This is a genomic window from Bradyrhizobium sp. USDA 4538 (assembly GCF_024171045.1).
GTDB lineage: Bacteria > Pseudomonadota > Alphaproteobacteria > Rhizobiales > Xanthobacteraceae > Bradyrhizobium > Bradyrhizobium australafricanum.
The window spans coordinates 2753231-2808963 of record NZ_JALJZE010000001.1 but is presented as its reverse complement, the minus strand read 5'-3'; the positions used below and the strand labels follow the sequence as shown (position 1 = coordinate 2808963).

54 protein-coding genes (2 of these 54 running past the window's edge) are annotated in these 55733 nt (G+C 65.0%); 33 read left to right on the top strand and 21 right to left on the bottom strand.

Annotation, left to right across the window (positions count from 1 at the left end; translation table 11 throughout):
* Nucleotides 1-721: the 5' portion of a sulfate adenylyltransferase subunit CysD gene (gene cysD / locus J2R78_RS12470; protein WP_038386140.1), read on the bottom strand. The gene continues 74 nt to the left of window position 1, outside the view; the window shows 721 of its 795 coding nt (coding positions 1-721); it begins with the start codon at nucleotides 719-721; the stop codon falls past the left edge of the window.
* A gap of 247 nt (nucleotides 722-968) precedes the next feature.
* Here cysD and cysG point away from each other — a divergent pair, with 247 nt between their 5' ends.
* The 14 genes from cysG to J2R78_RS12400 all read left to right on the top strand — a co-directional run bounded on the left by cysG (nucleotide 969) and on the right by J2R78_RS12400 (nucleotide 15293).
* Entirely contained in the window at nucleotides 969-2420 is a 1452-nt protein-coding gene (gene cysG / locus J2R78_RS12465) for a siroheme synthase CysG (RefSeq protein ID WP_253604662.1), read from the top strand.
* Entirely contained in the window at nucleotides 2417-2734 is a 318-nt protein-coding gene (locus tag J2R78_RS12460) for a DUF2849 domain-containing protein (RefSeq protein WP_028334721.1), read from the top strand. Before cysG ends, J2R78_RS12460 begins: the two co-directional genes overlap by 4 nt.
* A 12-nt stretch (nucleotides 2735-2746) precedes the next feature.
* The gene (locus J2R78_RS12455) at nucleotides 2747-4402 is read left to right on the top strand and encodes a nitrite/sulfite reductase (protein ID WP_057016151.1); all 1656 of its coding nucleotides are present in this window, start codon (nucleotides 2747-2749) and stop codon (nucleotides 4400-4402) included.
* Nucleotides 4389-4904 (top strand): DUF934 domain-containing protein, encoded by a 516-nt coding sequence (locus tag J2R78_RS12450; RefSeq protein ID WP_016845212.1) that lies wholly within the window; start codon nucleotides 4389-4391, stop codon nucleotides 4902-4904. Before J2R78_RS12455 ends, J2R78_RS12450 begins: the two co-directional genes overlap by 14 nt.
* Nucleotides 4901-5629 carry a phosphoadenylyl-sulfate reductase gene (locus J2R78_RS12445; protein WP_253604660.1) on the top strand — a complete coding sequence of 243 codons (729 nt, stop codon included), beginning with the start codon at nucleotides 4901-4903 and terminating at the stop codon, nucleotides 5627-5629. The genes J2R78_RS12450 and J2R78_RS12445 overlap by 4 nt, the downstream gene beginning before the upstream one ends.
* A 231-nt stretch (nucleotides 5630-5860) precedes the next feature.
* Nucleotides 5861-6850 (top strand): sulfate ABC transporter substrate-binding protein, encoded by a 990-nt coding sequence (locus J2R78_RS12440; protein ID WP_253604658.1) that lies wholly within the window; start codon nucleotides 5861-5863, stop codon nucleotides 6848-6850.
* Nucleotides 6851-6900: 50 nt separating this feature from the next.
* A complete protein-coding gene (cysT, locus tag J2R78_RS12435) occupies nucleotides 6901-7707 on the top strand; it encodes a sulfate ABC transporter permease subunit CysT (protein ID WP_028334726.1) in 807 nt (268 codons plus the stop codon).
* A gap of 10 nt (nucleotides 7708-7717) precedes the next feature.
* Nucleotides 7718-8680, top strand: a complete 963-nt coding sequence (gene cysW, locus J2R78_RS12430; RefSeq protein ID WP_253604656.1) for a sulfate ABC transporter permease subunit CysW — start codon at nucleotides 7718-7720, stop codon at nucleotides 8678-8680.
* Nucleotides 8670-9719, top strand: coding sequence for a sulfate/molybdate ABC transporter ATP-binding protein (locus J2R78_RS12425; protein WP_028342240.1), 1050 nt, complete (start codon nucleotides 8670-8672; stop codon nucleotides 9717-9719). Before cysW ends, J2R78_RS12425 begins: the two co-directional genes overlap by 11 nt.
* Nucleotides 9720-9918: 199 nt before the next feature.
* The gene (locus tag J2R78_RS12420) at nucleotides 9919-10416 is read left to right on the top strand and encodes a CAP domain-containing protein (RefSeq protein WP_028334729.1); all 498 of its coding nucleotides are present in this window, start codon (nucleotides 9919-9921) and stop codon (nucleotides 10414-10416) included.
* A gap of 106 nt (nucleotides 10417-10522) precedes the next feature.
* Nucleotides 10523-11692 (top strand): DUF3734 domain-containing protein, encoded by a 1170-nt coding sequence (locus tag J2R78_RS12415; protein WP_253604655.1) that lies wholly within the window; start codon nucleotides 10523-10525, stop codon nucleotides 11690-11692.
* Between the two features lie 12 nt (nucleotides 11693-11704).
* The gene (locus tag J2R78_RS12410; RefSeq protein ID WP_137476689.1) at nucleotides 11705-12493 is read left to right on the top strand and encodes a 3-hydroxybutyrate dehydrogenase; all 789 of its coding nucleotides are present in this window, start codon (nucleotides 11705-11707) and stop codon (nucleotides 12491-12493) included.
* Between the two features lie 202 nt (nucleotides 12494-12695).
* On the top strand, nucleotides 12696-14087 hold the full coding sequence (locus J2R78_RS12405) for an FAD-binding oxidoreductase (protein ID WP_253604654.1): 1392 nt from the start codon (nucleotides 12696-12698) through the stop codon (nucleotides 14085-14087).
* Between the two features lie 24 nt (nucleotides 14088-14111).
* A complete protein-coding gene (locus J2R78_RS12400; protein WP_253604653.1) occupies nucleotides 14112-15293 on the top strand; it encodes a CynX/NimT family MFS transporter in 1182 nt (393 codons plus the stop codon).
* Nucleotides 15294-15375: 82 nt separating this feature from the next.
* On the opposite strand, the gene J2R78_RS12395 is transcribed toward J2R78_RS12400, so the two are convergent.
* Nucleotides 15376-16758, bottom strand: coding sequence for an oligosaccharide flippase family protein (locus tag J2R78_RS12395; protein WP_375167116.1), 1383 nt, complete (start codon nucleotides 16756-16758; stop codon nucleotides 15376-15378).
* Between the two features lie 189 nt (nucleotides 16759-16947).
* Nucleotides 16948-17787 (bottom strand): protein-disulfide reductase DsbD domain-containing protein, encoded by an 840-nt coding sequence (locus J2R78_RS12390; protein WP_253604651.1) that lies wholly within the window; start codon nucleotides 17785-17787, stop codon nucleotides 16948-16950.
* Between the two features lie 136 nt (nucleotides 17788-17923).
* On the opposite strand from J2R78_RS12390, the gene J2R78_RS12385 reads away from it, so the two are divergent.
* Complete coding sequence (locus J2R78_RS12385; RefSeq protein ID WP_076824945.1) at nucleotides 17924-18583, top strand: YqgE/AlgH family protein; 660 nt, start codon at nucleotides 17924-17926, stop codon at nucleotides 18581-18583.
* A 406-nt stretch (nucleotides 18584-18989) separates the two neighbouring features.
* Here J2R78_RS12385 and J2R78_RS12380 read toward each other — a convergent pair whose 3' ends face one another.
* A complete protein-coding gene (locus J2R78_RS12380; RefSeq protein ID WP_253604650.1) occupies nucleotides 18990-19877 on the bottom strand; it encodes a TauD/TfdA family dioxygenase in 888 nt (295 codons plus the stop codon).
* Nucleotides 19878-19978: 101 nt separating this feature from the next.
* Nucleotides 19979-20758 (bottom strand): SDR family NAD(P)-dependent oxidoreductase, encoded by a 780-nt coding sequence (locus tag J2R78_RS12375; RefSeq protein WP_253604649.1) that lies wholly within the window; start codon nucleotides 20756-20758, stop codon nucleotides 19979-19981.
* 180 nt (nucleotides 20759-20938) lie between these two features.
* On the opposite strand from J2R78_RS12375, the gene J2R78_RS12370 reads away from it, so the two are divergent.
* Nucleotides 20939-21673 carry an SDR family NAD(P)-dependent oxidoreductase gene (locus tag J2R78_RS12370; protein WP_253604648.1) on the top strand — a complete coding sequence of 245 codons (735 nt, stop codon included), beginning with the start codon at nucleotides 20939-20941 and terminating at the stop codon, nucleotides 21671-21673.
* 59 nt (nucleotides 21674-21732) lie between these two features.
* Complete coding sequence (locus J2R78_RS12365; protein WP_050387227.1) at nucleotides 21733-22110, top strand: CsbD family protein; 378 nt, start codon at nucleotides 21733-21735, stop codon at nucleotides 22108-22110.
* A gap of 202 nt (nucleotides 22111-22312) precedes the next feature.
* Here J2R78_RS12365 and J2R78_RS12360 read toward each other — a convergent pair whose 3' ends face one another.
* Both J2R78_RS12360 and J2R78_RS12355 read right to left on the bottom strand, forming a co-directional pair.
* On the bottom strand, nucleotides 22313-24016 hold the full coding sequence (locus tag J2R78_RS12360; protein ID WP_253604646.1) for an SGNH family hydrolase: 1704 nt from the start codon (nucleotides 24014-24016) through the stop codon (nucleotides 22313-22315).
* A 647-nt stretch (nucleotides 24017-24663) separates the two neighbouring features.
* Nucleotides 24664-26043, bottom strand: a complete 1380-nt coding sequence (locus tag J2R78_RS12355; protein WP_253604645.1) for a lytic murein transglycosylase — start codon at nucleotides 26041-26043, stop codon at nucleotides 24664-24666.
* Nucleotides 26044-26266: 223 nt separating this feature from the next.
* On the opposite strand from J2R78_RS12355, the gene galU reads away from it, so the two are divergent.
* Nucleotides 26267-27142 carry a UTP--glucose-1-phosphate uridylyltransferase GalU gene (galU, locus tag J2R78_RS12350; RefSeq protein WP_028334743.1) on the top strand — a complete coding sequence of 292 codons (876 nt, stop codon included), beginning with the start codon at nucleotides 26267-26269 and terminating at the stop codon, nucleotides 27140-27142.
* 365 nt (nucleotides 27143-27507) lie between these two features.
* Here galU and J2R78_RS12345 read toward each other — a convergent pair whose 3' ends face one another.
* Together J2R78_RS12345 and J2R78_RS12340 are read right to left on the bottom strand one after the other, a co-directional pair.
* Complete coding sequence (locus J2R78_RS12345; RefSeq protein WP_253604643.1) at nucleotides 27508-28593, bottom strand: IS4 family transposase; 1086 nt, start codon at nucleotides 28591-28593, stop codon at nucleotides 27508-27510.
* 157 nt (nucleotides 28594-28750) lie between these two features.
* Complete coding sequence (locus tag J2R78_RS12340; RefSeq protein WP_028342619.1) at nucleotides 28751-29707, bottom strand: hydrogen peroxide-inducible genes activator; 957 nt, start codon at nucleotides 29705-29707, stop codon at nucleotides 28751-28753.
* A gap of 118 nt (nucleotides 29708-29825) precedes the next feature.
* Between J2R78_RS12340 and katG the strand changes: the two genes are divergently transcribed.
* Nucleotides 29826-31991, top strand: coding sequence for a catalase/peroxidase HPI (katG, locus tag J2R78_RS12335; RefSeq protein ID WP_253604641.1), 2166 nt, complete (start codon nucleotides 29826-29828; stop codon nucleotides 31989-31991).
* Nucleotides 31992-32091: 100 nt separating this feature from the next.
* On the opposite strand, the gene J2R78_RS12330 is transcribed toward katG, so the two are convergent.
* From J2R78_RS12330 to J2R78_RS12320, 3 genes are all read right to left on the bottom strand, one after another.
* On the bottom strand, nucleotides 32092-32292 hold the full coding sequence (locus J2R78_RS12330; protein WP_057016417.1) for a hypothetical protein: 201 nt from the start codon (nucleotides 32290-32292) through the stop codon (nucleotides 32092-32094).
* 257 nt (nucleotides 32293-32549) lie between these two features.
* Nucleotides 32550-33569 carry an aldo/keto reductase gene (locus J2R78_RS12325; protein ID WP_076825265.1) on the bottom strand — a complete coding sequence of 340 codons (1020 nt, stop codon included), beginning with the start codon at nucleotides 33567-33569 and terminating at the stop codon, nucleotides 32550-32552.
* Nucleotides 33570-33675: 106 nt separating this feature from the next.
* A complete protein-coding gene (locus J2R78_RS12320; protein WP_253604640.1) occupies nucleotides 33676-34101 on the bottom strand; it encodes a PaaI family thioesterase in 426 nt (141 codons plus the stop codon).
* 92 nt (nucleotides 34102-34193) lie between these two features.
* Between J2R78_RS12320 and J2R78_RS12315 the strand changes: the two genes are divergently transcribed.
* Nucleotides 34194-34823 carry a CoA pyrophosphatase gene (locus tag J2R78_RS12315; RefSeq protein WP_253604639.1) on the top strand — a complete coding sequence of 210 codons (630 nt, stop codon included), beginning with the start codon at nucleotides 34194-34196 and terminating at the stop codon, nucleotides 34821-34823.
* 15 nt (nucleotides 34824-34838) lie between these two features.
* On the opposite strand, the gene J2R78_RS12310 is transcribed toward J2R78_RS12315, so the two are convergent.
* Nucleotides 34839-35162 carry a hypothetical protein gene (locus tag J2R78_RS12310; RefSeq protein WP_253604638.1) on the bottom strand — a complete coding sequence of 108 codons (324 nt, stop codon included), beginning with the start codon at nucleotides 35160-35162 and terminating at the stop codon, nucleotides 34839-34841.
* Between the two features lie 41 nt (nucleotides 35163-35203).
* On the opposite strand from J2R78_RS12310, the gene J2R78_RS12305 reads away from it, so the two are divergent.
* Nucleotides 35204-36400, top strand: coding sequence for a hypothetical protein (locus J2R78_RS12305; protein WP_253604637.1), 1197 nt, complete (start codon nucleotides 35204-35206; stop codon nucleotides 36398-36400).
* Between the two features lie 117 nt (nucleotides 36401-36517).
* On the opposite strand, the gene J2R78_RS12300 is transcribed toward J2R78_RS12305, so the two are convergent.
* Nucleotides 36518-36817, bottom strand: coding sequence for a hypothetical protein (locus J2R78_RS12300; protein ID WP_253604636.1), 300 nt, complete (start codon nucleotides 36815-36817; stop codon nucleotides 36518-36520).
* A gap of 203 nt (nucleotides 36818-37020) precedes the next feature.
* Here J2R78_RS12300 and J2R78_RS12295 point away from each other — a divergent pair, with 203 nt between their 5' ends.
* Nucleotides 37021-37500, top strand: a complete 480-nt coding sequence (locus tag J2R78_RS12295) for a hypothetical protein (protein WP_028334752.1) — start codon at nucleotides 37021-37023, stop codon at nucleotides 37498-37500.
* A 19-nt stretch (nucleotides 37501-37519) separates the two neighbouring features.
* The gene (locus tag J2R78_RS12290; protein ID WP_253604635.1) at nucleotides 37520-38422 is read left to right on the top strand and encodes a CoA ester lyase; all 903 of its coding nucleotides are present in this window, start codon (nucleotides 37520-37522) and stop codon (nucleotides 38420-38422) included.
* A gap of 12 nt (nucleotides 38423-38434) precedes the next feature.
* Here the strand turns inward: J2R78_RS12290 and J2R78_RS12285 are convergent, their stop codons facing one another.
* Nucleotides 38435-39649: an EAL domain-containing protein gene (locus J2R78_RS12285; RefSeq protein ID WP_253604633.1), complete on the bottom strand. Its 1215-nt coding sequence runs from the start codon at nucleotides 39647-39649 to the stop codon at nucleotides 38435-38437.
* A 534-nt stretch (nucleotides 39650-40183) separates the two neighbouring features.
* Nucleotides 40184-40501, bottom strand: a complete 318-nt coding sequence (locus J2R78_RS45340) for a hypothetical protein (RefSeq protein ID WP_375167016.1) — start codon at nucleotides 40499-40501, stop codon at nucleotides 40184-40186.
* Between J2R78_RS45340 and J2R78_RS12275 the strand changes: the two genes are divergently transcribed.
* From J2R78_RS12275 to J2R78_RS12260, 4 genes are all read left to right on the top strand, one after another.
* The gene (locus J2R78_RS12275; RefSeq protein ID WP_018269641.1) at nucleotides 40500-41447 is read left to right on the top strand and encodes a TAXI family TRAP transporter solute-binding subunit; all 948 of its coding nucleotides are present in this window, start codon (nucleotides 40500-40502) and stop codon (nucleotides 41445-41447) included. The two genes, J2R78_RS45340 and J2R78_RS12275, sit on opposite strands and share 2 nt — an antisense overlap.
* A 172-nt stretch (nucleotides 41448-41619) precedes the next feature.
* Nucleotides 41620-43728 carry a TRAP transporter permease gene (locus J2R78_RS12270; protein ID WP_253604631.1) on the top strand — a complete coding sequence of 703 codons (2109 nt, stop codon included), beginning with the start codon at nucleotides 41620-41622 and terminating at the stop codon, nucleotides 43726-43728.
* Nucleotides 43689-44102, top strand: a complete 414-nt coding sequence (locus J2R78_RS12265; RefSeq protein ID WP_253604630.1) for a DUF1850 domain-containing protein — start codon at nucleotides 43689-43691, stop codon at nucleotides 44100-44102. The genes J2R78_RS12270 and J2R78_RS12265 overlap by 40 nt, the downstream gene beginning before the upstream one ends.
* A gap of 98 nt (nucleotides 44103-44200) precedes the next feature.
* The gene (locus J2R78_RS12260) at nucleotides 44201-45007 is read left to right on the top strand and encodes an SDR family NAD(P)-dependent oxidoreductase (RefSeq protein ID WP_253604628.1); all 807 of its coding nucleotides are present in this window, start codon (nucleotides 44201-44203) and stop codon (nucleotides 45005-45007) included.
* A 221-nt stretch (nucleotides 45008-45228) separates the two neighbouring features.
* Here the strand turns inward: J2R78_RS12260 and J2R78_RS12255 are convergent, their stop codons facing one another.
* On the bottom strand, nucleotides 45229-46773 hold the full coding sequence (locus tag J2R78_RS12255) for a sodium:proton antiporter (RefSeq protein WP_253604626.1): 1545 nt from the start codon (nucleotides 46771-46773) through the stop codon (nucleotides 45229-45231).
* 135 nt (nucleotides 46774-46908) lie between these two features.
* Here J2R78_RS12255 and J2R78_RS12250 point away from each other — a divergent pair, with 135 nt between their 5' ends.
* The 3 genes from J2R78_RS12250 (at nucleotide 46909) to J2R78_RS12240 (ending at nucleotide 50333) form a co-directional block, all read left to right on the top strand.
* Nucleotides 46909-47679: a tetratricopeptide repeat protein gene (locus tag J2R78_RS12250; protein ID WP_253604624.1), complete on the top strand. Its 771-nt coding sequence runs from the start codon at nucleotides 46909-46911 to the stop codon at nucleotides 47677-47679.
* 198 nt (nucleotides 47680-47877) lie between these two features.
* Nucleotides 47878-49785: a propionyl-CoA synthetase gene (locus tag J2R78_RS12245; protein ID WP_253604622.1), complete on the top strand. Its 1908-nt coding sequence runs from the start codon at nucleotides 47878-47880 to the stop codon at nucleotides 49783-49785.
* A gap of 275 nt (nucleotides 49786-50060) precedes the next feature.
* Nucleotides 50061-50333, top strand: coding sequence for a hypothetical protein (locus J2R78_RS12240; RefSeq protein WP_075969207.1), 273 nt, complete (start codon nucleotides 50061-50063; stop codon nucleotides 50331-50333).
* 109 nt (nucleotides 50334-50442) lie between these two features.
* Here J2R78_RS12240 and J2R78_RS12235 read toward each other — a convergent pair whose 3' ends face one another.
* Nucleotides 50443-51141, bottom strand: a complete 699-nt coding sequence (locus tag J2R78_RS12235; RefSeq protein ID WP_253604620.1) for a DUF1013 domain-containing protein — start codon at nucleotides 51139-51141, stop codon at nucleotides 50443-50445.
* A 229-nt stretch (nucleotides 51142-51370) separates the two neighbouring features.
* Between J2R78_RS12235 and ispH the strand changes: the two genes are divergently transcribed.
* The 3 genes from ispH to rnhA are packed head-to-tail and all read left to right on the top strand — an operon-like array spanning nucleotide 51371 to nucleotide 53780.
* Entirely contained in the window at nucleotides 51371-52345 is a 975-nt protein-coding gene (ispH, locus tag J2R78_RS12230) for a 4-hydroxy-3-methylbut-2-enyl diphosphate reductase (protein ID WP_057016404.1), read from the top strand.
* A gap of 5 nt (nucleotides 52346-52350) precedes the next feature.
* Nucleotides 52351-53331 carry a homoserine kinase gene (locus J2R78_RS12225; protein ID WP_253604617.1) on the top strand — a complete coding sequence of 327 codons (981 nt, stop codon included), beginning with the start codon at nucleotides 52351-52353 and terminating at the stop codon, nucleotides 53329-53331.
* Nucleotides 53328-53780: a ribonuclease HI gene (gene rnhA, locus J2R78_RS12220; RefSeq protein WP_225162956.1), complete on the top strand. Its 453-nt coding sequence runs from the start codon at nucleotides 53328-53330 to the stop codon at nucleotides 53778-53780. Before J2R78_RS12225 ends, rnhA begins: the two co-directional genes overlap by 4 nt.
* 264 nt (nucleotides 53781-54044) lie before the next feature.
* Here the strand turns inward: rnhA and J2R78_RS12215 are convergent, their stop codons facing one another.
* The 3 genes from J2R78_RS12215 to J2R78_RS12205 form a co-directional block, all read right to left on the bottom strand.
* Entirely contained in the window at nucleotides 54045-54530 is a 486-nt protein-coding gene (locus tag J2R78_RS12215; protein WP_018269652.1) for a peroxiredoxin, read from the bottom strand.
* 211 nt (nucleotides 54531-54741) lie between these two features.
* Nucleotides 54742-55299: a DUF924 family protein gene (locus J2R78_RS12210; RefSeq protein ID WP_253604612.1), complete on the bottom strand. Its 558-nt coding sequence runs from the start codon at nucleotides 55297-55299 to the stop codon at nucleotides 54742-54744.
* A gap of 22 nt (nucleotides 55300-55321) precedes the next feature.
* Nucleotides 55322-55733 carry the final stretch of a long-chain fatty acid--CoA ligase gene (locus tag J2R78_RS12205; protein ID WP_253604610.1) on the bottom strand. Its footprint extends 1271 nt past the window's final position, so the window shows 412 of its 1683 coding nt (coding positions 1272-1683); its start codon lies off the right edge, out of view; the stop codon is at nucleotides 55322-55324.

The following is a 55733-nucleotide window of genomic DNA, read 5'->3' as shown; positions in this document are numbered from 1 at the left end:
CCGGGACCTTGGTGCCGTCGAGCTCGGTGAGAATCTCGTCTATGTTGGAGGCGGTGGAGGCGACCGGGAAGGTGATGTCGGCATCACCCAGCGAGCGGTAGCGCTTGCCGTCCTTGGCGAGATAGAGCGGGATGATCGGAATGCCTTCGCGCTTGGTGTAGGCCCAGATGTCGGCCTCGGTCCAATGCAGGATCGGATGGATGCGCAAATGCGCGCCCTGCGGCGGCGAGGCGTTGAACTGGTCCCAGAACTCCGGCGGCTGGTCGCGGACGTCCCATTCGCCTTCGAGGCCGCGCGGCGAGAACACGCGCTCCTTGGCGCGGGTGGCCTCTTCGTCGCGGCGGATGCCGGCAATCAATCCGTCAAAGCCGAACTTGTTGAGCGCGAGCTTCAGGCCCTCGGTCTTGCGCGCGGCGGAACGTGCGGCCGGCGGCAGGGTCGGGTCGACGCTGTCGATCGGCGGGCAGGGCTCGACGCGCAGGTCGAGATCCCACTCCTTTCCGAAGCGGTCGCGGAACGCGTACATCTCCGGAAATTTCTTGCCAGTGTCGACGTGCAATGCCGGGAACGGGACGCGGCCGAAGAACGCCTTGCGCGCCAGCCAGATCATCACGTTGGAATCCTTGCCGAGCGACCACAGCAACGCGAGCTTTTTCAGCCGGGCGAACGCTTCGCGCAGAATGTAGATGCTCTGCGCCTCCAGCTCGTCGAGATGATCCATCGACGGAGGCGCCTGATTGGCGGGAATCCCCGGCACGGAAGATGCATTGCTAAGCGCTGCGGACCGCGTCCTGGCGGCGACGGATTCGTTGTCGAGAAGATGCATCTCTTGGCCTTGGCCTGTGGAGTTGAAAATTCTAAAGTTGCGCTGCAATAGAGAAGAAATAATTTTCTCTTTGCTGGCCTTGATCGAGAGATAAATAGAAAATAATTTCAGTCAACCCCCAAGTTGGGGAAGCGAGTGTCTGATGCGATATCTGCCGGTGTTTCTGGATCTGCAAAGCGGCAAGGTGCTGCTCGTTGGAGCGGGCGACCTCGCGCGCGCCAAGCTGCGGCTGCTCGCAGCCGCCGGCGCCGCAGTGCGCTGGTACGCGACCGACGGCGATCATGACATTGCCGGTCTTGCGGCGGAGGACGCCGCGCGGATCGAGCGCGCCGAAGGCGATCCGCTCGCCTCCGATCTCTCCGATGTCATCGCCGTCCTCTGTGCCGGCGCAGGCGAGATCGGTGTTGCGATGTCGGTGCGCGCCAAGGCGATCGGCCTGCCGGTCAACGTGATGGACGACCTCGTACATTCCACCTTCATCATGCCGGCGATCGTCGATCGCGGCGATGTCGTGGTCGCGGTCGGCACCGGCGGCACGTCGCCGGTGGTCGCGCGCCGCATCCGCGAGAAGATCGAGGCGGTGCTGCCGGCGCGGATCGGCGATCTCGCCGGCTTCATCGGCGGCGTCCGCAAATCGATCCACGCCCGCATCGAGGAGTTTCCGCTGCGCCGCCGCTTCTGGGAGCGCATCGTCGACGGCTCGATCGGCGCGCTGGTGCTGGCCGGCCGCAAGGACGAGGCCGAGCAGGCGCTGAACGCGATCACCGATCCCGCCGCATTCGCCGGCGCGAGCGCGGAAGGCAAAGCCATCGGCCACGTGACGCTGGTCGGCGCCGGTCCCGGCGATCCGGATCTGCTCACGGTGAAGGCGTTGCGCGCGCTGCAGGATGCCGACGTCGTGTTCTATGACGAATTGGTGTCGTCCGAAATTCTCGACCGCATCCGGCGCGATGCGACGCGGATCCCGGTCGGCCGCCGTGTCGGCAAGCCCGGCATCGGCCAGGACGCCATCAATGCATTGATGATCGAGGCGGCCCAGTCCGGCCAGCGCGCGGTGCGGCTGAAGGGCGGCGATCCCTTTATCTTCGGTCGCGGCGGCGAGGAAATCGAGGCGCTGCGTGACGCCGGCGTCGCTTACTCCATCATTCCGGGCGTCTCTGCCGGTCTGGGCGCGGCCGCGCAATTCGAAGTGCCGCTGACCTTCAGGCACGAGGCGCTGCGTATCACCTTCCTCACCGCTCACAAGGCGCGCGATGCCGAGGTCGTCGACTGGTCGGTGCTGACCGACAAGAAGATGACCGTCGTCGTCTATATGGGCATGACCGCGGCGCCCTCGATCCGCGAAGGCATGCTTGCCGCGGGCCGCTCGCCGGAGACGCCGGTCGGCGTGTTCGCGCGCGTGACGCGGCCGGATGCCAAGGCCGCGGTCGGCACGCTGGCGCGGCTGCCCGAACTGGTCAAACAGGTCGGTGGCGGTCCCGCCATTCTCATCATCGGCGACGTGGTCGCGCATTCCGCGCCGTGGAGCCGGTCCAACGTCACCCAACTCTTCTCCAACCAGATGTTCTCCGAACTGCTGAAAGCTGCCGAATGACCTCTCCGCTTGAACAGAAGAAAATCAGGATCACGGGCCCCTCGGTGGTGACCGCCAACCGCACTTGGGATGGTGCCGTGGTGTACCGGACCGCCAAGCAAGGCTGGTCCACCGAACTGTCCGATTCCGCTGTCGTCAGTACCTCCGACGACGCGCGCGCTCTCTTGGCCGAAGCCACCGCCGACGATGTCGGCGCGGTCGGCCCCTACATCGCGCCGGTCGAGCTCAAGGACGGCGGCAAGCTCAAGCCGGGCAATCTTCGCGAACATATCCGCGCCAAGGGCGTCACGATCGATCTCCAGGTGCCGGCGTAAGGCTCATCCATCATGTATGCATATGACGAACTCGACCGCACGCTGATCAACGAGCGTGTTTCGGAATTCCGCGACCAGGTGAAGCGCCGCCTTTCCGGCGAGCTCACCGAGGACGAATTCAAGATCCTGCGCTTGCAGAACGGCGTGTATTTGCAGCTGCACGCCTACATGTTCCGCGTCGCGATCCCCTATGGCACGCTGTCGTCGAAGCAGCTGCGCCGGCTCGCCCATGTGGCGCGCCGCTACGACCGCGGCTACGGCCACTTCACCACGCGGCAGAACATCCAGTTCAACTGGATCAAGCTCGCCGAGCTGCCCGACGCGCTGGCCGACCTCGCCGAAGTCGGCATCCATGCGATGCAGACCTCCGGCAACAACATGCGCAATGTCACCTCGGACCAGTGGGCAGGGGTGGCGCCCGGCGAGATCGAGGATCCGCGGATCTGGTCGGAGATCCTGCGCCAGCACACCACGCTGCATCCGGAATTCTCGTTCCTGCCGCGCAAGTTCAAGATCGCGATCACCGCTTCCGAGCACGATCGCGCCGCGATCAAGATCCACGACATCGGGTTGCGGCTGCACAAGAACGCCGACGGCGAGACCGGTTTCGAGGTGCTGGTCGGCGGCGGCCTCGGCCGCACGCCGTTCATCGCCAAGACCATCAAGCCGTTCGTCCACGGCCGCGACATCCTGAGCTATGTCGAGGCGATCCTGCGCGTCTACAACCAGTACGGCCGCCGCGACAACATCTACAAGGCGCGCATCAAGATCCTGGTGCACGAGCTCGGCATCGAGAAGTTCGCCAAGGAAGTCGAGGAGGAGTGGAAGGCGATGGGCGATGTCGGGCTGACGCTCGATCACGCCGCCATCGAGGAGGTCCGCTCGCGCTTCTCCTATCCGCCTTACGAGAAGCTGCCGCACATGCCGGACGAGCTGAAGCAGGCCGCGCATGATCCGCTGTTCGAGCGCTGGCGCAAGAACTCGGTCGCGCCGCACAAGGTGCAGGGCTATTCGATCGTGACGCTGTCGCTGAAGCCGGTCGGTGGCCCTCCGGGCGATGCCACTGCCGAGCAGATGGACGCGGTCGCCGACCTCGCGGACAAATATTCGTTCGGCGAGATCCGCGTCGGCCACGAGCAGAACCTCGCGCTGCCGCACGTCGCCAAGCGCGACCTGCCGCAGCTGTTCAAGGCGCTCGATCGCCTCGGCCTCGCGACGCCGAACGTCAACCTCGTCACCGACATCATCGCGTGCCCGGGGCTGGACTACTGCTCGCTGGCCAACGCGCGTTCGATCCCGATCGCGCAGGAGCTGACGCGGCGTTTCGCCAACCACGACACCGCCGACCTGATCGGGCGGCTTCACATCAACATCTCCGGCTGCATCAATGCCTGCGGCCATCACCATGTCGGCCACATCGGCATTCTCGGCGTCGAGAAGAACGGCGAGGAATTCTACCAGATCACGATCGGCGGCCGCGCCGACGAGAACGCGCAGTTGGGCACGCTGATCGGCCCGGCCGTTCCCTATGCGGAAGTCGCCGACGTGATCGAAGACATTGTCGAAGCCTATCTCGCGCTGCGCGACCGTCCCGAGGAATTGTTCGTCGATACGGTGAAGCGTCTGGGCGTCGAGCCTATCAGGGAGCGGGTCTATGCCACTCGTTAAGCAGGGAAGAATCACCACCGATCTGTTCGTCCATGTCGCCGACGGCGCCGAGCTGCCGGGCGACGGCGCGGTGCTGGTGAGCGCCGAGCGCTTTCTCGCCGATCCGGAGGCGCTGCTGCGCCGTCCCGGCAAGCTAGGGGTGATCTGGCCGAACAACCGCAACCTCGACGATCTCGTGCCGCATCTCGATCGGCTGGCCTCGGTCGCGCTGGTGTTTCCGACCTTCCGCGACGGCCGCGCCTACAGCCAGGCGCGCCTGCTGCGCGAGCGCTACGGCTATGACGGCGAGCTGCGCGCCACCGGGCAGATCCTGCGCGACCAGTTCGTGTTCATGACGCGCGCCGGCTTCGACGCCTTCGAGGTGAAGAAGGATGCCGACGCCGACGCGTTTGCCGCGACCATGAAGCGCTATTCGGTGTTCTACCAGCCGACCGGCGACGGCCGCGTCACCGCACTCAACCGCCGCATGCAGCTGCGTCACTCGGAGAGCGCCGGCCAGTGAGCACGCTTGCACCAGGGCTCGTGGTGGCGCCGGCCGCATTGCCCGCGGCCGATGCGCTCGATCGCGCGCTGCGCACGGCTTCACCCGCCGAGGTGATCGCGGCCGCGGTCAAGACGCTCGGCCGCGAGAAGGTGGCGCTGGTGTCGTCGTTCGGCACCGAGTCCGCCGCGCTGCTCAAGGTGATGGCGGATGTCGATCCGGCGATCCCGGTGGTGTTTCTCGATACCGGCTGGCTGTTCGAGGAGACGCTGGCTTATCGTGACACGCTGATCAAGTCGCTCGGCCTCACCGACGTGCGCTCGATCAAACCCGATGAGGAAGCGCTGTCGCGCCAGGATCCGGACCGCGAGCTGTGGTTCAGCGATCCCGACGCCTGCTGCCGCATCCGCAAGGTCGAGCCGCTGGCGCGTGCGCTGAAGCCGTTCGCCGGCTGGATCAACGGCCGCAAACGCTTCCAGGGCGGCGCCCGCGCCGACATCCGGGTTGTCGAGGATGACGGCGTCAGGCTGAAATTCAATCCGTTCGCCAACGTCTCGCGCGAGGAGATCGAGGCGATCTACGCGCTCGGCAAGCTGCCGCCGCATCCACTTGTCGCATCGGGATATCAGTCGGTCGGGTGTATGCCTTGCAGCAGCCGGTCCGCTGCCGGCGAGGATGCGCGCGACGGCCGCTGGCGCGGCCGGGCCAAGACGGAATGCGGCATCCATACGATGAAGATGTCGTAAGCATGATCCCTGGCGACAAACGCGAAGCGTTTGCGTGGGGGCGCCCAATCGCGATGAGCCTTCATCGCGATTTGGCGACGCGACAAAGCCTTCGCAGTGCCGCGACTTCGTAGCACAAGCGCGCTGCGCCGCCGAAAACAAAGAAAACCGGTTTCGTTGACTTAAGACCACTTCGCCGTGAGTTATGTCTTGCGTGTTCCCTGACATTTCTCAGGTTGAATGGAGAGCGAAATGATCCGTCGTATCCTGCCGCTGGTCGCGGGATTGTTGTGGGCGAGCTCGGCCTTTGCGGCCGACTATTCGCTGCTGAATGTGTCGTACGATCCGACCCGCGAGCTCTATGTCGATTTCAACAAGGCGTTCGCCGCGGCCTATCAGAAGGAAACCGGCAAGAGCGTCGAGATCAAGCAGTCGCATGGCGGCTCCGGCTCGCAGGCGCGTTCGGTGATCGACGGATTGCAGGCCGATGTCGTCACGCTGGCGCTCGCCTTTGACATCGATGCGATCGCGGGCAAGGGCCTGATCGCGGCCGACTGGCAGAAGCGGCTGCCGCTCAACGCCTCGCCCTACACCTCGACCATCGTGTTCCTGGTGCGCAAGGGCAATCCCAAGGGCATCAAGGATTGGGACGATTTGATTAAACCCGGCGTCAGCGTCATCACACCGAACCCGAAGACCTCGGGCGGCGCGCGCTGGAATTATCTCGCCGCCTGGGGCTACGCGCAGAAGAAGTTCGGCTCCGCGGACAAGGCGAAGAAGTTCGTCGCCGATCTCTATCAGAACGTGCCGGTGCTCGACACCGGCGCGCGCGGCTCGACCGTGACCTTCGTCGAGCGCGGCGTCGGCGACGTGCTGCTTGCGTGGGAGAACGAAGCCTTTCTGGCGCTTCGCGAATTCGGCGCGGACAAGTTCGAGATCGTGGCCCCGCCGCAGTCGATCCTGGCCGAGCCGCCGGTCGCCGTGGTCGACAAGGTCGCCGACAAGAAGGGCACCCGCGCCGTGGCCGAGGCCTATCTGAAGTACTGGTACACCAAGGAAGGCCAGGAGATCGCCGCGCGCAATTCCTACCGGCCGCGCGATCCCGAGATCGCCAAGGAGTACGAAAAATCCTTCGCCAAGGTTGAACTTTTCACCATCGACGACGTTTTCGGTGGTTGGACCAAGGCCCAGAAGGAGCACTTCGCCGAGGGCGGCATCTTCGATCAGATCTACAAGAACTGATCGGATTATCAGGGGGATATGTGAGCACAGCGGTTGCACGGCGCAGTACCCTGCCGGGGTTCGGTCTCACCATGGGACTGACCCTGACATGGCTCTCCGTTATCATCCTGATTCCGCTGGCCGCGCTGTTCCTCAAGACGTTCGAGCTCAGCCTCGACCAGTTCTGGGGCATCATCACCAGCCGGCGCACCCTGAATGCCCTGAAGATTTCGTTTGGGCTTTCGTTTGCGGCCGCCTGCGTCAATCTGGTGATGGGCACCGTCATCGTCTGGGCGCTGGTGCGCTACCGCTTTCCGGGCCGGCGGCTGTTCGACGCCATCGTCGATATTCCGTTTGCCTTGCCGACGGCGGTCGCGGGCGTCGCGCTGACGCAGCTGTTCGCGCAGAAGGGCTGGCTCGGCGCGCCGCTCGCCGAGCTCGGCATCAAGGTCGCGTTCACGCCGATCGGCATCTTCATCGCGATGATCTTCATCGGCATTCCGTTCGTGGTGCGCACGGTGCAACCGGTGCTGATCGATCTCGATCCCGAGATCGAGGAAGCGGCGGCGAGCCTGGGGGCCAATCGCTGGCACACGGTGTTTCGCGTCATCCTGCCGAGCTTGATTCCGGCGCTGCTCACCGGCTTTGCGCTGGCCTTTGCCCGCGCCATCGGTGAATACGGCTCGGTGATCTTCATCGCGGGCAATCTGCCCAATGTCTCCGAGATCGCGCCGCTGTTGATCGTGATCCGGCTGTCCGAATTCCGCTACGCCGATGCCACCGCGATCGCGGTCGTGATGCTGGTGGCCTCGTTCCTGATCATCTTCCTGATCAACCGGCTGCAGCGCTGGGCGCAAGCCCGCATCCCCGTGCATTGAGGTCCTAAAGATGTCGATGCAGACGGGATTGGTGACCTCGACCACGCAACTGCGGACCTACGCGCCCGCGACCGATGTCAGCGTCGCGGCGCCGGCGCCGCGGCTCGAGATCCCGCGCGCGGAGCCGGGGACGGCGCAGCACAATTTGCGCACCGAGCCCGGCCCGATCCGCTTCATCATCATCGCGCTCGCGATCACCTTCCTCAGCGTCTTCGTCGTGCTGCCGCTGGTCGTGGTGTTTGCGTCGGCGTTCTCGAAAGGTGTCGGCGCGTATCTCGCGGCGCTGGCGGAGCCTGAGGCACTCGCCGCCATCAAGCTGACGCTCTTGATCGCCGCGATCTCGGTCACGCTCAACCTCGTGTTCGGGGTGATCGCGGCCTGGGCGATCTCGAAGTTCGAGTTCACCGGCAAGACCTTCCTTATCACGCTGATCGACCTGCCGTTCTCGGTCTCGCCGGTGATTTCGGGCCTGGTCTTCGTGCTGCTGTTCGGCGCGCAGGGCTATTTCGGGCCGTGGCTGCAGGCGCACAATGTCCACATCCTGTTCGCGGTACCCGGCATCGCGCTGGCGACGATCTTCGTCACCTTTCCCTTCGTGGCGCGCGCGCTGATCCCGCTGATGCAGGAGCAGGGCACCCAGGAAGAGGAGGCGGCGATCTCGCTCGGCGCCTCCGGCCTGCAGACCTTCTTCCGCGTCACGCTGCCCAACATCAAATGGGGCCTGCTGTACGGCGTCCTGCTCTGCAACGCGCGCGCGATGGGCGAGTTCGGCGCGGTGTCGGTCGTCTCCGGCCACATCCGTGGCGAGACCAACACGATGCCGCTGCTGGTCGAAATTCTCTACAACGAATACCAGTTCGTCGCCTCGTTCGCGATCGCATCGCTGCTCGCGATGCTGGCGCTGATCACCCTGGTGGCGAAAACCGTTCTCGAGCGGCGGCTCGACGAGGCAGAGGTGCCCGATGGCGATTGAAGTCAAGAATATCGTAAAGACGTTCGGCAGCTTTGCCGCGCTCGACAATGTCGACCTCAAGGTCGCCGACGGCGAGTTGCTGGCCCTGCTCGGTCCGTCCGGTTCCGGCAAGACGACGCTGCTGCGCATCATCGCAGGCCTGGACTGGCCCGACTCGGGCGAGGTCGCGATCGACGGCGAGAACGCGCTCTCGCGCGGCGCCAGCGAGCGCCAGGTCGGTTTCGTGTTCCAGCACTACGCGCTGTTCCGCCACATGACGGTGTTCGAGAACGTCGCCTTCGGCCTGCGCGTGCAGCCGCGCGCGATCCGCAAGGACGAGGCGACGATCCGTGCCCGCGTCAAGGAGTTGCTCGACCTGGTGCAGCTCGATTGGCTGGCCAATCGCTATCCCAGCCAATTGTCCGGCGGCCAGCGCCAGCGCATCGCGCTGGCGCGCGCGCTCGCGATCGAGCCGCGGATCCTGTTGCTCGACGAGCCGTTCGGCGCGCTCGATGCCAAGGTGCGCAAGGAGCTCAGGCAATGGCTGCGCTCGCTGCACAACGAAATCCATGTCACCTCGATCTTCGTCACCCATGACCAGGAAGAAGCGCTCGAGGTCGCCAACCGCGTCGTGGTGATGGACAAGGGCAAGATCGAGCAGATCGGCTCGCCCGGCGAGGTCTATGACAATCCGGCGACCGCCTTCGTGCACGGCTTCATCGGCGAATCCATCGTGCTGCCGGTCGACGTTGCCGGCGATGCGGTGCGGCTGGACGGCCGTCCCCTGAACATTCCGGCGCTCGGCGCGGCATCGGGCGCGGCCAAGCTGTTCGTCCGCCGCCACGACATGGCGGTCGGCCCGGCTGGAACCGGCGCCCTGGAAGGCGCCATCCGGCATGTCCGTTCGTTCGGTCCGATCCAGCGCGCCGAGGTGGCCCTGTCCGGGAGCGAGGGCAAGACCGTGATCGAGATCGACGCCCCCCGCGACCGCGAGCTCCAGGCCGGCGAAATCGTCTCGCTGCAGCCCCGCCGCTACCGGATCTTTGCCGCCCAGGAGTAGGCATCCGGGCGACGGTTCCTGACCACATCCACCGTCATTCCGGGGCGGTCCGTAGGACCGAGCCCGGAATCTCGAGATTCCGGGCTCGCTTCGCGCCCCGGAATGACGGCATTTCGCAGCCAAAAGTTAGCCCCTGTTCACCATTCAGCCACGGTTGGTATGCAACAACGGCGGGCCAATCTTTGGGGGTTTTCTTACAGTGAAACGGACGACGGTCGCCCTGTTCGGGCTTCTGCTGCTTGCCGGCTGCGGCACGGACACCAAAATCCCGGAAGAACCGACCATGTATCTCAACATGGCCCAACCCGGCGCTGTCCTGGATAGCCAGGCGGCCGCGATCATGTTTTCGCAGTACCGCCAGAACAATGGTCTTGGCACCGTGGTGGTCGATCCGGACCTGACCAAGCTCGCCGAGCAGCAGTCGCAGGCGATGGCCGCGCGCAACAAGATGGACCATGACGTGAAGGCCCCGCTCGGCAAGCGGCTGCAGGCCGGAGGCTATCCCGCCACCGTCGCGGTCGAGAACATCTCGGCCGGCTATCACACGCTCGCGGAAGCCTTTTCGGGCTGGCGCGATTCACCGCCGCACAAGGCCAATATGCTGAAGAGCGGTGTCACAAAAATGGGCATCGCCGCCGTCTATGCTCCCAACACCAAGTACAAGGTGTTCTGGACGCTCATTTTGGCGGCAACCTGATCTCGATAAATTCCGCGTGATCTAACCCCATAATCTCGCTGATTGACGCCGCGGCGAACTGTCGCCACGGTTGCGGCTCAAGTCGTTTTTGAGCGAACGGTTACGAATGGATACTTCCGACACCGCGCCTGCCTCGACGCCGGCGCAAGCGCAGCGCGTGCTGGTTCTTCAAGGCGGCGGCGCGCTCGGGTCCTATCAGGCCGGCGCCTTTCAGGCCCTCTGTCACGCAGGCTTCGAGCCGGAATGGATCGCCGGCATCTCGATCGGCGCCATCAACGCCGCGATCATCGCCGGCAACGAGCCGGCCGAGCGCGTGCCGCGGCTGAAGGAATTCTGGGAGATGGTGTCGGCGCCGGTGCCGTGGAATCCGGTCTCCAACCATGAGCGCGCCCGCTCGCTGTTCAACGAGACCAGTGCCGCCATCATCGCGACCTTCGGCGTGCCCGGCTTCTTCACGCCGCGGATTCCGCCGGCGCCGCTGTGGCCGCCCGGCAGCTCGCAATCGCTGAGCTATTACGACACCGGGCCCCTGAAGAAGACGCTGGAGCGCCTGGTTGATTTCGATCGCATCAACGATCTGAAGACGCGCCTGTCGGTCGGCGCGGTCAGCGTCACCTCGGGCAATTTCCGCTATTTCGACAACTACGAGTTCAGGAAGCTCGGCAAGAAGATAGGCCCCGAGCACATCATGGCCTCGGGCGCGCTGCCGCCGGGCTTTCCGTCCGTCGTCATCGAGGGCGAGCACTACTGGGACGGCGGCATCGCCTCCAACACCCCGCTCGACTTCGTGCTCGACGAGGAGATCAACCGCGATCTGCTGATTTTCCAGGTCGACCTGTTCAGCGCGCGCGGGCCGTTGCCGGAGACGTTGCTGGAGGCCGCCGAGCGCGAGAAGGACATCCGCTATTCCAGCCGGACGCGGATGAACACCGACAAGAACCGGCAGATCCACAACGCCCGCATGGCGGTACGCGACCTGATCGGCAAGCTGCCCGATTACCTGAAGAACGATCCGTCGGTCGAGCTGCTGCGCAAGGCGTCCAAGGAGAACACCGTCACGGTGGTTCACCTGATCTACAAGAGCAAGAACTACGAGAGCTCCTCGAAGGACTACGACTTCTCCCATGTTGCGATGGTCGAGCACTGGGGCGCGGGCGTCCGCGACGTGCATTTGTCGATGCGTCACAAAGAATGGCTAGAACGGCCGCAGTCCGGGGAGACCATGGTGACTTACGACCTCACGGGGGATGAACCCACACCCCCCGCAAGCAAATAGGAGCGACCGACAATGGGTACGTTGACAGGCAAGACCGCCGTTGTGACCGGCTCGACCAGCGGCATCGGATTGGCGATCGCGCGCGCCTTCGCCGGCGCCGGCGCCAATATCGTTCTCAACGGCATGGGCGTTCCGGCCGATATCGAGAAGGAGCGTTCCGGCATCGAGACCGACTTCAAGGTCAAGGCCGTGCATTCGCCGGCCGACATGACCAAGCCGGCCGAGATCGCCGACATGATTGCGCTCGGCGAGAAGACCTTCGGTTCGGTCGATATCCTGGTCAACAACGCCGGCATCCAGTTCGTTGCGCCGATCGAGGAATTCCCGCCGGAGAAGTGGGAAGCGATCATCGCGATCAATCTGTCGTCCGCGTTCTACGGCATCCGCGCCGCGGTGCCCGGCATGAAGAAGCGCGGCTGGGGCCGCATCATCAACACCGCCTCGGCGCACTCGCTGGTCGCTTCGCCGTTCAAGTCGGCCTATGTCTCGGCCAAGCACGGCATTGCCGGCCTCACCAAGACGGTGGCGCTGGAGCTCGCGCAGCACAAGATCACCTGCAACTGCATCAGCCCGGGCTATGTCTGGACCCCGCTGGTCGAGCACCAGATCCCGGAGACCATGAAGGCGCGCAACATGACCAAGGAGCAGGTCATCAAGGACGTGCTGCTCGCCGCCCAGCCGACCAAGGAATTCGTGACCTCCGATCAGGTCGCGGCGCTTGCGCTGTTCCTGTGCAGCGACGATGCCGCGCAGATCACCGGCTCCAACTACTCGATCGACGGCGGCTGGACCGCGGAGTAATTTTCCGGCGGGATTTGGCGGCCTAAGAAACAAGCCGGCCCTGATTGGATCAGGGCCGGCTTTTGTTTTGAGGCTGCAAGCGTCGCCATCGCCTGCAGCCATCGCTTTTGGCGAAATTTTGCAACTTTTTCCGATCGGATTCAGGACGATTTGGCGCGCCGTGGGATGATGGCATGGGCATTCCTGGCGAGGAGCAAATCGGATGGAGCAGCGGCAGGCATATGACGAGGTGATGGGTAAATCGCATTCCGAACTTCGGTCGACCTTCCAGCTACGGTTCAAGGGCCAAGTGGTCCTCGCCGGGAGCGCCGGTTACGACGAGGCGCGCAAGGTCTGGAACGGCGCCGTCGACAGGCGGCCGGCCATGATCGCCTACTGCGCGGATACCCGGGACGTGGTCGAGGCTGTGACGTTCGCGAGGTCCCGCACGTTCCCGGTGGCCGTTCGCAGCGGAGGCCACAATGTCGCCGGCCTCTCGGTCTGTGACGGTGGCATGGTCATCGACCTGTCGCGGATGAAACGCATCGATGTCGATCCGGTCAGGCGCACCGCGCGCGCGGAGGCCGGCCTCGATCTCGGCGAATTCGATCGTGCCACGCAGGCGCACGGCCTGGCGACCACCATGGGGATCAACAGCGACACCGGCATCGCCGGGCTCACGCTTGGCGGCGGCTTCGGCAAGCTCGGGCGAAAATACGGGTTGACCTGCGACAACCTGATTGCCGCCGAAGTGGTGACAGCCGAGGGACGGGTTTTAAGGGCCAGCGCGACCGAACACCCCGACCTGCTCTGGGGCTTGAGAGGCGGCGGCGGCAATTTCGGCATCGTGACTGCGTTCGAATACCAGTTGCATGCGATCGGCACGTCGTTGCCCGTCGCGTCAACGCTTTATCCTTACGATCAGGCGCGCGAGGCCATGCAGTTCTACGACGAATTCGCCCGCAACGCTGCCGATGAGATCAACGTCGATGCGGCCCTTGTGACGCTGCCGTCGGGCGACCGGTTCTTCAATATCTCCGGTTGTTATGTCGGCTCGCATCATGACGGTGAGCGCGCCCTTTCGCCGATCGTCAAGTTCGGCTCGCCCGTCGAGACGCGCCTGGCAACCGTTCCCTATCTCGAGATTCAGTCAGGCGGCGATGCCCTGTTTCCGCGGGGACGTCGCTATTACTGGAAGGCGCAATTCCTGCGCGAGATCGGTGGCGGCGCGATCGACGCGCTGCTCGACGCCTATGCGAGAGCCCCCAACACCGCGTCCTTGCTGGTTCTCCAGCATGTCGGCGGCGCAATTGCACGGGTTCCGGTATCGAGCTCGCCTTACGCAAACCGTGATGCGGCGTTCGACTGTTTTCCCGTGGCGATCTGGGACGATCCAGCCGGTGACGAGGCGAACATGCGTTGGGCGCGCGAGCTGTGGAGTGCCGTCAGGCCCTATTCGACCGGCGGTGTCTATGCCAACAACTTGGGGGACGAGGGCGAAGACCGGGTGCGCGACGCCTATGGCGAAAATTACGCACGTCTTGTCGCGCTCAAGAACAAATACGATCCGACGAATTTCTTCCGCCTGAACCAGAACATCAAGCCGACGACATAGTTCTGGGCATCGGAGAAAATCCAAATGCGAAGCCGCTGGACCATTCTTGCTGCTCTGTTCGTCGCTCGTGCCACCATCGCCTTTCAGTTTCAGAGCGTCGCGGCCATCGCGCCACAGCTCAGCCAGGGTCTGGGCGCGAGCCTGGCCGATATCGGCGTTCTGATCGGGCTCTACTTTGCGCCGGGCGCCTTGCTTGCCTTGCCTGGCGGCGCGATCGGCCGCCGCTATGGCGACAAGGTGGTGGTCCTTGCCGGTCTCCTGATGATGCTGGCAGGCGAACTGCTGATGACCACGTCGACGTCGTGGAGCGTGCAGATCGCAGGCCGGCTGACTGCCGGCATCGGCGGCGTCCTCCTGAACGTTCTGATGACCAAGATGGTCGCGGACTGGTTTGCCGGCCGGGAAATCGCCACCGCGATGGCAATTTTCATCAACTCTTGGCCGGCCGGCATCGCAGTCGCTCTCATGCTGTTGCCGGCAATCGGAGCCACGCTCGGGCTCCATGCCGTCAATCTTGCCGTCGCCGGGGTGATCCTGATCGGTCTTGGCCTCATCGCTCTGGTTTATCGCGCGCCGGATGCGGCCGTCGCGGTTGAAGGCGAGCGCAGCAGCCTGACCGCCGACACGATCTGCGCCGTGATTGCCGCCGGGCTGATCTGGTGTCTCTACAATATCGGCTTTGCGATGATCTTCAGTTTCGGTCCATCGATGCTTGTCGAGCAAGGCTGGTCCGGCGCCGCGGCCGGATCAGCCATCAGTATCGTGCTCTGGCTCGCCGCCCTTTCGGTGCCGTTAGGCGGCTTCCTCGCCGATCGGACCAAGCGCGGCGAGGTCATCCTGGTCACGGGCTGCATCGCCTTCGCGCTCCTGACACTGCTGCTGTCGCGCAGCGGCACGGTGCTTCCCGTCGTCATTGCTCTTGGAATCCTCTGCGGCCTGCCTGCCGGTCCGATCATGAGCCTGCCTGCGCGCGTGCTCGAGCAGAAGACGCGGCCGATCGGAATGGGAATATTCTACACCGTCTTTTACGCCGGCATGCTGGCTGGACCTGCGATCGGAGGAAAGCTCTCCACCGCGGTCGGCTCCGCGAGCGCGGCGCTCGACTTCGGCGCCGCCATGCTCCTGGCTTGCCCGGCCGTTCTGTGGTTCTTCCGCCGTATGGTTGCCGGCCACTCTTGGAAGCAGGTGGACATCAGGCGGGCCTGACCGGCGCAAGGCTGAATGCGGTCAGGCAGGTTTTCCAGTCCGGCGGCGCTCATGCATCGCATGATGCCGCGCCGGCGGAATGCTACGGCGCCGTCCGCCGCTTGCCGAACGCCAGCACGTGCAGCCCGAGGCGCGAGCGCACGACATAGAACAAGAGGATCGTCTCGAAGGTCAGCGACAGCGAGGTCGAGGCGGCGGCGCCCATCCCGCCGTAGCGGGGGACGAGGGCGATGCAGAGCCCGACATTCATCAGGAACGACACCGCATAGGCGGTCGCGCAGATGCTCTGGTGGCCGAGCATGTTCAACAGCCGCTCCACCGGCCCGATCGCCGAGCGCACCACGAGGCCGATCGCGGCGACGAACATGATGCTGTAGCCGTCGACGAATTTCGGGCCGAACAGCCACAGCAGCGGCTTGCCAAACGCCAGCAGGGCGACGGTCGCGAGCAGCGAGGGCCAGAACGTCCAGCTGATGGCGTGTGCGACATAGGCCGACAGCCGGTCCTTGTCGCCGAGCGCGTTGTATTCGGCGAAGCGGTGCGCCGTGGTCGCCGCCATCGCGTAGTGCACGAACGACACCAGCGCCAGCGTCTTCACCACGGCGAAATAGATGCCGACCTCCTCGGACGAGCGGAATTGCTGCAGCATCAGCACGTCGGTGTAGCCGAGCAGCAGATAGAAGCTCTCGACCAGCATGATCGGCAGCGAGATCGCGAACCAGCCCTTGATGTCGTAGGTCTTCTCGCCCACCCCGAGATGGGCAGTGAGGCGGCGGTTGAGCACGACCATCTGGCCGATCGCCGCGATGTACACCGCGGCCGCGCTCGCGATCATCGCCGCGGTGGCGCCGAGATTGAGGCCGAGCGCCAACGCGCCGGCGGTCAGCGCAATGATCAGCCCCTGCCGCATGATGAACTGCGGCATCAGGCCGAGCTGCATCCAGTCATGCGCGCGGGAGATGCCGTCCTGGGTGTTGGCGACGACGAAGGGCGGCAACGTCAGGCAGCCGATATAGAGCGGCACCACGGCGTTGGGATCGATCCAGGGCGAGGCGAGGTGGATCACGCCGGCGAGCAGCAGCGCGACCATGCTGGACGTCGCCAGCACCACCCAGCGGCCGCCGGAGAGGAAGCCGCGCAGCGCCGCAAGGTCGCCGCGCGCGCGGTATTCCGGAATGATCTTCTGCGCGGAGGGCGCGATGCCGAAATCCATGGTGCTGCCGAGCAGCAGCACCCAAGTCCAGACATAGACGTAGATGCCGTAATCCGAGCCGCTCATCCAGCGCGCCAGCAGGATCTGCGCGAGATAGGCGATGCCGGCGCTGATGACGCGGATGGCGAAGATCATGCCGGCGAGGCGCTTGGTGACCGACGCCTCGTTGGTGCCGCCGAGCGCGCGCGCTGCGAGGCCGCGCAGGCGTGCGGCCCGGCCCAATGGCGCAGAGGTTGCCGATTGTGTCTCCATCACAGCCAAGGCGGAAAATTCCTAAAGCGCCGCGTGGCGGCAATGGCCTCCGATCTATCAACGAAACGTTAAGATTGGGTTCGGTGACGCACCTCTTCGGGGGCGTCCCGGGGCAGTGCAAAGCACTGAACCCGGGAGCTCGAGATTCCGGGTTCGATGCGCTGCTTCACCCCGGAATGACCCTACGGCTCAATTCAAATTGATATTGAATTCGTAGCTTTTGTCGCCGCCGACCAGCGTCAGCTTCAGCGCGGCGCCGTCGGCCTTGGCGCCAGGCGGCAGGCCGTCGAGCTCGAAGGTGAAGCGCTTCACGCCCGGCGGCGCGTGTTCGACGAGCTTGGGCACCGGCAGCGCCCAGTCGGGCGTCGGCCCCTCGACGAACAGGCTGAGGTCGCGGCTCTCGGGCGCGCTGACATCGACCAGCACGCTGTTCTTGCCGTCGCGCTTGACGTCGCGGATCGAAAACGGGATCGGGTCGCCGATATTGGCAGGCTTCGGCACCGCGTTGAGCGCTTCGGACAGCGCGGCGTCCTCGGTCGATGCGACGCTTGCGAACGCCAGCTCGGCCTTCGCCTCCACCGGCACGCACAGCTTCTCGCACACCGCGTAGTTGATGTCGGCGCGCAGCACCAGCGGCTTGTCGGGATTCTTCGCCACGATGCGCAGCGGCAGCACCACCTGGTGCTTGTAGCCGAGCGAGGTGCCGCCGGCGCCGTCGTCGAATTGCCGCGGCGCCGGCCACATCACGGTGACCGCCTCGACGTTATCCGACCTGGAGAAATCGAACCGCGGCGGCACGCCGGAATCGCCGGGCGTCCGCCAATAGGTCTTCCAGCCGTCCTGCAACTGGAACGCAATGCCGCCAAGCAGCACCGCGCCGCTGCGCGATCCGGCGAGCAGCCGCACCGCCGAATGCGTGTCCTGTTGCCACGGCGAGGCGTCGTCGGCGCGGACCTCCGTTGCCATACATGCGACGGAAAACAGGGCGGCAACGCCAAATGCGGCACGCAAGGGAACTATGACGATCATGAGACGTCTTTACCTGCAACTTTCGGTGCAAACCATTGAATTGCTTGTGATGCATCGCCGCACGGCGGTCGATGGTTGATTGACAGAACCGCCACCCGATATCAGGATGCCAAATCAGCAGGAAAGGCCTTTGCGGATGCGCCCTGAAGGCAAAACAGGCAAGACTCGCAAAACCGCCGCCGGCAGAAGCCCGGCCGTCGGTGCCCATGCCGCCGAAGGCGGCTATCTCGACGGCCAGATGCTGATCGCGATGCCTGTCATGAACGACCCGCGCTTCGAACGCTCCGTGATCTACATGTGTGCGCATTCCTCCGAGGGCGCGATGGGCATCATCGTCAACCGTCCCGCCGGCAGCATCGATTTCCCCGGGCTGCTGGTGCAGCTCGACATCATCGAGAAGTCGGACCAGATCCAGCTGCCCGAGAATGCCGAGATGATGAAGGTGATGAAGGGCGGGCCGGTCGACACCGGCCGCGGCTTCGTGCTGCATTCCAGCGACTTCTACATTCAGGATGCGACGCTGAACATCGACGACGGCATCTCGCTCACCGCGACCGTCGATATCCTGAAAGCGATCGCAAAGGGCGCCGGGCCGAAGCACGCGATCCTCGCGCTCGGCTATGCCGGCTGGGCGCCGGGCCAACTCGAGAACGAGATCCAGCACAATGGCTGGCTGCATTGCGACGCCGATCCGGAATTGATCTTCGGTACCGACGTCGACGAGAAATACGCGCGCGCCTTGCGCAAGATCGGCATCGAGGCCGGCATGCTGTCGAACGACGCGGGCCACGCGTAGGCCGCGCTGACGTCGTCGACGATTTGTCCACATTCACGGTGTCGTCCCTGCGAAAGCAGAGACCCATAACCACCGTATGCAATTGCGGCACCGCGCTCGGGCCACAGCGTCGCGCAACAACGGCGCTCCGTGGTTATGGGTGGTCGCGCTTACGCTTGCCCGGGACGACAGCGCTGCTTTGGGTTACTCCGCCGCCTGCTGCGCCTGCTCCAGGAGGTGTCGTCCCGGCGAAAGCCGGGACCCATAACCACCGTATGCAATTGCGGCACCGCGCTGGGGCCACAGCGTCGCGCAACAACGGCGCCCTGTGGTTATGGGTCCCGGGTCGCGCTTACGCTTGCCCGGGACGACAGCTGCGGGTTTGACTACGACAGCGGTGGTTTGGCTACGACAGCGTTCGCGACCGCTACTCCGCCGCTTCCTGCGCGACCGTCGGCTGGGTGCCCGCGACCGTGGCGCGGCGCATGTCGCGGGGCTGCGACTGGTCGTAGCGGCGGACGCGGTGCACGGTCTGGCGGTTGTCCCACATCACGAGGTCATGCACCGTCCATTTGTGCACATAGACGAATTCGGGCTGCGTCGCGTGCTCGGTCAGATCGCGCAGCAGCAGCCGCGCCTCCGGCATGCTCATGCCCCTGATGGCGCCGGCGTGCGAGGACAGATACAGCGACTTGCGGCCGTGCACCGGATGCGTGCGCACCAGGCGCTGCAGCACCGGCTTGAACATCTGCTTCTCCTCGTCGGTGTAGTCGAGGAAGCCGAGCGAGCCGCGCGAATACATCAGCGAGTGCTCGCAGACCATGTCCTCGATCTCGGCCTTGGTCTCGTCGTCGAGCGCGTCATAGGCGGCGCGCATGTCGGCGAATTCGGTGTTGCCGCCCTTCGGGTTCACCACGCGCGCCGACAGCAGCGAGAATTTCGCCGGGATCGGCCGGAACGAGCTGTCGGAATGCCACAGGCAGTTGCCGAGGTTGAACAGATGGGTGCGGTGGTCCTTCGGCAGCGGCTTGCCGTCCTTGCCGAGATTGCTGACGTCGTTCAGCCCGGAGGCGAGGCGGTAGTCCTGCTTCTTCGTCACCGTGCCGCCGCGCGCATCTTCGCGCTCGCCGAAATTCAGCGCGAACGCCATCTGCTGCTCGTCGGAGATGTCCTGGCCGTGGAACACGAGCACGGCGTATTTGTCCATGCCGGCCTCGATGTCGATCGCTTCCTGCTTCGTCAGCGGCTTGCGCAGATCGACGCCGGAAACCTCGCCGACGAAATGCTTGTGAAGCTGCCGGATCAGGACCGTCATTAGTGTATCTCCCCGTCTGTCGCGGGCGGTTTTCCCGCTTCATTTGACGGGAAGGCTACTCGCCGCGCGCGCGCTGTCAACGCTCGCGGGCCGTGCGCGGGTCAGGCATTCCGCGCCATCAACCCGCCGTCGACCGGAATCACGGCGCCGGTCAGAAACGATGCGGCGGGCAGGCACAGGCTCAGCGTCATGTGCGCAACCTCTTCCGGATCGCCGTACCGGGCGAGCGCGGTGCGGCGCTTGGCGTAGAGCGTCTTGTGCTCCTCGGAGATGCGGTCGGTGATGGCGGTGCGGATCGGGCCCGGGCAGATGCAGTTCACGGTGATGCCTTCGCGTCCCAGCTCCACCGCGAGCGAGCGGGTCAGGCTGGTGACGCCGCCCTTGGCCGCGGAGTAGGGGCTGTGCAGCGCGGTCGCGCCGAGCGCCTCGGTCGAGGCGATGTTGACGATGCGCGGCGAGCGCGACTTGCGCAGGTATGGCAGTGCCGCGCGGATAATGCGCGGATGCGCCGTCAGCATCACCGCGATGCCCTTGGCCCAGGCGTCCTCGTAAGCGGGATCATCGATCGGCACCCGCACCGAGATGCCGGCATTGTTGACGATGATGTCGAGCCCGCCGAAATGCGCGGCGACGTCGTTGACGACTTTGGTGATGGCGTCGCGATCGCCGACGTCGAGCGTCCAGGCCTTCGCCGAGCCGCCACTTGCCGAAATCTCCTTCGCCACCGCCTGCGTGCCTTCTTCGGTGAGGTCGGTGACCGCGACATTGGCGCCTTCATCGGCAAATACCCGCGCGGTGGCGCGGCCCATGCCGCTGGCGGCGCCGGTGACGAGAACGGTGAGGCCCTTCACCGAACGGCTGAGCTGCTTGTATTCGGACATGACGGACCCCCGTTGATTTTCTGCGTTGTGAGAGACGGCAACGCTGGCACCGATCGCAAGATACGTCAAACCACTGATCTCATATCGGCATGCGCGCAGCGCGTTAACGCAAGTTTCCCGGTTGGCTTTCCGAAAAGGATCATGCTCAATCAAGACAACAGCACGAGAGAGGAACGCGCGATGAACGAGCTCGATTTCGGCGGCAAGCAGATATTGGTGGTCGGCGGCTCCAGCGGCATCGGCAACGGCATCGCGCAGGCGTTCCGCGCCAGGGGCGCGCGCGTCGCGATCTGCGGCACCCGTGCGCAGGCGAGCGACTATTCCACCGAAGAGGGCTCGCATCTCGAGGGCCTCGCCTACGCGCAGCTCGATGTCAGCAACCCGCAGGCGATCGAGGCCTTCAAGCCGTCGTTCGACCAGCTCGACGTGCTGGTGCTGGCGCAGGGCGCGGTGATTTACCGCCGCGGGGAATTCGAGATGGAGGGCTTTCGCAAGGTGCTCGAGGTCAACCTGATGAGCCTGATGGCCTGCGCGACCAAATTCCAGCCGATGCTGAGCGCAGCTAAGGGCTCGCTGATCATCGTGAGCTCGACCGCGGCCTATCATTCCACCATGGGGAATCCGGCCTACAACGCCTCGAAGACCGGCGCCGTCGGGCTGACGCGCACGCTCGGCGAGGCCTGGGCGGAGAACGGCATCCGGGTCAACGGCATTGCGCCCGGCCTCGTCGACACCAAGATGACCAAGGCGACGACGGCAAATCCGAAGCGTCTCGAAGGCGCGCTCGAGCGCATTCCGCTGAAGCGTCTCGGCACGCCCGCCGACATGGCCGGCGCCGCGCTGTTCCTGGCCTCTCCGCTCGCCTCCTACATCGTCGGCCAGACCATCGTCGTCGACGGTGGGCTGATCCTGTAACCGCAGGAACCTGCGCGCCGTTTCCCGGTTAGCTCCCGGACAGATCAGGGAGCGTGACGATGGACAAGGATCGGATTTTCGGAACGGCGAAAGAGTTCGCGGGCAAGGCCGAAGGTGCTGTCGGCGACGCGACCGGCGATGCGCAGACCCAGGCCTCGGGCCGCGCGCGCGAAGCCGCGGGCTCGGTGCAGGATCTCTACGGCCAGGCCAAGGACGCCGCGCGCGACGCCGCCGACACCGCGGTCAACTACGCCAAGGATGCCTATGAGCATCGCGGCGAGACCGTTCGCAGCGGACAGAAGGCGATGGCGCATGCGGTGCAGGAGAACCCGCTGGGATCGCTGCTGATCGCCGGCGGCATCGGCTTTGCACTCGCGCTCCTGATGACGCGCCAGCCGCGCCGCCCGCCGCCGTCGCGCTGGCGCTATTACGGTTGATACCATCTCGCCCACCGTCATTGCGAGGAGCTCGCGACAAAATTGCAAAGCAATTTTGCGCTGAAGCGACGAAGCAATCCAGCCGTCCGCGCGTGCGGATCGATGGATTGCTTCGCGGAGCCTGTCATCGGGCGCGCGTTCGCGCGACCCGTTGGCTCGCAATGACGTGGATGTAGCGTCAATTCTTTCGGAGACGCGCGGCCTACTGCCACGGACTCCCCGGCACCGCGGCCCGCTGTCCGACACCGCGCGGCGGGCGCGGCGGCGGAGCGACCAACGGGCGCTGCTGCGGCGCGCCGAACCCGAACAGATCGCGCAGCCAAGGCTGTGTCTGCGGCTGCTGTTGCGGCTGGGCCTGGGTCTGGGCCGGACGGAACACGCGCCTTGGCGGCTTCGGTGCGGTGATGATCGAGCCGTCGGGCGCGATCGCCGTGGTCGAGGGCGGCGGATTGGCCGGTCCGCCCGCCGGCGCGGCGGGCGTGGTCGCGGCAACCGGCACATCGCCCTTGGCTTGCTCGCGGCCCATCTCGCGGCGCGGCCAGACGAAATCATCGGCGCGGCCGGCGGGTGGCGCCAGTGCCTCACCCTTCACCAGCGTGCGCGCGGCGAGCGCATCGACCGCGGCGGGCCGTGAGCCCGGTCCGCCGAGCAACTGATCGGTGCCGACCGTGGAGGCGACCAGCGGCAGCACCGGGCCCGCCAGCGGCCGCGGCGCGGGCTTGCCGGGCTCGGCGCTGGTATCCGGCGTCGCCGGTTCGCTGGGCAGCGCGATCGGCCCGGAGCGCACCGCGAGCAGGCGCGTCACCTCGCGCTCGACATAATGCGCGAGCTTGCGCGCGCCGGCCTTGGTGAAGAACACGCCGTCATCGGTACGCAGCTTGCGGGGCTGGCCTTCGAAATCCGGACCCTTCTGCATGAAGCGGCCGGCCTCGTCGACAAAGCCGTCCCAGACGTCGACATAGGTGATGCCGGCCTTGCCGGCGCCGTCGCGATAGAGCGCGTCGAGGAACAACATGTCCGACGTGCCCTTCTGGCCGCGGATCGCGGGCAGGCCGACCCACAGCACCGGCACGCCCTTGCTCTTCAGCACGTTGATCAACTCCTCGATCTTCTTGCCGTAGAGCTCGACCCAGCGGTCGTCGCGGAATTCATAGAGGCCGTTGGGCGAGCGCGCGGTCTTTTCCGGCGCGGCCTGCGAGTCATTGTCGGCGTCGTCGGCCGGCGGCTCGGCCTCGACCGGCTTGCCATCAGTTTTGGCGGCGGCATCGGGCTTGTCGCCCGGCTTGGCTTCGGGCTTGCCGCGCGCGTCCTTTTTCTCGTCCTTCTTGTCGACCTTCTTCTCCACGACAGATTCGCGGATCGCGGTGCGGTCGTTGAGGCCGAGCATCACGACAATAGCGTCGGGGTTCTCGGTGGCGAGAATGCCCTTCGCGGCCGCGGCCCAATCCGCCGGATCGCCCTTGGGCTGATAGCGGATCAGGCCGGAGACCGTCTTGTGCTTGCGGATCACGCCCATGTCGGGCTGGTCGGAATAGGCATCTTCCAGGCCATAGCCGAGCCAGTCGGCCATGGCGTCGCCGATGACGAGCACGTTGCGCTCGGCGGCCGCCTCGCGCTTGGCCGGTGCCGGAGCGCGCGAGAAATCCTCGCGCGGCCGCTGCGGCTGCGATGATTGCGGTTGCTGCTGCTGGAACGGCGCGAAGAAATCGCCGCCGAACCAGCCGCCGCCGTGCTGCGGCGGAGCGCGGCGCTGTGGTTGCGGCGGTCCGCCGCCGAAGCCGGGGAAGCCGAAGAACTGCGCCGAGGCGGGCTGGGCGATCCCGATCAACAGCGCAAGCGCCACCGTCAGCGCGACCAGCGGACCGGCTTCGGTGAATATGCGCAAAAAGGACTTTGGCTCTCGCATCGCGTTCGGTCGCAAATGATCTGGAAGTACGTGAGCATACTAGCGGAATCGGGCCGCAAGCGGGCAGCTTTTCCACCATAAATCGGGTGCCGCCGGCCGCCGTCAAGGCAGGCGGCAAATATCGGATTTCACGGTTACTTTCGGGGTGGAGGGCCTGAGTATGGCCGCATCGGAACTGCGCCCCCTCTCCCGCTTGCGGGGGGAGGGCTGGGGTGGGGGTGTTTCCGCAAGTCGAACGTCGAGAGAGGTCTTCAAGTGGAAAGAGCCCCCACCCGGATTGCATCTCCGATGCAATCCGACCTCCCCCGCAAGCGGGAGAGGTGCGGGGAGCTTGCGGCCGCGCATGGCCCAGCCCGGATGGAGCGAAGCGCAATCCGGGACCAGAAGCCTTCTCCTTCCCCCTGAAAGGGGGAAGGTCGGGATGGGGGTCAGCCACACGCGCCGTCGCTGGTGGAGAGACCCGATCCCCACCCGCTTTGCTCTCTCGAGCAAAGCGACCCCCCCTTTTCAAGGGGAGGTGAAGAAGCTTCGCACAGCCGTAGCCCGGATGGAGCAAAGCGTAATCCGGGACCAGACCAGCCGCACGGCGAGAACCCCGGCTTTCGCTGCGCTGCATCCGGGCTACGGGGTACCCTCCGGCTTCAGCCCTACCGCCCGCGCAGCCGCTCCAGCACCTCGGCGGTGGCAAAACCGTCGGCTGGTGCCCCGATCGACACCTGGAAGCCGCGCAGCGCCTCGCGGGTCTGGCCGCCGAACTGGCCGTCGGGCGTGCCCTTGTAGAAGCCGCGCTGGGCGAGCAGCTGCTGCAGTTCCAGCCGCTCGGCGCGCGACAGCACCCGCTCCTGCCGCGGCCAGGGCTGCGCGAAGGGCTGGCCGCCGCGCAGGCGGTCGGCGAAATGGCCGATGGCGAGCGCGTAGGCCTCGGCCGGGTTGTACTTCATGATCACCCGGAAATTCGGCAGCATCAGGAAGCCCGGCCCCTCGGCGCCGGCCGGCGCCAGCAGATAGGCCTTGTCGGACGGCCGCGGGAACGGCTGGCCGTTCGGCCGCTTGAGGCCGAGATGCTCCCATTGCGACAGCGGCATCGCCTTGGCGCGGTCGGCCAGCATGTAATTGAGGCCTTGCGGCAGCACGACCTCGTAGCCCCAGTTCGCGCCGGTCTGCCAGCCGTCCTTCTTCAGATTGTTGGCGGTCGAGGCGATCAGGTCGCTCGGATTGTCGACGACGTCGCGGCGGCCGTCGCCATCGCCATCGACGGCATAGCGCTTGAACGCGGTCGGCATGAACTGGGTCGGTCCGAACGCGCCGGCCCAGGAACCGCGCATCTGCTCGGGCCTGAGGTCGCCGCGGTTGAGGATTTCCAGCGCCGACAGGAACTCGTCCTTGAAATAGGCCTGACGGCGGCCGATGCAGGCGAGCGTCGCGGTCGACTGCACCACGTTGCGATCGCCCATCTGGGTCGAGTAGTTCGACTCGATGCCCCAGATCGCCGCGATGATGTAGCGGTCGACGCCATAAGCTTTCTCGGTGGCATCGAACTGCGGCTTGTATTTCGCAAGGATCTCGCGGCCCTTGGCGAGCCTGGTGTCGCTGACCAGGATGTCGAGATAATCCCAGATCGCCTTGGTGAACTCCGGCTGCGAATCCATCAGATCCATGATGCGCAGATCGGGCGTCAGGCCGGCGGTGAAGCGCTCGAAATTCTCTTGGGTGATGTTGCGCCGTGCGGCATCTGGCCACATCGCTGCGACGCAGTTCGGGAAGTCCGACGCGGCCTGGCGGATCGCCGCTGCGGTCATCAGCGGATGGCCGGAGGCGCCGTCTTCACCGCTCCACGGCGGTGCCGCGCCGTCCTGTCCGGTTGCGGCCTGCGGCGGCGTCGCGTTCGGTCCGGAAAAGATGCTGTCGATCAGGTTGGTCAGGCCGTTGCCCGCCGACTGGGCTTGCGTGCTGCCGGGCAGCAGCAGGGCCAGCGCGATCAGGCTCGCGCCGAAAAGCTTGGTCCTTGATGTTCCCAACGCGCGCATTTGTCGTGTGCCTGTCAAAATCGTGCTGTTCCAGAAGGCCCCGGCACGGTTTCCAATAACTTAACAAGGGCGAGATTTTGTTGCGGCCCGCATTGGCTGACGGGAACGGCGGAATTAAGCCGCACCACACATCCGCCTTTGTTGGCGGCTGCAAAACGGGGTACCAAAGGCATGATTCATTTCGTGCCGCCGTCCCACCCATTTCAAGGCTTCCGATAATCCCATGAAGATCCGCAAAGCCGTATTCCCCGTCGCCGGTCTCGGTACCCGCGTGCTGCCCGCCACCAAGGCGATGCCGAAGGAGATGCTGACGATCGTCGACAAGCCCCTGATCCAGTACGTGGTCGACGAGGCCCGGGAAGCCGGCATCGAGCATTTCGTGTTCGTCACCGGCCGCAACAAGGGTGTCATCGAGGATCACTTCGACCGCATGTTCGAGCTCGACACCACGCTGGCGCAGCGCGGCAAGAAGACCGAGCAGGATATCCTGGCGCAGAACCAGCCGGAGGCCGGCGCGATGAGCTTCACCCGGCAGCAGGCGCCGCTCGGGCTCGGCCACGCGGTGTGGTGCGCGCGCGATATCATCGGCAACGAGCCGTTCGCGGTGGTGCTGCCGGACGAGCTGGTGCTGAACACGCCGGGCTGCCTCAAGCAGATGATCGACGCCGCGAGCAGGCTTGGTGACAAGTCGAACCTGATCGCGGTCGAGGCGGTGCCCGACGAACTCACCCATCAATACGGCATCTGCAGCGTCGGCAAACGCACCGGCAACATCTTCGAGGTCGACCGCATGGTCGAGAAGCCGCCGCAGGGCACCGCGCCGTCCAACCTGTCGATCACCGGCCGCTACATCCTGCAGCCGGAGATCTTCAACATCCTGGCCACCCAGGAGCGCGGCGCCGGCGGCGAAATCCAGCTCACCGATGCGATGATCGGTCTTGCGAAGACGCAGAAGTTCTACGGCGTCGAGTTCGAGGGCGAGCGCCACGATTGCGGCTCCAAGCCCGGCTTCCTCCGCGCCAACATCGCCTTCGGCCTCAAGCGCCCCGAACTGCGCGACGGCCTGATCGCCGAGATGAAGAAGTACCTGGAGAAGTAGGGGCCGCCTCATCTTGTCATTCGCCGCGAGAATGCGGACGTATGATTCGCAGACCGCGCAACATATTCGATGTCGTCATGGCGAAAACCAGGACCCATTACCCTGACCATCAGTTGTTGAGCGAAGCTGGAGCCACGATCCCGTTCACAATCAAACGCGGTGGTTATGGGTCCTGGCTTTCGCCCATAGGCGCTAAGATAGTTTGATCATAGTCTGATAGTGGCGCTTATGTCTGGGTGGCTCGCGTAGATGTCGCCGGAGAGCGTGACTGGCTCTGCAGAGTAGAGCGATTGCGGGCTGTGGAATGATCGCTTGCCGTAGCGAAGCTACGAGCTGGCGCAGCAGACGCCACGTCACTGGGTGGGTCAGGCGGCGTCGGCCAAGCGGGGAGAGTCTTCGAGTTCGTCGACGAGCGGCTCGAGCAATAGAATGATCAGCAGATGAGCGAGGATATGGGGTCTGGCGGACCGCTCGTCGGTTCCGGGAGGTCCCTTCAGGCCAATCAGGCTTTTCAGCCGCTTGAAGCCGAGCTCAATGCGCCATCGCAGCCGATAGAGGGCGAGGATATCTGCAGTCGTGAAGTCCTCTGGCCTGAGTGAGGTCACCAGGATCACCCAATCTGCGGCGTCAAGTGTTTGCCTGGAGAGCTGATGACCTCCCTTTTGTGCAGTCCGGCGCGCCTTGCGTCGCGCAGCCGCAGCAGCTTGCGCCGGCTTCTTCGCGGCAACCAGACGCACTGCGAGCGGCGGCGCACCTGACTTGCGCTTTATCCAAATCGGCCGATCGATCAGGCCACGCGCCGAGGCGTTGCGCAGTTCGGCAGTGAGGTCAACAAGATTACCTTCGGCATCGAGCCAGCGCGCGCTCTTCCAGCCGGCCCGGATCACGAAGTCCGCATCGGCATCGACGAGATGCGCCATGCGCTCCGGTTGCAGATAGGCGCGATCGGCAAGACGGATCTCACCGGCAACCGCCGGTATCCGATCCAGCGTCTCGCCCGCTCGCTGATCGGTCAGTTCGAAGTGACCAAAGCGCTCCTGCGGAAGATCGAACGCGCTATGGATACGCCACACTGCGTTCTTGTTCCTGCCGCTCGTCCCAGCCTTGGGGACCGTCGTGGCGTCAACAATACGGATCAGACGACCGCGGCTCGCCTTCGGCGCCGCGGCGGCAAGCGCCTGCTCGACCAAGATTGCCAGCCAATCTCCGCACTGACGTAAGCGATACAACAGAGCCACGTTGGAGATATCGACAAGCCCAACCGACGTGGCCCATGCCGCCGTCAACCGCAGCCCTTTCTCACCAAGGCAATAAGCCAAGATCAGGCGCAGCAAGTCGACCGCATTGCTGATCTCCCGCGGACGGACAAACGCCTTCGTCTTGCGCGCGCTAATGTTCAGAGCCTCGGCTCCGCCAAGTCGGGCGACAACGCGCGCCCAATCTTTGTTCACAAGCGATTCGTGTGCCATTCCATCTTGGAATCACAAGCGAATCCAAGGCGCAAATCCTATTTTAGCGCCTATGGGCTTTCGCCAGGACGACGGTTGTGGGGGTGGCGAGACGTGTGCGTCAAACGAGAACTACATCTTCGCCGCAGCGTCTCGGCAGTCACGCCACCTTCCTTCGCCCCGCGCGCTTCGCCGGCTCCTTGGCGCCGTCCTGTTTCGGCGCACGCAGGGCGCGGGCGGCGAGGCTGACGACCTCGGAGATCTGCTGGAGCTGCGCGGCGAGCGGAGAGGTCTTGCGCCAGACCATGCCGATGGTGCGCGAGGGCTGCGGATGCTTGAAGCGCGAGACCGTGACCGGCGCCGAGCGGGTCTCCACCGTCACCGCCATCTCGGGGATCAGGGTGACGCCGATACCGGCGCCGACCATCTGCACCAGCGTCGACAGCGAACTCGCGTCCAGCACCTCGCGCGGCGGCGAGGATTGCATGTTGCAGAACGACAGCGCCTGGTCGCGGAAGCAGTGGCCCTCCTCGAGCAGCAACAGCCGCATCTCGCGCAGCATCTCGGCGCTCGGCACCGGCGTCTTGGCATCCTCGCCCGGCCGCACCAGCAGGAAGTTTTCCGAGAACAGCGCGACCTCGGTCAGCGACGGTTCCGATACCGGCAGCGCCACGATCGCGGTGTCGAGCCGGCCTTCGGCGACCTCCTTGATCAACTTCGGCGTCAGCGTCTCGCGGACATGGATGTCGAGCTCGGGATGCAGCCGCGCCAGGTTCTCGATCACCTTCGGCAGCAGATATGGTGCAATCGTCGGGATCATGCCGACCCGCAGCCGCCCGGCGAGCTTGTCGCGCGAGGCGCGCGCGAAGTCGCCGAGTTCGTCGACCGAACGCAGGATGTCGCGCACGCGGCGCAGCAGGTCCTCGCCGAAGGTCGTCAGCGTCACCTGCCGCGCATTGCGTTCGATCAGCACGCCGCCGACAGCCTGTTCCATTTCGCGGATCTGCATCGACAGCGCCGGCTGCGACACCGCGCAGGCATCCGCGGCGCGCCCGAAATGGCGGTGGTGGGCCAGAGCATCAAAATACCTGAGTTGCCGGAGTGTGACATTTATCATCAGATAATCTTATCGACGCGATCACTAAAGTCAATTTCCTCTGATGGATTGGGTTGCGTAGAATCGTTCTTGGAAGAGCTCCAGCGCATTCCAGAATCCATCACCTCGGAGAAGAAACATGGACGCAAAAACCGACGAAGGCGCGGGCAAATGCCCATTCACAGGCGGGCCTCGCGGGCACTCGAATCGTGACTGGTGGCCGGAGACGCTCGACGTTCAGGTGCTGCATCGCAACTCCAGCCTGTCCGATCCGATGGGCAAGGGTTTTGACTACGCCAAGGAATTCAAGAGCCTCGATCTCAACGCCGTGATCAAGGACCTCACGGCCCTGATGACGACGTCGCAAGAATGGTGGCCGGCCGACTTCGGCCATTACGGCGGCCTGATGATCCGCATGGCCTGGCACTCGGCGGGCACCTATCGCATCACCGACGGCCGCGGCGGCGCCGGCGCCGGTCAGCAGCGTTTCGCCCCGCTGAACAGCTGGCCCGACAACGCCAACCTCGACAAGGCGCGCCGGCTGCTGTGGCCGATCAAGCAGAAATACGGCCGCAAGATCTCGTGGGCCGATCTCATGGTCCTCGCCGGCAACGTCGCGCTGGAATCGATGGGTTTCAAGACGTTCGGTTTTGCGGGTGGCCGCGCCGACGTGTGGGAGCCGGAAGAGCTGTACTGGGGTCCGGAAGGCACCTGGCTTGGTGACGAGCGCTACAGCGGCGAGCGCCAGCTCTCCGAGCCGCTCGGCGCGGTGCAGATGGGCCTGATCTACGTCAACCCGGAAGGCCCGAATGGCAATCCGGATCCGGTCGCCGCCGCGAAGGACATCCGCGAGACGTTCTTCCGCATGGCGATGAACGACGAGGAGACCGTCGCGCTGATCGCCGGTGGCCACACCTTCGGCAAGACCCACGGTGCGGGCGATCCGTCGTTGATCGGTCCGGAGCCGGAAGGTGGCGCGATCGAGGAACAGGGTCTCGGCTGGAAGAGCAAGTTCGGCACCGGCGTCGGCGCTGACGCGATCACCGGCGGTCCCGAGGTCACCTGGACCCAGACCCCGACCAAGTGGAGCAACCACTTCTTCGAGAACCTGTTCAAGTACGAATGGGAGCTGACGAAGAGCCCGGCGGGTGCGAAGCAGTGGAAGGCAAAGGGCGCGGACGCCGTCATTCCGGACGCGTTCGATCCGTCGAAGAAGCATGTCCCGACCATGCTGACCACCGACCTGTCGCTCCGCTTCGATCCGGCCTATGAGAAGATCTCGCGCCGGTTCTATGAGCATCCGGATCAGTTCGCGGACGCCTTCGCCCGCGCCTGGTTCAAGCTCACGCACCGCGACATGGGTCCGATCCAGCGCTACCTCGGCCCGCTGGTGCCGAAGGAGACGCTGATCTGGCAGGACCCGGTGCCGGCGCTCGATCACGCCGTGATCGACGACAAGGATATCGAGGCGCTCAAGGCGAAGATCCTCGCCTCGGGTCTGTCGGTGTCCGAACTGGTGTCGACCGCCTGGGCTTCGGCTTCGACGTTCCGCGGCTCCGACAAGCGCGGCGGTGCCAACGGCGCGCGCATCCGTCTCGCGCCGCAGAAGGACTGGGACGTCAACGAGCCCGCGCAGCTCAAGGGCGTGCTGGGCAAGCTCGAAGCCATCCAGAAGGAGTTCGGCAAGAAGGTTTCGCTGGCCGATCTGATCGTGCTCGGCGGCGCGGCTGCGATCGAGAAGGCGGCGAAGGACGGCGGCACCAATGTGAAGGTCCCCTTCACGCCGGGCCGCACCGATGCGACGCAGGACCAGACCGACGTCGAGTCGTTCGCTCCGCTCGAGCCGCGGGCTGACGGCTTCCGCAACTATATCGGCGGCAAGCATCAGTTCCTGCAGCCGGAAGAGGCCTTGGTCGACCGTGCACAGCTCCTGCGGCTGACCGGACCGGAACTGACGGTCCTCGTCGGCGGCCTGCGCGTGCTCGGCGCCAATGCCAAGAAGTCGAAGCACGGCGTCTTCACCGGCAAGCCGGGGACGCTCACCAACGACTTCTTCCTCAACCTGCTCGACATGGGCACGGTGTGGAGCGATGCCGGCGAGGGCGTCTATGAGGGCCGCGACCGCAAGACCAAGGCGGTGAAGTGGACCGGCACCCGCGTCGACCTGATCTTCGGCTCGCACTCGCAGCTGCGGGCGTTCGCCGAGGTCTACGGCCAGTCCGACTCCAAGGAGCAGTTCGTGAAGGACTTCGTCGCGGCCTGGGCCAAGGTGATGAACGCCGACCGCTTCGACCTCGCGAAGTAAGCGGCGAGCAAACGGCAATCAGGGCAGGGCGGCGCTTCGGCGCCGCCCTGTTTCATTTGGGAGATGATGCGGAAGGATTTTCGCGGTTTGCCGATCCCGTTCAATCATGCAGCTTCATGTCGCGGATCATCTCCTCGAACTCCGCCTGCGTCGGGGTCGCCAGTGAGGCCTGCGGCGCGCTGCTCGTCGCGGTGGATACGTCGCACTGCGAGGCACCGCGCGAAGGTTCAAAGATTGCGGTCAGGCTCGCCCAGCAGACGAGGAGGGCCACGATCCAGTCCAGTACATTGGATGCCGTCATTGCAGCACCAGCATCAGCATTTCCATGCCCTGATGCTGCAGCCGACTCGGGCTTCGCGCAATTCGGAAGCTACGAAACGTAACTTCGGCGTTGCCGAGCGGGTTATCCGTACCGAGCGAGTGCAACACACCGTCATTGCGAGGAGCGTCAGCGACGACGCAATCCATTTCTCCGCTTGCGGCACGATGGATTGCTTCGCTCCGCTCGCAATGACGGCGGGCGGAAGTGAGCGCAAAACTAAAACTGTGACGCTGCCACTACAGCGACGATCCGCTCCGCGCGCGGCGCCCCTCGATCGGATAGGCGGGGTCGTTGAAGCCCGGCGTCGAGGGATGGCCGGTGACGACGAGGCGGTCGATCAGGGCTTCGTCCTCGGCGGTGAAGCGATAGTCGAGCGCGCGGATGTAGTCGTCCCATTGCGCTTCGGTGCGCGGCCCCGCGATCACGGCGCTGACGAACGACGAGTTCAGTACCCAGGACACCGCGAACTGCCCGGCGGTGATGCCTTTGCTCTCGGCGTGGCGCTTGATCTCCTGCGCGAGCTCGAGCGATTCCGGCCGCCACTCGGTCTGCATCATGCGCTTGTCGTTGCGCCCCGCACGCGTGTCCGCGGGTGGCGCCGCGTCGGGCGCGTATTTGCCGGTAAGCACGCCGCGCGCCAGCGGGCTATAGGGCACGATGCCGAGCCCGTAATAGGCGCAGGCCGGGAAATGCTCGACCTCCGGCATCCGGTTCATCGCATTGTAATAGGGCTGGCTCGCGACCGGACGGTCGATGCCGAGCCGGTCGCAGATGTTGCAGATCTCGGCGACGCGCCAGGCGCGGTAGTTGGAGACGCCGAAATAGCGCACCTTACCGGCGCGGATCAGGTCGCCCATCGCGCGCACCGTCTCGTCGAGCGGCGTCGCGTGGTCTTCCTTGTGCAGATAGTAGACGTCGATGTAGTCGGTGCCGAGCCGCTTCAGGCTCTCGTCGGCGGCCTGGAACACCCAGCGACGCGACAGCCCGCCGTGGTTAGGATCGTCGCCGATTGGATTGGCGAGTTTTGTCGCGAGCACCCAGTTCGACCGGCTGTTCGAGATCGCGCGTCCGACGACCTCCTCGGACTTGCCGCCATTATAGGCGTCGGCGCTGTCGATGAAGTTGATGCCGGCCTCGCGCGCCTTCGCCACGATCCGCGCCGAGGTCGCCTCGTCGGTCGGTCCGCCGAACATCATGGTGCCGAGGCAAATCGGCGAGACCTTCAGGCCGCTGCGGCCGAGCTGGCGATATTGCATCGGACTTTCCTTTCCTGCGGTCATTCCGGGGCGATGCGCAAGCATCGAGCCCGGAATCTCGAGATTCCGGGTCTGGTCCTTCGGACCATCCCGGAATGACAAAGGATCAACTCTCGTTCTTCAAAATCTTGAACACGCCGTTGGCCATCGCGATACAGCGCTTGTCGACGGTTACCTCGGCCGTGATGAAGATCAGGCTGCGGGTCGAGCGTACCACGCGCGGCCGCGTCGTCAGGATCTCGCCGATCTTGCCGGCCTCGACGAAATGGGTGTCGAGCTGCACGGTTGCAAGCGTCGGCTTGCCCGAGACGTAGCGTGCGGCCATGCCGCAGGCGCGGTCGGCGAAGGTCATGATCACGCCGCCCTGCACGAGGCCGCGGCGATTGTGGTGCTCGTCTTCGGTGATCAGCGCGAGTTCAAGCGCGCCGTCCTTCAACCGTTCCCACAACGGGCCGATCAGGGTCAGGAATCCCGTGGTTTCGGCGATCTTCCAGCCGTCGGATTTGAGTTTGTCCGCGGCCTTGGCCGTCATGAGGTGGGGTCCGTTGCTTGCTGATGATTGATCGCAGGAGGCATGTGGTAGCAGTCATTTCATCAAACGCTGTTGTGTTGTAGTCAAGGTCAATGGCCCGCACATTTGACGATGCCACCCGGCGGAATATCGCAGAGCTCTGTGCCGCATTCGCACGCCTGGCGCCGGCGGACGCCGCGCCGACGTTGAAGCGCGCGGCGGTCGCGATCGCGCTGACCGAAGGCGACGACGGCAGCGGTACGGCGTTCCTGTTGACCCGCCGCAGCGCGCGCCTGCGCGCCCACAGCGCGCAATGGGCGCTGCCGGGCGGGCGCTGCGATGCCGGCGAGACGCAGGCCGAGGCCGCGCTGCGCGAATTGCATGAGGAGCTCGGGCTCGCGCTTGGCCCGAGCGACGTGCTCGGCATGCTCGACGATTATCCGACGCGATCCGGCTATCTGATCACGCCGGTCGTGGTCTGGGCCGGTGCGCATGCGGCGATCACGCCGAACCCGGACGAGGTCGCCTCCGTCCATCGCATCGGCCTCGATGCGATCGAGCTGGATGGCGCGTTCAGCTTCGTCACGATCCCGGAAAGCTCGCGCCGCGTGATCCGCTTCCGCCTCGGTGGCCAGCAGATCCATGCGCCGACCGCCGCGCTGATCTATCAATTTCGCGAGGTGCTGGCCGGCCGCAGCACCCGCGTCGCCGAACTGGAGCAGCCGGTATTCGCATGGAAGTAGGCCGCAACGATGCCGCTATTTGTGATGCCGCTTGCGGGCGTTCATCTTTATTGATTTCCCCGGCGCACCAGGCGAATGCGCCGCGGCCTCGGGTTCCTGAGGCGCCCGCGACACATTCTCGTAACAGGTGAAGCGTGAACGCGTATCCGGAAACGTTCCGCAGTCCGGACGCTCGGCGCGCGCCGATGCGGCGAGCGTCAACGCGCAGGCGGCGACGAGCCAGAGTGCCATTCTCATCGCAATCTCCAGGGCTTTCTCCAAGGCTTTCGTTCGGAGAATACCGCATTGTGGCGAATATTCTGCATTGATCGCGGCATCCGGCCGCTGCGATCCGGACAATTCCGGGCTGACTTCGCGGCCGTGCTTGCTACAACGAGGCCATGCGCCCGCAATTGATTCGCCTGTGCCCTGGATTTTTCGCGCTCGCGCTCGTCGCCGGCGCGCCGTTCGTATTTGCCGGCGAGGCCGGCGCGCTGCCGCCTTCCGTCGCCAATGCGATGGCGCAGGCATCGCCGCAGGCGATCATGGAATATCGCCGCAAGCTGCAGGAATATCAGGAGGCGCGCGCCGCCTTCGAGCAGGACGCGAGCGCCTATTGGAACGCGATCGCCGAGAAGAGGCGCGGCCGCAATGCCAAGCGGCGCGACCGCGTTCAGATCTCGCTGGACGATTACGTCCTGCAGCAGCCGCCGGTCTATGAGGGTCCGAAGCGGCCGGTCAATCCGGCTCCGGAAGAGGAGGAAGGCAAGCCGCCGCGTCCGCCCAAGACGCTTCCGGTGGCCTCCGATCTGGTCAGGGCGGCGGCCGAGCAATTCCAGTTCACGCCGCAGCGGCCGGCCAGCGAGGTCGAGTTCAAGCGCGCCTATGCGCGCTACGCGCGCGCCGCGGGGCTGACGCCGGAACAGGCGGTGCGGGTCTATTCGTTCGAGACCGGCGGCACCGGCACTTACGACGTACAGGCGGGCATCGAGCACGGCGGCAAGCGCGCCATCTCCACCGCGATGGGCTACAACCAGCTGCTCACCACCAACACCGTCGAGCTATTGGCCGAGCAGGGCCATGAATTCGTGCGGGATCTGACCGAGCGGGTTGCGAGGACGCAGGGGCCCGCGCGCAAGGCGATGGAGCACAAGCTCGCGGTGCTGAAGAAGATGGTCGCGTTCACCCGCACCGTGCCCGACGACTGGTCGGCGCATGCGCGCCTCGCCGATACGCCGCAGGGCTGGGCGTGCCATGCCATGGTGCTCGACATCGATGTCGGCCCGATGCTGCAGACCCACAAGCTGCTGACCTCGGTGATCTTCGCCCGCAACAAGGGCTACAGCCGGCCGCTGACGGCGGCCGAGCTCGAGATGATGAACCTGACCGGCGACGGCACCGGGCTCGACATGGTGACCATGCCGCAGGCGATGCGCGAGCAGGTGCCGACCGCGAATTTCTTCCAGCGCTCCGGCTACGAGCGCAACCCGGTCGCCATCCGCCACAACACGGTGGCCAGGCTGCTTGCCGTCACCAATGAGCGGATGGATTTCAACAGCAACAAGCCGGGCGCGAAGGAATTGGCCGCGACGTTCTGACGCCTGCCGAAAACCGCTAGGGCATTTTCGGTTCTGATTGAATCAGAACCGAAGCCCTAGACTCTTCTTGACGCGTTTTCTTTACGCGAACCGGCGTCCACTTCGCTCGAAAACGCTCTAATTCGAGCCGAACTTGAACTTGCCGTCGCCCTCGAGATAGGGCCCGGGGCGCATGTAGAGCTGGCCGTTCTGGCCGATGAAGAACAGCGTCCCCTTCGGCACCTTCTTGGCGCCCTTCAGCAGCGTGCCGGCGTTGTTGGTGCCCATCTTGTAGGACCAGGTCTTGCCGTCCTTGTCATAGGCGTAGCCCATATCGGGCTTCAGCTCCCAGGGCGCAGCCCCCTGCGCGAACGCGCAGGTCGTCAGCGCGGCAAACGCCGCAGTCGCAATAAAAGTCTTGGTCAAAAAATGCGTCATGATCCACCTCCGGCCGAGAAAACGGCGTCGTCCCCACGTTTTTGAACAAATCACGAACGATGTTCGCGCGTCAATACGACAATCGGCGCGACCGCTCGCGGATCGCCGACTTTGTGATTTCCCGCATCAAGCTTGGCGACTATTTTCGCGTTACCGTTTACAAACGCTTTGATTGCCGGAAACACTACCTTGGGATGATCAGGATGAACCACGTCATGAAGATCGGAATCGGTGTCGCTCTGTCGTTCATGACGCTGGCGTCAGTCGCGCAGGCGGACGAGTTCAGGCTCTCCAACAATCAGCGGATCTCCTGCAGCCGCGGCCTGTCCGCCGGCAAGCTCAACACCGCGACCTGCAAGTCCTACGCCTACCTGTTCAACGCCAAGACCTCGGAATACTTCCGCTGCCAGGTCTCGCTGGCGCTGACGCGGGACAACAAGGAGGTCATCAACGTGCAGGCCGACGGCGGCTGCACCAAGAAGCCGCGCATCTTCGAGACCGACGGCAATTACACCTTCGACGCCACCGAGACCGAGCCGCCGAACACCAACTCGTTCTTCGGTCCCGGCGGCTATGCGATCTGGGCGAACGACGTCAACACCCAGAAGATCCGCGGCTGCATCACCATTTCGTCCGGCCTCGGCTCCGACATCTCGAAATGCCTCGACATGACGTTCCAGTGACGGCGGCGCGGGCCGCGTAATGCGCAAGCTGCGCCCGGCCCCGCTGTGCCGCTCCTGGCTGTTTCTCGAAGGCGCCAACGAGGACGTGCTGCAGCACGCGGCCGCCAGCGGCGCCGACGTGCTGATCCACGAGCTCGAGGATTTTACCCCGCCGCCGCTGCGCCCGAAGGCGCGGGCCCTGGCGGCCGAGCTCTACGCGGCCTGGCGCGACCAGGGCGTGATGGTCGCAGTCCGCGTCAATCCGCTGGACCAGGACGGCATGGACGATCTTGCCGCCGTGATGCGCGGACGTCCGGATATCGTTGCGCTGCCGAAGGTCGCCGAGCCGCACCATGTCGTCAGGCTTGACGAGGCGGTGACGCGGTTCGAGCGCGACTACGGTATCGCCGAGGGATCGACGTCGCTGCTGCCGAATATCGAGTTCGCGCGCGGTCTGGTGCAGACCGGTGCGATCGCCACGGCGAGCCGGCGCGTCATCGGTTGCCTGATGGCCTCGGAAGACCTCGCCGCCGATCTTGGTGCCGAGCGCGGCAGCGACGGCCTGGAGCTGGCTTACGCGCGGCAGCGCTTCATCGTCGAATGTCGTGCCGCTGATGTCGTCGCGGTCGATTGTCCCTACACCTGGAGCGACGCTGAAGGCGTCGAACGCGACACGATCTGGGCGCGGCGGCTGGGTTACGCCGCAAAGAGCCTGGTCGATCCCGCGCATGCCTCGATCGTCAACGGCGTCCTGACGCCGGGCGAGGAGGAGTTGCGCCAGGCGCGCAGGATCGTCGCGGCGTTCGAAGCGGCGCGGACAAAGGGCTTTGGGCGCGTCGAACTTGACGGCTCGCTGCTCGAGGTGCCGACCTATTCCAATGCAAAACGCCTGATCGCGCGCGGCGAAGCGCTGCGCGCAGTCGATCGTGACGTTCGAGCTTGACGACGCCGCGCCTCAGGAGGCCGGCTCTTTCTCCGAGAAGTGCATGCGTGAGCGGGCGAACTTCTTGACGCCCATCGGCTTGCCGAACAGGTAGCCCTGGACCTGATCGAAATCCATTTCGTGCGCGGCGAGAAAGTCCGCACGCGTCTCGACCCCCTGGGCCACGACCTGCGCGTCGTTTTCGTGGGCCAGCTCCACGACACGCCGGCACACCGTCTGCTTCAGGCGCTGATCCGCGCAGCCGGTGACGAATTGATGGTCGACCTTGAGCTGGACGAACGGAAAGTTCGGCAGTCCCAGCAAAGACGGCCAGTTCGCGCCGACATTGTCGATCGAGATGCCGATATTGTGCAGTCGAACGCGCCGGGCGACATCGATCGCCAGATCCAGATGATCGACCACGTCGGTGCTGTCGATCTCGATCAGCAGGCCCGCGAAGGCCGCATGATCCGGCATCCGGTAACAGAGCTCGCGCACGGCACGATCGTCGGCGAGGAATGAGATCGGCAGGTTGATCGAGAGATTGACCGGCCCGGTCTGCTCGAGGAGATAGCGCCAGTCCTCGATTGCGCGCTCGATCACGAACTCGGACAGCGCATGAAAATGCGGATCGCTTTCGTCCGGGATGAAGTAGGCCGGCGGCACGACGCCCCAAGCCGGATGGCGCATCCGGATCAGCGCCTCGGCGCCGCTCGGCACCAGCGTCCGGAGATGAATTTTCTGCTGGTACCACAGCTCGAGCCAGCCGGCCTTCAGAGCTTCGGGCACGTCCACCGCCGGGCTCGGCGCGGGTTCAAGCGGCATCAACGACGCAAGACTGTCGCGAAGGGTCCCGGCGCTGAACGGCGTCGACAGCGCCGGCAGCATGGCGATGCCGTACTCGTCGCCGATTTGCCGGACCGCCTTGACGATGATCGAGTCCGGCTGCCCGATGACGAGGACCTTGCCGCCATAGTCCTTTCTCACCAAAGTCTCGAGAATTTTACTGACTTCGATGCCGTCCACGGACACGCCGAGCACCAGGAGATCGGGCCGTTCCGCGTCCAGAACGGTGTCGAGTTCCAACGCCTGGCTGCATTCACTGGTGATGAAGCCGAGGTCTTCCAGCGCCTCGGCGAGGAAGGTCCGAAGGTGTTTTTTGCTGTCCGCAATGCATGCGCGTGGGGTCAGCTTGCGATGTCCGAACCAGCCGGCTCGCGTGCGTTCGATGTGACTGATGTGATTCATGCCCCGCCTTGTCCGTAGTTACCCCGGCTTGACTCGTACATCCTAGAGCGGCGGCAATCATGGAAATTTCTGGATCATACATTGATTGCCCCGCTAACCTTAAAGGATTCAATTCGATTCAAATGGCGCTGGAATCGCGGTGTCTCACCGCTGTTACACCTGCAACAAATGCGTCATCTGACATTCATGAGCGCGATCGCGTCCGACTTTGCACATCGGCAGAAACACTGTGCGCGTGTGTCATCGAGAGACGGCGTTAATGACTGTGTTGTCGCGTCGACGCCGACGCGGAACTGCGTCATTGTCGGACATCAGATCGCATCATGCAGAGTGCTGCGCGGAGCGCCGACGGCGAATCAGATCACCCGTTTTGTGATGCCAATGCAGATGTGCGTGACGTCGTCGCTGCTGTTCGCAACGTCTCCCGCATCAACGCGCAGTGGCCGATCAGCGCGGCACAAGCGATAGCTGCAAGGAACAGGAATGCAGCGCTGCAACCTGCATGGACGACAATGAATCCGGCGACAGCGGTGCTCAAGCCGACATCTGGGGCCGCAAGCCGATCTTCGCTGCTTCGTTGCGGCCGGTCCGCGCCGCGAACGCTTTGGGTCCGACAATGCCGAGTGTCACCGCGGCGATCGCCGGCGCGAATACCGAGCCGTTAGCGGCCGCCAGCGCCCGGGTCGCGGCAACCAGCTCGAAGCGGTCGCCCGGTCGCGCGGCGAGTTCCCGCGGCAGGTAAAGTGGTGTTGCTATCGGGGATTTCCGCCGCGCATGCGTCATTTGGATGGGTTGACCCGGCGGGGGTGTCCGGCCAATTTCCGGCCGGCTTAAGGGGAGAATAATACTCATGAATTCCAAGTTGATGGCTGCTGCGATCGTGGCAGCCAGCGTTTTGTCCGCGCCTGTCGCACAGGCCGAGCAGTTCATTAACGTGCTCACCGGCGGCACCTCCGGCGTCTACTATCCGCTCGGCGTCGCGATGGGGAAGATCTACGGCGACAAGATCCCCGGCGTGAAAACCCAGGTGCAGGCGACCAAGGCCTCGGTCGAGAACCTGGTGCTGCTGCAGCAGGGCCGCGGCGAGATCGCCTTCACGCTCGGCGATTCGCTCAAAGCCGCCTGGGAAGGCGACGCCGAAGCCGGCTTCAAGAACAAGCTCGACAAGCTGCGCACCATCGGCGCGATCTATCCGAACTACATCCAGATCGTCGCGACCGCCGAGAGCGGCATCAAGACACTCGCCGATCTCAAGGGCAAGAGCCTGTCGGTCGGTGCGCCGAAGTCCGGCACCGAGCTCAACTCGCGCGCGATCCTCGCGGCCGCCGGCATGAGCTACAAGGATCTCGGCAAGGTCGAGTACCTGCCGTTCGCCGAATCGGTGGATCTGATGAAGAACCGCCAGCTCAACGCCACGCTGCAGTCCGCCGGCCTCGGCGTCGCCTCGCTGAAGGACCTCTCGACCTCGAGCGAGATCACCGTGGTCGCCGTGCCGAAGGAGACCGTCGACAAGATCGGCCCGCCCTTCGTCTCCGTGATCATCCCGGCCAACACCTATACCGGCCAGGACAAGGACGTGCCGACCGCCGCGGTCGTGAACTACCTCGTGACCTCGAGCGCGGTGTCGGACGATCTCGCCTATCAGATGACCAAGCTGGTCTACGAATCGCTGCCGGAACTCGCCAACGCCCACGCCGCGGGCAAGGAGATCAAGCTCGAGGCCGCCGCGACCGGCAGCCCGGTGCCGCTGCATCCCGGCGCGATCCGCTATTACAAGGAGAAGGGCCTGATCAAGTAGGTCGCGGCTTCGATGACGGTGTCATGGCCGGGCTTGACCCGGCCATCCATCTTTCTAAAGAGCTCATTTTTCGATGGATGCGCGGGTCAAGCCCGCGCATGACGTGCGGGGACGCGGCCCAAGCGCCACGCAGGTACTATGGACGTCGCGGGCACGGCGGGGGACTGATCATATGCAGCAGCAGGTTGAGGGCGAGCAGCCCGTCAAGGTCGAATTCGACAATTTCGAGCACGGCTTTCCGGAAGGCTTCGGCCCAGGCGCCTGGGGGCACTTGGCCTATGCCATCGGTCTCGCCTTTGCGGTGTTCCAGCTCTATGTCGCGGCCTTCAACTACCTGCCGAGCCAGGTGGTGCGCGGCGTCCATGTCGGCTTCCTGATCCTCCTGACCTTCGGCCTGATCGGCAATTTCACCGCCAAGACCGATTTCGGCCGCGCGGTGAGCTGGATCGTCGGCGCCGCCGGGTTCCTCTGCGGGCTCTACCAGTGGATCTTCTATGCCGACCTGATCGCCCGCGATGGCGATCCGACCAACATGGACCTCGCGGTCGGCACGCTGCTCGCGGTCCTGATCTTCGAGGGCACGCGGCGGCTGATGGGGGCGGCGCTGCCGCTGATGTGCGGCGCCTGTCTGCTCTACTGGTTCTTCGGCCAATATCTGCCGTCGCCGTTCAATCACCGCGGCTATGACTTCGACCAGATCGTCACCCATCTCTCGTTCGGCACCGAAGGCTTCTACGGCGTGCCGATCTATGTCTCGGCGACCTACATCTTCCTGTTCATCCTGTTCGGCTCATTCCTGGAACGCGCCGGCATGATCCAGCTGTTCACCGACGTCTCGCTCGGCCTGTTCGGCCGCACCCGCGGCGGCCCCGCCAAGGTCGCGGTGTTCGCTTCGGGCATGATGGGCACGATCTCGGGTTCGGGCGTCGCCAACGTCGTCACCGTCGGCCAGTTCACGATCCCCCTGATGATCAAGTTCGGCTATCGCCGCGCCTTCGCCGCCGGCGTCGAGGCCACCGCTTCGATGGGCGGCCAGATCATGCCGCCCGTCATGGGCGCGGTCGCCTTCATCATGGCCGAGACGCTCGGCGTGCCCTATTCGGAGATTGTCAAGGCCGCGGTGATCCCGGCGGTCCTCTACTTCGCCTCGGCGTTTTGGATGGTGCATCTGGAAGCCGGCAAGCACGGCCTCGTCGGCATGAAGCGCTCGGAGATCCCGAGCGCCTGGAAAGCGCTGGTGGCGCGCTGGTACCTGGTGCTGCCGCTCGCGGCGCTGGTCTACATGCTGTTCGAGGGCTTCACGCCGCTCTATGCCGGCAGCATGGGACTTGCGCTCACGGTCGCGTTGATCCTCGGCGCCAGCATCACGCTCGGCTTCTCCAACACCATCGTGCGCTACATCTTCTGGATCGGCCTCGCGCTGGTGGTCGCCGCGGTGTCGCGCCACGGCATCGAGATCGTTCCGGTCGCGAGCGTCGTCGCCGGTTTGATCGTGATCGCGGCGATCACCCGCGGCGGCCGCGCCACCCTGAAAGCCTGTCGCGACTCGCTCGCCGACAGCGCCAAGTCGGCGCTGACGGTCGGCATGGCCTGCGCCATCGTCGGCACCATCATCGGCATGATGACGCAGACCGGCGTCGGCACCATCTTCGGCAGCTGGATCATCGGGCTCGGCGCCAAGAGCCTGTTCCTGGCGCTGATCATGACCATGCTGCTGTCGATCCTGCTCGGCACCGGCATCCCGACGATCCCGACCTACATCATCACCGCGGCGCTGGCCGCGCCTGCGCTCGCCAAGCTCGGCGTGCCGCTGATCGCAAGCCACATGTTTGCGTTCTACTACGGCATCATGGCCGACCTCTCGCCGCCAGTCGCGCTCGCGGCCCTGGCTGCGGCGCCGATCGCGAAGGAGAACCCGGACAAGATCGGCTGGGAGGCGATGCGGATCGCGCTTGCCGGCTACGTCATTCCGTTCATCTTCGTCTATTCGCCGGCGCTGATGCTGCAGACCGGGGATCCGATGCAGGCGCAACTCGGCTTCTACGGCGCGGTGGCGCTGGCGACCTTCAAGGCGCTGGTGGCGATCGGATTGTTCGGCATCGTCGCGATCGGCTTCCTGTTCACGCGGCTGACTTTCATCGAGATCCTGGTCGCGTTCGGCGCCGCGCTCTGCCTGCTCGGCGATTTCCCGTTCTCGGATACAGCGGGCTTCACGCTCGCTGCTGCTGTCGTGCTATGGCAATGGCGGCAGCGTCCGCGCAATGCGGTGGCGGCGGCTTGAGCCTCTGCCTCGCTTCCGCGGGAGTCGTGAAGGCGCTGTCGATTGCGGCGTTCACGCTCGCCTGGACGCATTCGATCGAGAAGAGCGCGTGGCAGGAGGACTGGCTGGTCACGCCGGCCGGGCTGACGCTGCAACAGGCGCGCGTCAAGGGCACCGGCGCCGGCATGGAGCCGCCGCCGGAGGCGCGCCTTGTCGATGGCTGGTTTCAATGGTCGCCCCCGCCGATGCCAAGGGCGGAGGTCGTGCTCGGCAATTCCGGCGCCGCGGGTGAATGGCACCTGTGCCAGGAGGGACGCTGCCAGACCTTATCGGAGATTATCGGGCATCCGATCGGTGCTAATGTCACGACGATGAGGGTGTGCAAGAATCCGTAGCCCGCATGAGCGCAGCGATATGCGGGGATAGCGCCCCCGGATATCGCTTCGCTCATGCGGGCTACGGTCACGACAAGAACAACAAGGGAGAACAGGCGATGGATCGGCTCAAGGGCAAGGTTGCGATGGTGGTCGGCGCGGGTTCGATCGGGCCCGGCTGGGGCAATGGCAAGGCGACCGCCGTCACCTTTGCGCGCGAGGGCGCCAGCGTCTTCTGCGTCGATCGCAACGGCGCCGCGGCGGAGGAGACCGTCGGCATCATCACCGGCGAGGGCGGCAAGGCTGCCGCATTCACCGCCGATGTCTCGCGCGCCGGCGAGGTCGAGGCGATGGTCGCGGCCTGCCTGAAGGCCTACGGCCGCATCGACGTGCTCGACAACAATGTCGGCATCGCCGAGGTCGGCAGCGTGGTGGAAGTTGCGGAAGCCGAGTGGGACCGCGTCTTCGCGGTCAACCTCAAGAGCGCCTATCTGTCGATGAAGCACGTCATTCCCGTCATGATCAAGCAGGGCGGCGGCTCGATCATCAACATCTCCTCGATCGCCTCGATCCGCCATGTCGGCATTTCCTATGTCAGCTACAACGCGAGCAAGGCCGCGATGAACCAGATGACGCGCTCGACCGCGGTCGAGTTCGCCTCGAAGCATGTGCGCGTCAACGCGATCCTGCCCGGACTGATGAAGACACCGATGGTCGCGCATTCGGCCGGGCTGGCGCAGAGCTACGCCAAGGGCGATGTCGAGGCGATGTGGCGCGCCCGCGACGCGCAGGTGCCGATGGGGCATATGGGCGACGCCTGGGACGTCGCCAATGCCGCGCTGTTCCTGGCGTCGGACGAATCGAAGTATGTTACCGGCATCGAGCTCGTGGTCGACGGCGGCATCACCTCCAAGTCGGGGGCGTGAAGTCGGGCGCCTGAGCAGCGAACTTCGCTTTACCTCGCCCCGCGTGCGGGGAGAGGTCGGAATGCATCGCTAGATGCATTCCGGGTGAGGGGATTCTCCGCAAATGCAGCTATCGCCGGTTACGCGGAGACAGCCCCTCACCCCAACCCTCTCCCCGTAAAGAACGGGGAGAGGGAGCGCAGTGCTGTCGCGGCGGCTATTCATCCTAACCTCATGGCGCTTTAGGCCTCCACGCTGAGCTCGGCGCGGTCGAGCTCTTCCTCGACCAGATGGAATGCGTCGTCGCCGATCGCCTCGATGCGGCGCAGATTGAGCAATGCCTGACGCGCCGCGGCGATGGCGCGGCGGCGCAGCGGATCCGACGGCAGCTCGCGCGAGGTCAGGCCGCCGTCGGGATCATTCTCGGCGCGCAGCAGCACGGCGCGATATTCGAGCCGCAGGATCTCGGCCTCCTCCGACGGGTCGGCGTCGATTTCGTCGAGCGCGGCGCGAAACACCACGCCGCGGGCATGGGCCGCCTCGCGTCCGACCGGATCGTCGTCAGCGAAATTCAACGCCAGGATCAATGGCCGCAGCGTCAACCCCTGGATCACGAGCGAACCGAGCACCACGGCAAACGCCGTCAGCAGGATCAGATCGCGATACGGAAACCATTCAGGCAGCGCAAACGCCGCCGCCAGCGTGACGATGCCGCGCATGCCGCACCAGGACACGATGAAGCCGCGCTTCAAGGTCGGCACGGCGTCCACCACGTGGGCTGGCAGCAGGTTGCGCGTCTTCAGTGTGCGCAGCAGCGCGCCGTAGGGCATTACCCAGAGGATGCGGGCGAGGATCACGACGGCGAGGATCGCGGCGGCAAAGCTGCAATACTTCCACCGCACCTCGTCGTCGAGCCCGGACCAGATCGGGCGCAACTGCAGGCCGATCAGCATGAAGGCGAGCACGTTGAGCACGAACACGACGGTTTCCCACACCGCGTAGGACGACACGCGCAGCCGCGCCGATGTGCGGGCCGGCGCGGTGCGCGAGATGGTGATCGCATAGGCGATGATGGTGAGGATGCCGGACAGCCCGAGATGCTCGGCAATGATCCACACCATGAAAGTGCCGCCGAACTGCGTGATGATCGCGCTCGGTGCCTCGGTGATGCGACGCGTGATCATCATCCAGACTTGCGCGAACGTGAAGCCGGCGGCGAGGCTGCCGACCAGCGCAATCGTGATGGACGGCACGAACTCGCGGATCTTCATGTGCTCGGCGGCGACGAGGCCGACCGCGACGCGATAGATGAGCAGCGCGCTGGCATCGTTGAGCAGGCTTTCTCCTTCGAGGATCTTCTGGATCCGGTAGGGCAGGTTGACCTGGCGCAGGATCGCGGTGGCTGCGGCCGCGTCCGGCGGTGCCACGATGGCGCCGAGTGCGATCGCAACCGCCCATGGCATGTCCGGGCGCAGCCAATGCGCGACCACCGCGACCGCCGCTGTGGTGACGCCGACCGCGACCACCACCAGCGTCGAGACCGGCAGCCAGTTGTTGCGGAGATCGCGCAGCGAAGTGTCGAACGCGGCGTCGAGCAGCACCGGCGCGACGAACAGCGCCAGCGCCAGTTTCGGTTCCAGCGCCCAGGTCGGGGCCCACGGCAGCAGCGTCAGCAGCACGCCGCCGAGCGCCAGGAAGGTCGGGTAGGGCACCTTGATCCGCCGCGCCAGCGCCGATAGCGCCACCGCCGCGAGCAACAGCCCGATGATCCATTCGAATGTGAGCAAGCCGAACCCCCGATGCAGCCGATCGTCGCAATTGACGTATAATCCAGCGTGTGGTTTTGCGGCAAATGGCGCGCCGCCGGGCATCGGAGGCCGGCGGTTCGGGCGCGGAAGAGGGACGATTTGTCGGCGATCAGGATGCGACGCGAACCTGCAAATCTGGCCGCGATGCTGGTCTGTGTCGGCCTGTCGGGCGCGCTGATGACGGGCGTTGCGCGCGCCACCGGCAGCGAACCGGGCGAGGATGTGCAGGCCAACGCCGGCCCCTGCATCGCGGCGGCAGCGGCCGCCGATGACGACAAGATCATCGATGTCTGCGGCGCGCTGATCGACAATGAGAAGGCGACGAGGCCCGATCGCGTCAAGGCGCTGATGGCGCGGGCGGGCGCCTATGACCGCAAGCAGATGATCGATCGCGCGATCGCAGACTATGACACCGCGCTCAAGCTCGATCCATCGCTTGCCGATGCGCATAATGCGCGCGGCGAGCTGTGGCGCCGCAAGGGCGACCGGCCGAAGGCGATCCTGGATTTTGGTGCTGCCGTCAAGCTCGACCCCAATCACGCCGCCGCCAGGGCCAACTACAAATCGCTGTCGCTGGAGCTGGAGCGGATCGGCGCCATGATGGCGGTCGCCGGCAAGCCGAGCTTCGATTGCCGCAAGGCGCGCCGGCCGGTGGAGAAGGCAATCTGCGCCAATCCCACGCTTGCCGATCTCGATCGCGAAATCGTCGCATCCACCTTCCGCACGGTGCGCGAGACGCAGAATCCGCGCCAGGCGCGCGAGCTGCAGCGCGCGCAGGATCAGTTCATCGCCCGCCGCAATGCCGACTTCGGCAAGCCGGGCTACGATCTGGAAAAGGCGATGCGCGAGCGGCTGCAGCGGATCAACGGCGTCGACGGCTACTAGTGCTCCGTTCCGATCGAAGCGGAATGAGCTCTAGATTCTTGTTTTGACGCGTTTTCTTCACGCGAACCGGGACCCACTTCGCTCGAAAACGCTTTGCTCCGACCCGGCCGAAGGTCGCGGTCATTTCGGCTTGAAACGGCGCCACTTCCCGTGACAATGGTCGGCAAATGACGCGCGACCGCGCGAGGGAGAAACGCGATGAATATCCAGCAGAGCCGGTATCATGAGGTGTATGCCCGCTCGCTCCGGGACCCCGAGGGCTTTTGGGCGGAAGCGGCGCGCGAGATCGACTGGATCGAGCCGGCCAAGAAGATCTTCGATCCCTCCATGGGCGCCTACGGGCGCTGGTTCGCCGGCGCCGTGGTCAACACCTGCTACAACGCGCTGGATCGCCATGTCGCCGGCGGCCGCGCCAGCCAGGTCGCGCTGATCCACGATTCGCCGCTCACCAACACGATCACCAAGTTCACCTATTCCGAATTGTTGGAGGAGGTGCAGACGCTGGCTGCGGTGATGCAGGATTTCGGCGTGGCGAAGGGCGATCGCGTCATCCTCTATATGCCGATGGTGCCGGAGGCCGTCGTCGCGATGCTCGCCTGCGCGCGGATCGGCGCGGTGCACAGCGTGGTGTTCGGCGGCTTCGCGGCCAAGGAGCTTGCGACCCGCATCGACGACGCCAAGCCGAAGCTGATCTTCTCGGCGAGCTGCGGCATCGAGCCCGGGCGCATCGTGCAATACAAGCCGCTGCTCGACGAGGCGATCCGCCTCGCCGGCAGCAAGCCCGAGACCTGCATCATCCTGCAGCGGCCGCAGCAGGCTTGCGAGCTCACCGCGGGCCGCGATCATGATTGGGCGACGCTTCGCCAGGCCGCGTTCGATGCCGGCAAGGCCGCGCCGTGCGTGCCGGTAGCCGCCACCGATCCGCTCTACATCCTCTACACGTCAGGCACGACCGGAATCCCGAAAGGCGTGGTGCGCGACAATGGCGGGCATCTCGTTGCGCTGAAATGGTCGATGCACAATCTCTACGGCGTGAAGCCCGGCGAGATCTGGTGGTGCGGCTCCGATATCGGCTGGGTGGTCGGCCATTCCTACATCGTCTATGGCCCGCTGATCCACGGCGCGACCACCATCATGTACGAGGGCAAGCCGGTCGGCACGCCGGATGCCGGCGCGTTCTGGCGCGTGATAAGCGAGCACAAGGCGGTCGCCTTCTTCACTGCGCCGACCGCGTTCCGCGCGATCAAGAAGGAAGACCCCGAAGGCAAGTTCATCCGGAATTACGATCTCTCGAGCTTCCGCACCCTGTTCCTCGCCGGCGAGCGCGCCGATCCGCCGACCGTGGAGTGGGCCGAGCAGCAGCTGAAGGTGCCGGTCATCGACCACTGGTGGCAGACCGAGACCGGCTGGTGCATCGCCGGCAATCCGGTCGGGCTCGGCCAGCTGCCGGTCAAGCACGGCTCGCCCACGGTGCCGATGCCGGGCTATCAGGTCGACATCGTCGACGAGGCGGCAAAGCCGGTCGGGGCCGGCACGATGGGCTCGATCGTCATCAAGCTGCCGATGCCCCCGGGCTGCCTGCCGACGCTATGGCAGCAGGACGATCGCTTTAGGGACGCGTATCTCTCGGAATTCCCCGGCTACTACAAGACCTCGGATGCCGGCTACAAGGATGAGGACGGCTATGTCTGGGTGATGGGCCGCACCGACGACATCATCAATGTCGCCGGCCACCGGCTCTCCACCGGCGGCATGGAGGAGATTCTTGCCTCGCATCCCGACGTCGCCGAATGCGCCGTGCTCGGCGTCAAGGACGCGATCAAGGGCGAGGTGCCCTGCGGCTTCCTGGTGCTGAAGGCCGGCGTGACCAAGCAGCCCGCCGAGGTCGAGAAGGACGTCGTGGCGCTGGTGCGCGACAAGCTCGGGCCGGTCGCCGCGTTCAAGCTCGCGATCACGGTGGCGCGGCTGCCGAAGACCCGCTCCGGCAAGATCCTGCGCGGCACCATCAAGAAGATCGCCGACGGCGAGCCCTGGACCATGCCGGCGACGATCGAGGACCCGAAGGTGCTCGACGAGATCGGCGAGGCGCTGAAGGGGAAGGCGTAGCTCTTGTTGCCTCGCCCCGCTTGCGGGGAGCGGCCGGATCGCATGGCAATGCGATCCGGGTGAGGGGGAGGCTCCGCATGCTCGCTGTATTCATTCTGCGGAGGCGGCCCCTCTCCCCGCAAGAGCGGGGCGAGGGAGTGCTGGCACCTCCCGCGCCTGAGGTCGGCACCTGTGGAACAAGACTTCCGCATTCGGAAGCAAAACGGCCTTGATTTTGATGGATTGCCGGGTCATCCCGGCCTCCCTGTCATATGCCACGAGATACGGACCCACGGATGCGATCCATTTCCGCACGCGCGCCACTCGCCTTGCTGCTCGCCCTGCCGCTGCTTGCGGGCTGTCTCGAGCGCGGCCGATCGCCGATCGCGGAGAGCATGGGCGACGACGACCAGTACTGCCAGGCCGGCGGCAAGGTGGCGGTCGGCTCGCCTGATTATGTCGCCTGCCGCAAGAACCGCGACGTGCAGCGCCAGAACGCCGAAGCCCGCACCGATCGGCGGCAGCGCGATCTCGGCGAATACATGATGAACAATCCCGACCGGCATTGAGCCGCGCCGACGGCCGCCGTCACGCCCATCGCATGCGCATCCAAGCAAAAACGCGGCAGGTTGCCCTGCCGCGTTTCGTATTCTGCGCTTCGAGTTGCGCGATCCGCGCTTACTCTTCGTCGTCGGCGGGCTTCTTGCCGCCGATCGTCTTCAGCTTGGCGAACACGGCATCGACGTTGAGATCGTCGTGGCGCTCGACCGGCTGATCGTCCAGCTCGTCCTTGCGCGTGGTCTCGGAGGCCGGCAGCAGCGTGGCGCCGCCGTAGACCGTGGTGGTCGGCTTCTCCTTGGCGGCGCGCTGCACCTCGAAATCGAGCTCGATCTGCGAGCACAGGCCGAGCGTCACCGGGTCCATCGGGGTCAGGGTCGAGGCGTTCCAGTGGGTGCGGTCGCGCACGCTGGCGATCGTGGTCTTGGTGGTGCCGACCAGACGCATGATCTGGGCGTCCTTCAGCTCGGGATGGTTGCGCACCAGCCAGAGGATCGCGCTCGGACGCTCATGGCGGCGCGACACCGGGGTGTAGCGCGGGCCCTTCTTCTTGGCGGCGGAGGGCAGCACCACCTTGCTCTCCTGGAGCCTGAGGCGGTAGTTCTGGTCGCGCTCGCCGCGCTCGATCTCCTCGCGGGTCAGCTGGCCGTTGGAAATCGGGTCCATGCCCTTGATGCCTTGGGCGGCGTCGCCGTCGGCGATGGCGCGGACCTCGAGGGGGTGCATTTTGGTAAAATCGGCCACCTGATCGAAGGTCAGGGCGGTATTGTCGACCAACCACACGGCAGTCGCCTTCGGCATCAGCGGTGCGTTGCTCATGGCAAATCTCCTTTGTGCTTCGCCCACCTCTGTCGAGGCGAAGCTGGTAGTCATCGGCGATGACGGGAATTATAGGGCCTATATAAGCCCTCCGGGGGGAATGGCGCAATGGGCCAGCAAAATCGCCTTGACAGCGCCCGAAAGCAGTCCCAAGTCCTTACTCAAATTGGCCGTTCCCCGCCCGCCGGCGAGGGGTGATTCGGTCCCGAGATTGCCCCGAGACAGCCCGATGTCAGCCAAAAAACCCGACCTTAGAATCGTGCTTTGTTCCCCCCGCGGCTTTTGTGCCGGGGTGGTCCGTGCCATCGACACGGTCGAACGTGCCCTCACCATTTATGGTGCGCCGGTCTATGTCCGGCACGAAATCGTCCATAACAAGTATGTGGTCGACAGCCTGAAGACCAAAGGCGCCATTTTCGTCGAGGAATTGGCCGAAATTCCCGACGATACCAACGCGCCGGTGGTGTTTTCGGCCCACGGCGTTCCGAAATCGGTTCCCGCCGAGGCCAAATCCCGCAATTTCTTCTCGCTGGACGCGACCTGCCCGCTGGTGACCAAGGTCCACCGCGAGGCGGCGATCCATTTCAAGCGCGGCCGCGAGATCCTGCTGATCGGCCATTCCCACCACCCCGAGGTGGTCGGCACGCTGGGGCAGCTGCCGGCGGGCGCCGTGACCCTGATCGAGACCGCCGAGGACGCCAAGACCTTTGTTCCGAAGGACCCCAACAACCTCGCCTTCGTGACCCAGACCACGCTGTCGATCGACGACACCGCGGAGATCGTGACGCTGCTCAAGCAGCGCTTCCCGAACGTCAATGGTCCGCACAAGGAAGACATCTGCTACGCGACCACCAACCGTCAGCTCGCGGTCAAGAAGGTGGCGCCGGTGGTCGACGCCCTGATCGTGGTCGGCGCGCCGAACTCGTCGAACTCGCAGCGCCTGCGCGAGGTCGCCGAGCGCGAGGGCTGTCCGATCGCCGTGCTCGCCCAGCGCGCCAGCGACATCGACTGGAGCAGGTTCGAAGGCATCACGAGCCTCGGCATCACCGCGGGCGCCTCTGCGCCGGAAGTGATCGTCGAGGAGATCATGGGCGCCTTCGCCGAGCGCTACGAACTGCACGTGGAGACGGTCTCGGCCGCGGAGGAGAACGAGTTCTTCCCGCTGCCGCGTTCGCTGCGGCCTGACGCTGCCGCGGCGGAATAGACCATATGGCGGTCTACACCGACGTTGCCGCCGAAGACCTCGCGGAATTCCTCAAAAGCTACGACATCGGCGAACTGCTCTCCTACAAGGGCATCGCCGAGGGCGTCGAGAATTCGAACTTCCTGCTGCACACCAGCCAGGGCGCCTACATCCTCACGCTCTATGAGAAGCGCGTGGCGGAGGACGACCTGCCGTATTTCCTGTCGCTGATGGGCCATCTCGCCGAGCGCGGCGTGTCGTGCCCGCAGCCGGCGCGCAACCGCAAGGGCGAGGTCACTAGCCGGCTCGCCGGCCGGCCCGCCGCGATCATCAACTTCCTCGAGGGCGTGTGGCCGCGGCGGCCGAACGTGGCGCATTGCTCCGGCGTCGGCGAGGCGCTGGCCAAAATGCACGTTGCCGGCCGCGATTTTCCGCTGGTCCGCAACAATCCGCTGTCGGTCGCCGGCTGGCGGCCGCTGTTCGATCTCGCCGCCGCGCGGGCCGACAGCGTGCAGCCGGGCTTGCACAATTTCATCGCGCGCGAGCTCGATCATCTCGAAGCCGCCTGGCCGACCGATCTGCCGGTCGGCGTCATCCATGCCGACCTGTTTCCCGACAACGTGTTTTTTCTGGGCGACAGGCTCTCGGGCCTGATCGACTTCCCGTTCGCCTGCAACGACATCCTGGCCTACGACGTCGCGATCTGCCTCAACGCCTGGTGCTTCGAGCCGGATCATTCCTTCAACGTCACCAAGGCGCGCGCATTGCTCAACGCCTACGGCCGCGAGCGCCCGCTGTCGGCGGCGGAAGAGGCCGCGCTGCCGCTGCTCGCGCGCGGTGCCGCGATGCGCTTCCTGCTGACGCGGCTGGTCGATTTCCTCAACGTGCCCGAAGGCGCGCTGGTGCAGCCGAAGGACCCGCTGGAATATGTCCGCAAGCTGCGCTTCCAGCAGAGCGTCGCTGCTATCAACGACTACGGCGTCACGCCGGCCGGGTGCGCGGCGTGAGCGAAAAGCCGCATGTGACTGTTTTTACCGATGGTGCCTGCTCCGGAAATCCGGGGCCGGGCGGCTGGGGCGCGATCCTCAGATTTGGCGACGTCGAGAAGGAATTGAAGGGCGGCGAGGCGCACACCACCAACAACCGCATGGAGCTGATGGCGGCGATCTCGGCGCTGGAAGCGCTGAAGAAGCCCTGTGTGGTCGATCTCACCACCGACAGCCAGTATGTCCGCCAGGGCATCACCGGCTGGATCCATGGCTGGAAGCGCAACGGCTGGCGCACCGCCGACAAGAAGCCGGTCAAGAATGTCGAGCTGTGGCAGCGTCTCGATGCCGCGCTGAAGCCGCATGAGGTGCGCTGGCACTGGATCAAGGGCCACGCCGGCCACACCGAGAACGAACGCGCCGACGAGCTGGCGCGTGAGGGCGTGGCGATGGCGAAGTTGAAGAATTAGGGCCGCAGCGAGCCGGGTGCGTAGGATGGGTAGAGCGCAGCGAAACCCATCATCTCAATGCATGGGTTTCGCTGCGCTCTACCCATCCTACGATTCCCTAAATTTCGGCGATCTTGCCCTCTCCCCTTGTGGGAGAGGGTGGACGCGATGCGCAGCATCGCGGACGGGTGAGGGGTCTGTCTCCGCGGATAGAGACCCCTCATCCGGCGCGGATTGCATCCGCGCCACCTTCTCCCACAAGGGGAGAAGGGAAGAAGCGTCGGCTTACAGCTGACCGAGCAGCGTGTCGCCGCCGGAGACCTCGACCTTGCCCGGGGCGGGCTCGAGGTTGAGCTTCTTCACCACGCCGTCCTCGACCAGCATCGAGTAGCGCTTGGAGCGGATGCCGAGGCCGTTGCCGGAGGCGTCGAGCTCCATGCCGATCGCCTTGGCGAAGTCGGCATTGCCGTCGGCGAGGAAAACGGCTTCGTCGCGCTGGTCGGTGTCGCGCTTCCAGGCGTTCATCACGAAGGCGTCGTTGACCGAGACGATCGCGATGGTGTCGACGCCCTTGTTCTTCATGGCATAGGCGTTGAGGAAGATGCTCGGCAGATGCATCTTGTGACAGGTGCCGGTGTAGGCGCCGGGCACCGCGAACAGGGCGACCTTCTTGCCCTTGAAAATATCGTCGGTGGTTTTGACCTGCGGACCCTCGGCGGTCATCACGCGAAACTTGGCTTCCGGCAGCTTGTCGCCAACATTGATCGTCATCGTTGTTCTCCCTCGGTGAAGCGGAACTGTCTTAAACCCGGCTACAGCACGGCACAATACGGGCTCGCCGAAGAACGGCAATGCCGAAGGCCAAAGCGTTTTCGAGCGAAGTGGATACCGGTTCGCGTGAAGAAAACGCGTCAAAACAAGAATCTAGAGCCCCGTTTCGATTCCATCGGAACGGAAAAAGGCTCTGGTCACCGTTCCGTCATCAGCCGGAAAACCCGCCGGCGTCGAGAAAGGCCTGCTCCTCGGCCGTGGTCTGCCGGCCCAGCACGCGATTCCGGTGCGGGAAGCGGCCGAACCGGCGGATGATGTCGGCGTGGTCCTCGGCATATTTCAGGTTGTCGGGATGGCAGTCATATCGCCGGAACAGCGTCACGCAGCGCTGCTGGTCGTCGAGGTCCTCCGAATGCTCGAAAGGCAGATAGAGGAATTCGCGCAGCACGGGGGCGGTCCGCGCATCGACGCCGCGGTCGATGACGCGCCTTGCCACTTCACGCGCCAGTGCATCGCTTGAAAAGGTCCTGGCGTCGCCTCGAAACAGGTTTCGCGGAAACTGGTCGAGCACGATGGTCAGCGCCAGCGCGCCGTCGTCGCTCGCCTCCCATGACGACAATTCGCCGGCAGCCGCCTTCTGCCAGGTGGCAAGGAAGCGGCTGCGGATCTCGGCATCGAAGGCGTCGTCGTGCTTGTACCAGCGGTCGCGGCCGGCATTCCGCCAGAAGCCAAGCACGTCAGCCGGCGTCGCGAGGCTTGCGTCAGACATCGAACGTCAGTCCACTCAGGCCTTAGGCCGCGGCCTTCTTCTCGTCGCGCAACTCGCGGCGCAGGATCTTGCCGACATTGGTCTTCGGCAGGTCGGTCCTGAACTCGATCTGCTTCGGCACCTTGTAGGCGGTGAGCTGGGTGGCGCTGAACTTGATGATGTCCTCGGCGGTGACGTTCGGGTCCTTCTTGACCACGAAGGCCTTCACCGCTTCGCCGGACTTCGCATCGGGCACCCCGATCACGGCGCATTCGAGCACGCCCGGGTGGCTTGCGATCACTTCCTCGATCTCGTTCGGATAGACGTTGAAGCCGGAGACCAGGATCATGTCCTTCTTGCGATCGACGATCTTGGTGTAGCCCTTCTCGTCCATCACGCCGATGTCGCCGGTGCGGAAATAACCGTCCGCGGTCATCACGCGCGCAGTCTCGTCG

Coding starts and splice junctions, on each gene's coding strand:
- cysG (WP_253604662.1), top strand. CDS start 969: ATGCGATATCTGCCGGTGTTTCTGGATCTGCAAAGCGGCAAGGTGCTG.
- J2R78_RS12460 (WP_028334721.1), top strand. CDS start 2,417: ATGACCTCTCCGCTTGAACAGAAGAAAATCAGGATCACGGGCCCCTCG.
- J2R78_RS12455 (WP_057016151.1), top strand. CDS start 2,747: ATGTATGCATATGACGAACTCGACCGCACGCTGATCAACGAGCGTGTT.
- J2R78_RS12450 (WP_016845212.1), top strand. CDS start 4,389: ATGCCACTCGTTAAGCAGGGAAGAATCACCACCGATCTGTTCGTCCAT.
- J2R78_RS12440 (WP_253604658.1), top strand. CDS start 5,861: ATGATCCGTCGTATCCTGCCGCTGGTCGCGGGATTGTTGTGGGCGAGC.
- cysW (WP_253604656.1), top strand. CDS start 7,718: ATGTCGATGCAGACGGGATTGGTGACCTCGACCACGCAACTGCGGACC.
- J2R78_RS12425 (WP_028342240.1), top strand. CDS start 8,670: ATGGCGATTGAAGTCAAGAATATCGTAAAGACGTTCGGCAGCTTTGCC.
- J2R78_RS12415 (WP_253604655.1), top strand. CDS start 10,523: ATGGATACTTCCGACACCGCGCCTGCCTCGACGCCGGCGCAAGCGCAG.
- J2R78_RS12410 (WP_137476689.1), top strand. CDS start 11,705: ATGGGTACGTTGACAGGCAAGACCGCCGTTGTGACCGGCTCGACCAGC.
- J2R78_RS12405 (WP_253604654.1), top strand. CDS start 12,696: ATGGAGCAGCGGCAGGCATATGACGAGGTGATGGGTAAATCGCATTCC.
- J2R78_RS12400 (WP_253604653.1), top strand. CDS start 14,112: ATGCGAAGCCGCTGGACCATTCTTGCTGCTCTGTTCGTCGCTCGTGCC.
- J2R78_RS12395 (WP_375167116.1), bottom strand. CDS start 16,758: ATGGAGACACAATCGGCAACCTCTGCGCCATTGGGCCGGGCCGCACGC.
- J2R78_RS12390 (WP_253604651.1), bottom strand. CDS start 17,787: ATGATCGTCATAGTTCCCTTGCGTGCCGCATTTGGCGTTGCCGCCCTG.
- J2R78_RS12385 (WP_076824945.1), top strand. CDS start 17,924: ATGCGCCCTGAAGGCAAAACAGGCAAGACTCGCAAAACCGCCGCCGGC.
- J2R78_RS12380 (WP_253604650.1), bottom strand. CDS start 19,877: ATGACGGTCCTGATCCGGCAGCTTCACAAGCATTTCGTCGGCGAGGTT.
- J2R78_RS12375 (WP_253604649.1), bottom strand. CDS start 20,758: ATGTCCGAATACAAGCAGCTCAGCCGTTCGGTGAAGGGCCTCACCGTT.
- J2R78_RS12370 (WP_253604648.1), top strand. CDS start 20,939: ATGAACGAGCTCGATTTCGGCGGCAAGCAGATATTGGTGGTCGGCGGC.
- J2R78_RS12365 (WP_050387227.1), top strand. CDS start 21,733: ATGGACAAGGATCGGATTTTCGGAACGGCGAAAGAGTTCGCGGGCAAG.
- J2R78_RS12360 (WP_253604646.1), bottom strand. CDS start 24,016: ATGCGAGAGCCAAAGTCCTTTTTGCGCATATTCACCGAAGCCGGTCCG.
- J2R78_RS12355 (WP_253604645.1), bottom strand. CDS start 26,043: ATGCGCGCGTTGGGAACATCAAGGACCAAGCTTTTCGGCGCGAGCCTG.
- galU (WP_028334743.1), top strand. CDS start 26,267: ATGAAGATCCGCAAAGCCGTATTCCCCGTCGCCGGTCTCGGTACCCGC.
- J2R78_RS12340 (WP_028342619.1), bottom strand. CDS start 29,707: ATGATAAATGTCACACTCCGGCAACTCAGGTATTTTGATGCTCTGGCC.
- katG (WP_253604641.1), top strand. CDS start 29,826: ATGGACGCAAAAACCGACGAAGGCGCGGGCAAATGCCCATTCACAGGC.
- J2R78_RS12330 (WP_057016417.1), bottom strand. CDS start 32,292: ATGACGGCATCCAATGTACTGGACTGGATCGTGGCCCTCCTCGTCTGC.
- J2R78_RS12325 (WP_076825265.1), bottom strand. CDS start 33,569: ATGCAATATCGCCAGCTCGGCCGCAGCGGCCTGAAGGTCTCGCCGATT.
- J2R78_RS12320 (WP_253604640.1), bottom strand. CDS start 34,101: ATGACGGCCAAGGCCGCGGACAAACTCAAATCCGACGGCTGGAAGATC.
- J2R78_RS12315 (WP_253604639.1), top strand. CDS start 34,194: ATGGCCCGCACATTTGACGATGCCACCCGGCGGAATATCGCAGAGCTC.
- J2R78_RS12305 (WP_253604637.1), top strand. CDS start 35,204: ATGCGCCCGCAATTGATTCGCCTGTGCCCTGGATTTTTCGCGCTCGCG.
- J2R78_RS12300 (WP_253604636.1), bottom strand. CDS start 36,817: ATGACGCATTTTTTGACCAAGACTTTTATTGCGACTGCGGCGTTTGCC.
- J2R78_RS12295 (WP_028334752.1), top strand. CDS start 37,021: ATGAACCACGTCATGAAGATCGGAATCGGTGTCGCTCTGTCGTTCATG.
- J2R78_RS12290 (WP_253604635.1), top strand. CDS start 37,520: ATGCGCAAGCTGCGCCCGGCCCCGCTGTGCCGCTCCTGGCTGTTTCTC.
- J2R78_RS12285 (WP_253604633.1), bottom strand. CDS start 39,649: ATGAATCACATCAGTCACATCGAACGCACGCGAGCCGGCTGGTTCGGA.
- J2R78_RS12275 (WP_018269641.1), top strand. CDS start 40,500: ATGAATTCCAAGTTGATGGCTGCTGCGATCGTGGCAGCCAGCGTTTTG.
- J2R78_RS45340 (WP_375167016.1), bottom strand. CDS start 40,501: ATGAGTATTATTCTCCCCTTAAGCCGGCCGGAAATTGGCCGGACACCC.
- J2R78_RS12270 (WP_253604631.1), top strand. CDS start 41,620: ATGCAGCAGCAGGTTGAGGGCGAGCAGCCCGTCAAGGTCGAATTCGAC.
- J2R78_RS12265 (WP_253604630.1), top strand. CDS start 43,689: ATGGCGGCAGCGTCCGCGCAATGCGGTGGCGGCGGCTTGAGCCTCTGC.
- J2R78_RS12260 (WP_253604628.1), top strand. CDS start 44,201: ATGGATCGGCTCAAGGGCAAGGTTGCGATGGTGGTCGGCGCGGGTTCG.
- J2R78_RS12250 (WP_253604624.1), top strand. CDS start 46,909: ATGCGACGCGAACCTGCAAATCTGGCCGCGATGCTGGTCTGTGTCGGC.
- J2R78_RS12245 (WP_253604622.1), top strand. CDS start 47,878: ATGAATATCCAGCAGAGCCGGTATCATGAGGTGTATGCCCGCTCGCTC.
- J2R78_RS12240 (WP_075969207.1), top strand. CDS start 50,061: ATGCGATCCATTTCCGCACGCGCGCCACTCGCCTTGCTGCTCGCCCTG.
- J2R78_RS12235 (WP_253604620.1), bottom strand. CDS start 51,141: ATGAGCAACGCACCGCTGATGCCGAAGGCGACTGCCGTGTGGTTGGTC.
- ispH (WP_057016404.1), top strand. CDS start 51,371: ATGTCAGCCAAAAAACCCGACCTTAGAATCGTGCTTTGTTCCCCCCGC.
- J2R78_RS12225 (WP_253604617.1), top strand. CDS start 52,351: ATGGCGGTCTACACCGACGTTGCCGCCGAAGACCTCGCGGAATTCCTC.
- J2R78_RS12215 (WP_018269652.1), bottom strand. CDS start 54,530: ATGACGATCAATGTTGGCGACAAGCTGCCGGAAGCCAAGTTTCGCGTG.
- J2R78_RS12210 (WP_253604612.1), bottom strand. CDS start 55,299: ATGTCTGACGCAAGCCTCGCGACGCCGGCTGACGTGCTTGGCTTCTGG.